A 56,713-nucleotide genomic window follows, 5' to 3' on the forward strand; every position below is an offset into this window, starting at 1 on the left:
CTTCTTTCTAGGAATAGATTTTTGGCTGGAGGCCTTGTTCTTATTTAGACCGATTATCGTATGTACGTTAACCGGCGCTATTCTCGGCGATATTCATATTGGTTTAATTACTGGCGGTTTAACCGAACTTGCCTTTGCCGGCTTGACGCCCGCAGGAGGCGTACAACCGCCTAACCCGATCATGGCTGGTCTCATGACCACAGTTATTGCCTGGTCAACCGGCGTCGATGCCAAAACGGCCATCGGTCTTGGCTTACCTTTTAGCCTGCTGATGCAGTACGTCATTCTATTTTTTTACTCTGCATTTTCTCTGTTCATGGCAAAAGCCGATAATTGTGCGAAAGAGGCAAACACCAGCGCATTTGCACGTCTGAACTGGGCGACAACGCTGATTGTTGCTTCTTCTTACGCCGTGATCGCCTTCCTGTGTACATATCTGGCTCAGGGAGCTATGCAGTCACTGGTAAAAGCCATGCCAGCCTGGTTAACACATGGATTTGAAGTGGCCGGGGGCATTTTACCCGCTGTCGGTTTTGGTTTGTTGCTGCGCGTGATGTTTAAAGCACAGTACATTCCTTACCTGATTGCTGGTTTCCTCTTCGTTTGCTACATCCAGGTTAACAATCTTCTGCCCGTAGCCGTATTGGGCGCAGGCTTCGCCGTATATGAGTTTTTCAATGCGAAAGCCAAACAGCAGGCTCAACCTCAGCCTGTCGCCAATAAAAACAATGAAGAAGAGGACTACAGCAATGGGATCTGAAATCAGTAAAAAAGACATTACTCGCCTTGGCTTTCGCTCATCACTTCTTCAGGCCAGCTTTAACTATGAAAGGATGCAGGCAGGGGGTTTTACCTGGGCTATGCTCCCGGTACTGAAAAAAATCTATAAAGATGATAAAGCCGGTCTAAGCGCGGCGATGAAAGATCATTTAGAATTTATCAATACCCACCCTAACCTGGTCGGTTTTCTGATGGGATTGTTGATCTCAATGGAAGAAAAGGGGGAAAACCGCGACACCATTAAAGGCTTGAAAGTGGCGTTGTTCGGACCTATCGCCGGGATCGGCGATGCCATTTTCTGGTTCACCTTATTACCTATTATGGCGGGGATCTGCTCCTCTTTCGCCAGTCAGGGAAACATACTGGGACCAATTTTGTTTTTTGCCGTTTATTTGATGATCTTTTTCCTGCGCGTCGGCTGGACACATGTCGGTTATTCGGTAGGAGTTAAGGCTATCGATAAAGTACGAGAAAATTCGCAGATGATTGCCCGCTCAGCAACGATCCTCGGGATCACTGTTATTGGCGGACTTATCGCGTCCTATGTGCACATTAACGTTGTGACTTCTTTTGCAATCGACAGTACTCACAACGTGGCATTACAGCAGGATTTTTTCGATAAAGTATTCCCGAATATTTTACCAATGGGCTACACATTGCTGATGTACTACTTGTTGCGGGTGAAAAAAGCACATCCTGTACTGTTAATCGGCGTGACGTTTGTACTGTCAATTATCTCGTCAGCACTTGGCATACTTTAAACGAAAAGAGGATGAAGCAACCTGCAACATCCTCCTTCAAAAGGTCTCGAAAAATGCATTATACCCAGTACTGTGACAGTTATGACGTCTTGAGCGATCACGCCAGCGAACAGTTAATTACGCTGATACAGAATAAACCTGATGCCACTATTTGTCTGGCAACCGGAGGCACACCACTTCTCACCTATCACTACTTTGTCGAGAAAATTAACCAACGTAATATCGATATCGAGCGGGTGGTTTTCGTTAAACTGGATGAGTGGGTTGGTATTCCATTGAACTCGCCCGCAACGTGTGAATCTTTCCTGCAACAACACATCGTTCAACCGCTGGGGTTACGAGCAGAGCAGCTGGTCGGTTTCCAATCTGAAAATGTTAATGAGCAGGAATGCGAGCGCATCACGGAGATTATTGCCAGCCGGGGAGGCCTCGATTTATGTCTGCTCGGAATCGGCAAAAATGGCCATTTGGGGTTGAATGAACCCGCAGAGATCCTGGAACCGTTTTGCCATATCAGCGTACTTGATGAGAAAACGCGCCATCACGACATGTTAAAAACGGCTGCTATTCGTGTAACTCGCGGCATTACGCTGGGGTTGAAGGACATCCTGAATGCAAAAGAGATCTTGCTGCTGATAGCTGGTGAAGGGAAGCACGATGCGATAGAAAAATACCTGGCCGCCACCATTACTACTACTGTTCCTGCTTCATTTTTATGGCTGCACCGCAATGTGAGTTGCCTGATCGACGGCTCACAATATCCTGATAAATAGAATTTACAGCACTTGCCACATCCCCCCTTTTGTCGGGCCAACTCGTTGCAGCATTCCTTTATGCTGCAACGCTTTCAGGTAGCGTTCTACAGTTCTGGCTGAGATTTCACACTCATCAGCGATACTTTTAGCGGATCTGCCTGGCTGATTCGACAAGATTTGTAGAATACGTTTTTCTATATCCAGTAAATCAGGCGACATTTCTTCCGACATTTCTTCCGACATTTCTTCCGACAGTGTCGACGATTGCTCTAATCCTTCTTGCAAAGCAGAAATGATATTAGCGAGGATGAATTCTATAAATGGCGTGCAGTTACTCCGCCGATCGCATTGCCCCAATACGTGGTAGTACCGATCCTGCTGGTAGTAGATTAGTGTCTCCACCGGTAACCATGCCAATTCCGCACGCCATTCACTCAGAATTAATGTCTGCCACAATCGCCCCATCCGTCCGTTACCGTCAGAAAAAGGATGAATAAATTCAAACTCATAATGGAAAATAGCCCCGGCGATAAGCGGGTGGAGATCTGTGGTTTTTAACCAGCTCAGTAGGTCATCCATCAAACGCGCTATTTGTGATGCCGGAGGAGCCATATGGATAAGCTGTTGTTCTCTGTAAACACCGACGTTCCCAGAACGCAACCGACCGGGGTTATCGACCAGTCCCATCATAAGAACCTGATGGGCCCGGAGAAGATCGGATAACTGATAACTTTTCCATTCTGACATTTTTTCATATGCCAGAATCGCATTCCTGACTTCCTGTATATCTTTCTCTGGAGCCAGTACTCGCTTACCTTCCATCAGGGCGGTGACCTGATCTGCACTCAACGAATTATGTTCAATCGCTAAAGATGCCTGAATAGTGCGAATACGATTTTCTTTGCGCAAAAGAGGAGACGCTCGCCCGGCCACAACCGCCCAATGACCCATAAGCTCACCAATCTCAATGACCTGATTGAGTATCAATGGGGTGATAGCAAAGGGAGGTTGGTAGGTGCTCACACTTACTCTCCCTGTTGTTCCAGGGCGTACTTATACAGCGCATTCTTTTTCACACCGTGGATTTCAGCAGCCAGTGCGGCGGCCTTTTTCAGCGGCAGTTCTGCCTGTAACAGCGCCAGCGTACGCAAGGCATCGGCCGGGAGATCGTTTTCCTGCGCTTTATGGCCTTCGACAATCAGCACCATTTCGCCTTTACGGCGGTTTTCATCTTCTTTTACCCACGCCAGCAATTCGCCGACCGGGGCGCCGTGAATGGTTTCCCAGGTTTTGGTTAACTCGCGTGCCAGCACCACATAACGCGACTCTCCCCATACGGCGACCATGTCTTCCAGGCTGTCGAGCAGACGGTGGGTGGATTCATAAAAAATCAGTGTACGAGGTTCCGCTTCAATGGCTTTCATAGCATCGCGACGACCTTTGGATTTGGCAGGTAAAAAGCCTTCGTAGCAAAAACGGTCGGATGGCAGTCCGGCGGCGCTCAATGCGGCAATAGCAGCGCAAGGCCCCGGCAGAGGCACAACGCGAATACCCGCCTCACGACAGGTACGCACCAGGTGATAACCAGGATCGTTAATCAGCGGTGTTCCGGCATCGGAAACCAGTGCGATGTTCTGACCTTCCTTGAGTTTCGCCACCAGCATTTGGGCTTTTTGTTGCTCATTGTGATCGTGTAACGCAAACATACGGGCGCTAATCGCGAAGTGTTGCAACAATAATCCTGTATGACGGGTATCTTCAGCAGCAATTAAATCAACGGCTTGTAAAACTTCGAGCGCTCGTTGGGTAATATCAGCCAAATTTCCGATAGGAGTAGGTACAATAAAGAGTTGGCCTTGAGAATTATCCGCCGATTCGTGTTGTTTCATTGTGTCGTCCGTATTGCCGATTTAATATTGAGCATTGCGTAAAAAATATCACTGGATACAGTATGGTACCCTCAACATTTTCTCGTTTGAAAGCCGCGCGCGCTCTGCCAGTCATTCTGGCAGCATTGATTTTCGCCGGTTGTGGCACCCAGGCGCCAGACCAGAGTGCAGCCCATATGCAGGGCACTGCACAAGCTAATTCCGGCTTTTATCTGCAACAGATGCAGCAAAGTTCAGATGATAGCAAGACCAACTGGCAATTACTCGCCATTCGTGCACTGCTGAAAGAAGGTAAGAACCAGCAGGCTATCGATCTGTTTAATCAATTACCGCAGAATCTCAACGACGCCCAGCGTTGTGAGCAGTCTCTGCTAGCCGTTGAGATCAAACTCGCGCAGAAAGATGTCGCGGGGGCGCAGGCCCTGCTGGAGAAGCTAAAACCAGCCGATTTCGATCACAACCAACAGGCACGTTACTGGCAGGCACAAATTGATGCCAGCCAGGGGCGTCCATCGTTAACGCTGCTGCGTGCGCTAATTGCTCAAGAGCCGCTGTTGGCCGCCAGCGATAAGCAGAAAAACATCGATGCGACCTGGCAGGCCCTCTCGTCAATGACGCCAGAGCAGGCACAGACGCTGGTCATCAACGCCGATGAAAACGTTCTGCAAGGCTGGCTGGATCTGCAGCGCGTCTGGTTTGATAACCGTAGCGATGCAGACATGATGAAAGCCGGTATTGCCGACTGGCAAAAACGTTATCCGCAAAATCCGGGGGCGAAATTACTGCCCACGCAGTTGGTTAACGTTCAGAGCTATAAACCAGCGTCCACCAGCAAAATTGCTCTGCTGCTGCCGCTGAACGGTCAGGCCGCTGTTTTTGGCCGCACTATTCAGCAGGGATTTGAAGCAGCGAAGAACATGGGCACCCAGCCGGTAATCGCCCCCGTTGCAGCGGCGCCCGCAGCCGTCACGGACACCACCGCGCCAGTTGCGCAGCCGCAACCTGTCGACGGCGTTGCCAGCCCTTCTCAGGCTTCAGTGAGCGATCTCACTAACGATACGCCAGCACAACCAGCTACACCGGTTAGCGATCCGCAACCTACGCCAACTCAGTCAACAGCGGTCAGCGCTCCGGCAAATCCATCCGCAGAGCTGAAAATTTACGACACCTCGTCACAGCCGCTGAATCAGATCCTGGCCCAGGTGCAGCAGGACGGCGCCAGCATTGTTGTCGGCCCACTGTTGAAGAACAATGTTGAAGAACTGATGAAGAGCAGTACCCCGCTGAATGTACTGGCGCTGAATCAGCCTGAAGCCGTACAGAATCTGGCAAATGTGTGCTACTTCGCGCTGTCACCGGAAGACGAAGCGCGTGATGCCGCACGCCATATCCACGATCAGGGGAAGCAAGCCCCTCTGCTTTTAATCCCGCGTAGCGCGTTAGGCGATCGCGTGGCCAATGCCTTTGCCCAGGAATGGCAAAAACTTGGCGGCGGCGTGGTGTTACAACAGAAGTTTGGTTCTACCGCTGAGCTGAAAATGGGCGTCAACGGAGGTTCAGGCATTTCCCTGACAGGTAGCCCGGTCGTCTCCTCTACACCAGCACAACCTGGCGTAACGATTGGCGGGCTGACCATTCCGGCTCCGCCGACCGATGCGCAAATCACCGGCGGCAGCGGCCGTGTTGACGCCGTGTATATTCTGGCCACGCCGGAAGAGATCGCCTTTATTAAGCCAATGATCGCCATGCGTAACGGCAGTCAGAGCGGTGCCACGCTGTATGCCAGTTCTCGTAGCGCGCAAGGCACTGCTGGTCCTGACTTCCGCCTGGAAATGGAAGGCTTGCAGTACAGCGAAATTCCAATGCTGGCCGGCGGTAACGAGCCGCTCATGCAGCAGGCGCTCAGTGCTGTGCATAACGACTACTCGCTGGCACGCATGTACGCCATGGGCGTCGATGCATGGTCGCTGGCTAACCACTTCTCGCAAATGCGTCAGGTACAGGGCTTTGAAATTAACGGCAACACTGGTGCATTAACTGCCACGCAGGATTGTGTGATTAACAGGAAGTTATCATGGCTCAAATACCAGCAAGGACAGGTCGTCCCCGCCAGTTAACGAGTAAACAGACCGGTGACGCGTGGGAAGCCACCGCGCGCCACTGGCTGGAAAGCAAAGGACTGCGTTTTATCGCCGCCAACGTGCATGAACGCGGCGGCGAAATCGACCTGATAATGCGTGAAGGCAAGACCACCGTCTTTGTTGAAGTCCGTTTTCGCCGTTCCGCCCTTTTTGGCGGGGCGGTGGCGAGTGTGACCCGCAGCAAACAACAGAAATTATTACACACTGCCCGCTTGTGGCTTGCACGCCACAATGGGAGTTTTGATACTGTGGATTGCCGGTTCGATGTGTTAGCCTTCACCGGAAATGATGTTGAGTGGTTAAAAAATGCCTTTAATGACTACTCATAATTGAAGATTTAAGGATTAGCGTGTTAGACAGAATTAAAGTCTGCTTTACAGAAAGCATTCAAACTCAGATTGCTGCGGCTGAAGCGCTCCCGGATGCGATTTCCCGTGCAGCCATGACGCTGGTTCAATCCCTGCTCAATGGCAACAAAATTCTCTGTTGTGGTAATGGGACATCCGCTGCCAACGCACAGCATTTTGCTGCCAGCATGATCAACCGTTTTGAAACAGAACGGCCCAGTTTACCTGCTATTGCACTAAATACTGATAATGTGGTCTTAACTGCGATTGCCAACGATCGCCTGCACGACGAAGTTTATGCAAAACAAGTCCGTGCGCTGGGACATGCAGGTGATGTTCTGTTGGCAATTTCTACGCGTGGCAACAGTCGCGATATCGTTAAAGCCGTTGAAGCTGCCGTCACCCGCGACATGACAATCGTCGCGCTGACCGGTTATGACGGGGGGGAGCTGGCCGGATTATTAGGGCCGCAGGATGTCGAAATCCGCATACCCTCGCACCACAGTGCACGCATTCAGGAAATGCATATGCTGACGGTGAACTGTCTTTGCGATCTTATCGATAACACGCTTTTCCCTCACCAGGATGATTAAGGAGTACACATGAAGGCATTTTCGCCGCTCGCAGTGGTTCTTTCTGCGCTGCTGTTGCAAGGCTGTGTCGCTGCCGCCGTTGTCGGAACTGCAGCTGTCGGGACTAAGGCCGCGACCGACCCTCGCAGCGTCGGTACCCAGGTCGATGATGGAACTCTGGAACTACGCGTCAGCACGGCGTTATCAAAAGATGCCCAGATAAAGAAAGAAGCGCGCATCAACGTTAGCGCCTATCAAGGTAAAGTGCTGCTGGTGGGTCAGTCGCCTAACAGCGAGCTGTCTGCGCGGGCAAAACAGATTGCAATGGGTGTAGAAGGTACGACAGAAGTGTTTAATGAGGTTCGTCAGGGCCAGCCAATTGGCCTGGGAGAAGCCTCCAACGATACCTGGATCACCACCAAAGTGCGCTCCCAGCTACTGACCAGCGATCAGGTTAAATCGTCAAACGTTAAAGTGACCACCGAGAATGGGGAAGTCTTCCTGCTCGGCCTGGTTACCGAGCGCGAAGCAAAGGCTGCGGCGGATATCGCCAGCCGGGTCAGCGGCGTGAAACGCGTCACAACCGCCTTTACGTTCATCAAATAACCTCTACAGGATGCCGGATGGCGACGCCAAGGCGTCTTATCCGGCATTTTATTTAGCGTCATACCGCTTTTTCGCGCAACTCAGATGAGGTCAGGATCGTCAACCCTTCGCGATCCGGCGACATCGCCTCCACCAGCATTGCCCGAGCGACATCTCGTGCCTCGATAGATTTCCAGTTCCCCGGCAGCAGCTTAAATAATGGCGCTAAGAGCCTTTCATTTGCTCGCTGTTGTTCTCTGTCACCCAGCAACATAGAAGGCCGTACAATCGTCAACCGGGGCCAGTTCTGCGCAATCAGCGCCTCTTCCATTTCCCCCTTAACCCGATTGTAGAAAAACGGCGAGTGCGCATTGGCTCCCATCGAACTCACCACCAGCATATGCTGGGCCCCCAGACGGCGTCCCGTCAGAGCGGTATCCACTACCAGCGTATAATCTGCATGAATAAAGGCCTCTTTGCTGCCCGCTTCCCGTCGGGTGGTTCCCAGACAGCAAAAAACGATGTCGACTGGATCGGTGACCAGTGCCAGCGCATCGGTCAACTGCGGATCGTGAGGGTTAAAGACGCCAACCGTATCGGCGAGCGGGCGACGCGTTGGAGCCGTAATCGCATGGACCCGGGGCTCGTTCAGTAGCATCCGCAATAAATGTCCGCCCACCAAACCTGTTGCACCGGTTATTAACACCTGGCTCATCGCTTATCCTTTCCCTTACATCATTCTTCTAACTATAGATCACGTAGCCAGAGTAGCTTTTTACCAAAGCCCAGCGTGTTGTCAGTGAATTTGATTTCATCAAGACGAATCTCCCACACGGGTGCTAACAGCATCCTGGCAACGGGGAAGCGGCGATTATAGGCCGCACGCGCGGCGTCGCTCTCCTGCCCCTCCAGACGCCTGATTTCACCTTTAAACTGGACGCCGCGGATCAGCGCAACCGTTTTGGGCTGACCATTTACCGTCCCGGCAACGGGCGCTCGCGGCCCGGACATCTGGGCATGGCGGGTTTTCTCTTCAGTGAGTACGTAAAACGCCACCTTCTGCGCGTCAAACAGATAAAACGCATTGGCACACCATAATTCGCCTTCATTATGCACACACCAGGTCACGACGTGCTGCTTTGCCAGCCAGCGCGTCACCGCAGTCAGTGTTTCCATTTCTGTTCTCTTTTATACTGTAGGCCTGAAAATTATCACGTCGATGGTGACAATGACACCCTGGTATCTGTACTTGATCCGTACCGCAGACAACGCCCTGTACACCGGAATAACCACCGATGTGCAGCGCCGCTATAAGCAACATCAAAGCGGTAAAGGCGCGAAAGCCTTGCGTGGAAAGGGAGAGTTAGCTCTGGTATTTACCGCGCAGGTCGGCGATCGTTCGCTGGCCCTGCGCATAGAATATCGAGTCAAGCAGCTCACAAAGCGTCAGAAAGAGCGCCTTGTAGAAGGTGAAGGGCTTGAGGCACTGTTGAGTAGCCTACAAGCCCCGGCGCTTAAAAGCGATTGAAGTGGTCGTGGTATTCCACCAGGCCAGACACGCCCTCCAGCGCATCGTCCGCCAGGCGATGCACCTGGAACGCGCTTTCGGTGCCCGGCCAGCGGCAGTGTAGATCGTGGTGTGCTGCCAGTTCGAAGCCAAAGCGACTGTACAGTGCCGGATCGCCCAGCGTGACCACCGCGGCGTAACCAAACTCGTTCAGTGAATCCAGCCCTTCATAGACCAGCTGACGCGCCAGCCCCTGCCCACGGTAATTTTCATCGACCGCTAACGGTGCCATACCGACCCACTGCAAATCTTCACCTTGCACATCAACAGGACTGAACGCGACGTAGCCGACCACCTGACCTTCGTCGTCGGTGGCAACCAAGCCCAGCGTCAGAAAACCGTCTTCACGCAGGTCGTGCACTAACTTCGCTTCCGCGTCGCTTTCAAAGGAACGACGCAGCAGCGCATCAATACCAGGGGCATCAATGGGAATTTCAACTCGAATCAGCATGGTTCACCTACCGAGGTCTGTTTGGTTTCTGGCGAATGTTTCATACCCGCCTCAACAAAGTCCGCCAGTTGCAGCAGCATCACGCGCAATGCCTTCGGCATCTGCTCCAGTTCAATGGCGTCCATCAGATTTTTCACATGTAGCCCTAATTCTGTATCGCCTTCAATCACCAGGCGACGCTGGAAGAAAAGCGTATCCGGATCCTGCTTACGCGCCGCAATCATCAATAAATCGCTGGCGTCTGCGCTAAAACTCACATCAGCGTCTGCGTTCTGACTGACGATAAGTTTGTCGTTCTCAACAGAGGTATACCATCTGAGGCCAATATCACGAACATTTATGCTCAACCAGCGACCGTCGAGAAACTCCAGTTCCCCATCGGCCAGCGCCTGGCGAAATTGCCAGCTCAGAACCTGTTCCAGTACCTGGCGCTTGAGCGTAAAGGGCGTCAGTTTAACCGGCACACTCATCAGAGAAGGACCAAAATGTACTAAGCGTGAACGCAGTTTATCCAACACGAGCTTTACTCCCTGTTTCTATAGTCCTGCTATTTTGCCATATCAAATAAACGACATAGCGGCATAAATCAACAATTCGATACGAAATTGTTACCTCTTTATTGGTGACACCAATACAACTTTAACTGCCTCAAATCAAAAATTGTCTCAGCAAGGTTAACTAAAATCCCTCTTCGTTAACATTTTTGCGCCCAGACGGCGTAACTTTCAGGATAAATTATGGAGCTGCTGTGCCCTGCCGGAAATCTCCCGGCGCTTAAGGCGGCCATCGAGAACGGCGCTGATGCTGTATACATCGGGCTAAAAGATGATACCAACGCCCGTCATTTCGCCGGCCTTAATTTTACCGAGAAAAAACTGCAGGAAGCGGTGAGTTTTGTCCATCAACATCGCCGTAAGCTGCACATCGCGATTAACACCTTTGCCCACCCGGATGGTTACGCTCGCTGGCAGCGAGCCGTGGATATGGCGGCACAACTGGGCGCGGATGCACTGATCCTCGCCGATCTCGCCATGCTTGAGTATGCCGCAGAACGCTACCCGCATATTGAGCGCCATGTCTCTGTTCAGGCATCGGCAACCAATGAAGAAGCGGTAAATTTCTATCACCGTAACTTTGACGTCGCGCGTGTGGTGCTGCCGCGCGTGCTGTCGATTCATCAGGTGAAACAACTCGCGCGCGTGACGCCGGTTCCTTTGGAAGTGTTTGCTTTCGGCAGCCTGTGCATTATGGCGGAAGGACGCTGCTATCTTTCGTCTTATCTGACGGGCGAATCCCCCAATACCGTCGGCGCGTGTTCCCCAGCCCGTTTTGTACGCTGGCAGCAGACCGCGCAGGGGCTGGAATCTCGCCTGAACGAAGTGCTGATTGACCGTTACCAGGATGGTGAAAACGCCGGGTATCCCACGCTGTGTAAAGGGCGTTATCTGGTGGATGGCGAGCGCTACCACGCGTTGGAAGAACCCACCAGCCTGAACACCTTAGAACTGCTGCCTGACCTGCTGGCTGCCAATATTGCCTCGGTGAAAATCGAGGGGCGTCAGCGTAGCCCGGCCTATGTCAGCCAGGTGGCGAAAGTGTGGCGTCAGGCGATTGACCGCTGCAAAGCAGATCCGCAGAACTTCGTTCCGCAAAGCGCCTGGATGGAAACGCTCGGCTCTATGTCCGAAGGCACGCAGACCACACTTGGCGCGTATCACCGTAAATGGCAGTGAGAAAAGCAATGAAATATTCCTTAGGACCGGTGCTCTACTACTGGTCGAAAGAGACGCTGGAAGACTTTTATCAGCAGGCAGCCACCAGCCATGCCGACGTTATCTATCTTGGCGAAGCGGTGTGCAGCAAGCGCCGGGCGACCAAAGTGGGTGACTGGATCGACATGGCGAAGTCCCTCGCCGGGAGCGGTAAGCAGGTGGTCCTGTCCACGCTGGCACTGGTGCAGGCGTCATCTGAACTGGGTGAACTGAAACGCTATGTCGAAAACGGTGACTTCCTGCTGGAAGCCAGCGATCTCGGTGTGGTCAATATGTGCGCCGAACGTAAACTGCCGTTCGTGGCCGGACACGCTCTCAACTGCTACAACGCTGTAACGCTGCGTATTCTGCTCAAGCAGGGCATGGTGCGCTGGTGTATGCCGGTTGAGTTGTCGCGCGATTGGCTGGTGAACCTGCTCAACCAATGTGACGAACTGGGTATTCGCGACCAGTTTGAAACCGAAGTACTGAGCTACGGGCATCTGCCGCTGGCCTACTCTGCCCGCTGCTTCACCGCACGTTCCGAAGATAAGCCTAAAGACGAGTGTGAAACCTGCTGCATCAAGTATCCCAACGGGCGTGATGTCCTGTCGCAGGAGAATCAGCAGGTGTTTGTCCTCAACGGTATTCAGACCATGAGCGGCTACGTCTACAACCTCGGTAATGAGCTGGCGTCCATGCAGGGGTTGGTTGATATTGTGCGCCTGTCCCCGTTGGGAACCGAGACATTCGCCATGCTGGATGCCTTCCGTGCCAACGAGAATGGTGATGCCCCATTACCGCTTGCCGCCCATAGTGACTGCAACGGCTACTGGAAACGACTGGCAGGCCTGGAACTGCAGATGTGATTAATAGCTCACTTTGTTAACAACAATCGCTAGTCTTTAATGCAATATTAAAAGATTAACCGGTAACAAAGTGAGCCGTTATGACTGACAAAACCATTCCGTTTTCGGTGCTCGATCTGGCGCCGATCCCTGAAGGATCCAGCGCAAAGCAGGCCTTCTCGCACTCTCGTGATCTCGCCCAACTGGCGGAAAAGCGCGGCTACCATCGCTACTGGCTGGCTGAACATCACAATATGACCGGCATCGCCAGTGCCGCAACCTCGGTGCTCATCAGCTATCTGGCGGCCAATACCACTACCCTGCATCTGGGTTCTGGCGGCGTGATGTTACCCAACCATTCCCCACTGGTGATTGCCGAACAGTTCGGCACGCTGAATACGCTGTATCCGGGACGTATTGATCTCGGTCTGGGTCGTGCGCCGGGCAGCGATCAACCAACCATGCGCGCGCTACGCCGCCATATGAGTGGTGATATTGATAACTTTCCCCGCGACGTGACAGAACTGGTGGACTGGTTTGACGCACGTGACCCTAATCCCCACGTGCGTCCGGTTCCCGGCTACGGAGAGCAAATCCCGGTCTGGCTGTTAGGCTCCAGTCTGTACAGCGCACAACTGGCCGCCCAGTTGGGCCTGCCGTTTGCCTTCGCTTCCCACTTCGCACCGGATATGCTGCACCAGGCGCTGCATCTCTATCGTACTCAATTCAAACCCTCCACGCGTCTGGCAACACCGTATGCGATGGTGTGCATCAACATCATCGCCGCCGACAGCAATCGTGACGCCGAGTTTCTCTTCACCTCTATGCAGCAGGCGTTTATGAAACTGCGTCGGGGTGAAACCGGACAGCTCCCGCCGCCGGTGGAGAATATGCATCAGCTGTGGTCTGCGTCCGAGCAGTATGGCGTACAGCAGGCGTTAAGCATGTCGCTGGTGGGAGATAAAGCAAAAGTACGTCACGGACTGGAGTCGATTCTGCGTGAAACCCAGGCCGATGAGATTATGGTTAACGGGCAGATTTTTGACCATCAGGCACGCCTGCATTCGTTTGAGTTGGCAATGCAGGTGAAAGAGGATTTGGTTGGGTAGGTTTGGGTTGCCCGGTGGCGCTACGCTTACCGGGCCTACGGGTTCGAGTAGGCCGGATAAGGCGTAGCCGCCATCCGGCACGCTACTTACTGATACACCGGCAACAAATTAACGCTCGACAGGATATGGATAACCGCGTTGCCGACACCGAACACCAGAATCAGGGCAATCATCGGCTTGCCGCCCCAGACGCGGAATTTCGGGCTACCAAACCGCTTACGGGATTTACGTGCCAGCAGAGCCGGCACAATGGCCGCCCAAATAGTGGCCGCGAGCCCTGCATAGCCAATGGCGTACAGGAAGCCGTTCGGCCACAGCAGGCCACCGACAATCGGTGGGACAAAGGTCAGTAAGGCGGTTTTCAAACGCCCCATTGCTGAGTCATCAAAACCAAACAGATCCGCCAGATAGTCGAACAGGCCCAGCGTCACGCCAAGGAACGAACTCGCCACGGCAAAGTTGGAGAACACCACCAGTAGCAGATCCAGACTGCGGCTGTTCAGCACCCCACTCAGCGCCTGTACCAGTACATCAATGTTACCGCCCTGCTTAGCAATGCCAATGAATTCCGGGCGTGGAATATTGCCCATCGTCCCCAGCAACCATACGGTGTACAACACCAGCGCCAGTAGCGTGCCGTACACCAGGCACTTTACGATGGTCTTCGGATCTTTACCGTAATACTTCATCAGACTCGGTACGTTACCGTGATAACCAAAGGATGCCAGACAAAACGGCAGCGTCATCAGCAGATACGGTGTGTACGACGCATTGCTTTCCGCGACGTTAAACAACGTGGTTGGGGATACATGTCCCATCAGGCTACCGAAGGTCAGGAAGAAGGTGATCACCTTCGCACCCAGCACGATGGCCGTCATGCGGCTCACCGCTTTGGTACTCAACCACACCACAAACGCTACCAGCAACGCGAAGCCAAACCCTGCCGCTCGCGCCGGGACGTTCAGTGACATCTCGGCAAAGGTATGGTGCAGAATCGAGCCGCTCGCCGATATATACGCATAGGTCAGGATATACAGAACAAACGCAATAGAGATGCCGTTGACAACATTCCAGCCTTTGCCCAGCAGATCTTTGGTGATGGTGTCGAAGCTCGAACCAATACGATAATTGAGATTAGCCTCAAGGATCATCAGCCCGGAATGCAGCATGCAGAACCAGGTAAAGATCAGTGCCGCCATTGACCAGAAGAACCACGCCCCGGACATGACTACGGGCAGAGAAAACATCCCCGCGCCAATAATGGTGCCGCCGATAATCACCACGCCGCCAAGCAGCGATGGTGACGTTTGGGTGGTGGTTAGTGTTGCCATTCAGCCATCTCTCCAGTCATTTATCTTGTGACTACATATCAATGTGCTGCACTGTACCAGTACACGAGTACAAAGGGAATAAAAAAAGCCCCGATTGTTAAGATCGGGGCTGTATATTTTACTTTACGCTTTTATACTCGTCATACTTCAAGTTGCATGTACGTTGGCTACGCTCGTTCACCCCAGTCACATAGTTATCTATGCTCCTGGGAATTCACTCCCTTGCCGCCTTCCTGCAACTCGAATTATTTAGAGTATAAGCCAAGAGGCTTATGCGTCACCGCCGAAACGACGACGACCTGCGGAGTCATCACGACGCGGAGCGGAAGCATCGTCACGACGTGGAGCACGGCTGCCTTCACGACGTTCGCCACTGAAACGACGACCATCACCACGGCCACCTTCACGACGTTCGGTGCTGTTACCACGGTTTTCGCCACGGCCGCCTTCACGACGTTCGCCGCTGAAACGACCACCGCCGCCGCCACGACGCTCACCACCGGTGTGCGGTACTGCATCGCCAACCAGCTGCATGTTCATTGGCTTGTTCAGGATGCGAGTACGGGTAAAGTGCTGCAGCACGTCGCCCGGCATACCTTTCGGCAGTTCGATGGTGGAGTGCGTACCGAACAGCTTGATATTACCGATGTAACGGCTGCTGATGTCACCTTCGTTAGCGATCGCGCCAACGATATGACGAACTTCAACACCGTCATCACGGCCCACTTCAATGCGGTACAGCTGCATATCGCCAACGTCACGACGTTCACGACGCGGACGGTCTTCACCACCACGCTCCGGGCGGTCGCCACGCGGGCCACGATCGTTACGATCATTGCGGTCACGCGGACCACGATCGTCACGGTCACGGAATTCACGCTTCGGACGCATCGGTGCATCAGGTGGTACGATCAGTGGACGTTCGCCCTGTGCCATTTTCAGCAATGCTGCGGCCAGAGTTTCGATATCCAGCTCTTCTTCCGGCTGCATTTTCGCCAGCAGAGCACGGTACTGATCCAGATCGCTGCTTTCCAGCTGCTGCTGTACTTTCGCGGCGAATTTTTCCAGACGGCGCTTGCCCAGCAGATCTGCGTTCGGCAGTTCCACTTCCGGAATGGTCAGCTTCATGGTGCGTTCGATATTACGCAGCAGACGACGCTCGCGGTTCTCAACAAACAGCAGCGCACGGCCAGCACGACCCGCACGGCCGGTACGGCCGATACGGTGAACGTAAGACTCGGAGTCCATCGGGATGTCATAGTTAACAACCAGGCTGATACGCTCAACGTCCAGGCCACGGGCCGCAACGTCGGTCGCAATCAGAATATCCAGACGACCGTCTTTCAGACGCTCCAGAGTCTGCTCACGCAGGGACTGGTTCATGTCACCGTTTAGAGCAGCGCTGCTATAACCGCTACGCTCCAGCGCTTCTGCCACTTCCAGGGTCGCATTTTTGGTACGAACGAAGATAATCGCCGCGTCAAAATCTTCTGCTTCCAGGAAACGCACCAGCGCTTCATTTTTACGCATGCCCCAGACAGTCCAGTAGCTCTGGCTGATGTCAGGACGCGTGGTGACGCTGGACTGAATGCGTACTTCCTGCGGCTCTTTCATAAAGCGGCGGGTAATACGGCGAATCGCTTCCGGCATGGTAGCAGAGAACAGAGCGGTCTGATGACCTTCCGGGATCTGCGCCATAATCGTTTCAACGTCTTCGATGAAGCCCATACGCAGCATTTCATCGGCTTCGTCCAGCACTAAACCGCTCAGTTTAGAGAGGTTCAGGGTACCGCGTTTCAGGTGATCCAGCAGACGACCCGGCGTACCGACGACGATCTGCGGGCCCTGACGCAGGGCACGTAACTGCACGTCATAACGCTGGCCGCCGTAAAGGGCTACCACGTTCACGCCGTGCATATGTTTAGAGAAATCCGTCATGGCTTCTGCAACCTGAACCGCCAGTTCGCGGGTCGGTGCCAGCACCAGAATCTGAGGTGCCTTCAGCTCAGGATCAAGATTGTTGAGCAGCGGTAAGGAGAACGCTGCAGTTTTGCCGCTACCGGTCTGGGCCATACCCAGAACGTCGCGACCGCCCAGCAGATGCGGAATGCACTCTGCCTGGATTGGAGATGGTTTTTCGTAACCCAGATCGGTAAGGGCTTCAAGGATAGGAGCCTTCAGGCCCAGATCTGCAAAAGTGGTTTCGAATTCAGCCATGTAGTACGTGTGCCTCAAAATTAATGGCGGCCAGTCTACATAACTCATCATGAAATTGATCTGCAATTTTCATTGAAAAGTGTGAACCGGCTCAAAGTAGGTGTATTAACGAACAACAACGCCCTCACCGGTGAAGGTGATGGCAATCAAAAAAAGATTACGGGCTGATGTGTACGTCAGCTATTGCTGGTCCGATTCTGCCAGGTCATCTTGGTCCTGGCCCAGGAGCGATAATTCCAACAATGCGTATCGGTGCTCAACAAAGTTATGAACGTTGTTAGCCACCGCCAGTTTGAACAATGCCGTAGCGTTGTCCAAATCCCCCAGACTTAGGTAGTACTTACCTAAATAGAAGTTGGTTTCACTGAGATGCTCAGCGAGCGAGGTGTTATCCGTTGCGTCCGCCTTCAGGCGTTCCATCAGCGTTGCTTCGCTAATGTTGCCCAGGTAGAACTCGACAATGTTCCATCCCCATTGCTCTTTATCCGATTTCTCGAAGCGCTGTATTAACGCTTCTTTAGCCTGCTTCTCATCGAGCTTCTGCTCGGCGAGATACAGCCACAGACTGCGGAATGGATCATTGGGATCGTCTTGATAAAACGCTAGCAGATCATCTTGCGCTAACTTGTCGCGACCGCCGTAATACAATGCGATACCGCGATTTAAGTGCGCGTAGTTGTAAGTTGGATCAAGCTCTAGTACAGAATCAAACGCTTCATAGGCAGCATCAAAATTGCCTGCCTGCGTTAAATATATACCTAAGTAATTGAATACTTCAGGCATATCTGGTCGGATTGCCAACGCTTGTGAAAAATCATTTCGCGCTAGTGCCCTCAGACCGAGACTATCATACAACACTCCGCGCTCATATAAAAGCTGTGCGCGTTCGTCATCGGTTAAAGCCCGACTGGCAAGAATTTGTTCCATACGTGCCAGAATCACTTCCTGCTGTAAAGTCGGTTGCAGTGGTACTGCGAGGACTTCACTCTTACGCCAGGCGGAATTACTGCATCCAGCCAGCGTGAGTGCTGTCGCAACGAAACACCAGCGCAAAAAAGGCTTCATTTCCCACTCCCGAAGACAACGATTGAATGAACGTCCTGTTCCCCGGTTGCTAACAAGGCTTCCTGCCGGGTTAAAGGCCCTCCGCTCACGCGGAGGGCAATGGCAACCTTACTCGCCCTGGCTTGCCGGTGCTTCCGGCGCAGCTGCAGGCTGAGACTGCTCAGTTGCTTCTTTAATGCTCAGACGTACGCGGCCCTGGCGATCAACTTCCAGAACTTTAACCGGTACTTCCTGGTTCATCTGCAGGTAATCGGTCACTTTCTCTACGCGCTTGTCAGCGATTTGAGAGATGTGGACCAGACCTTCTTTACCGCCACCAATGGCAACGAATGCGCCAAAGTCAACGATACGGGTCACTTTACCATTGTAGATACGGCCAACTTCGATTTCTGCGGTAATCTCTTCGATACGACGGATAGCATATTTCGCTTTTTCACCGTCGGTCGCCGCGATCTTCACAGTACCATCATCTTCGATTTCGATGGTGGTGCCGGTTTCTTCGGTCAGAGCACGGATAACAGAACCGCCTTTACCGATAACGTCTTTGATCTTGTCCGGGCTGATCTTAATGGTGTGGATACGCGGAGCGAACTGAGAGATATCGCCGCGCGGCGCATTGATCGCCTGTTCCATCACGCCCAGGATGTGCAGACGCGCACCTTTAGCCTGGTTCAGAGCAACCTGCATGATCTCTTTGGTGATACCTTCGATTTTGATATCCATCTGCAGTGCAGAGATACCATCACGGGAACCCGCCACTTTAAAGTCCATGTCGCCCAGGTGATCTTCGTCACCCAGAATGTCAGACAGAACCACAAAGTTATCGCCTTCTTTCACCAGACCCATCGCGATACCCGCAACAGCGGCTTTGATCGGCACGCCTGCATCCATCAGTGCCAGAGAAGCACCGCACACGGAAGCCATGGAAGAAGAACCGTTGGATTCGGTGATTTCAGACACAACACGTACGGTGTACGGGAATTTGTCCAGTTCCGGCATCACTGCCAGCACGCCGCGTTTCGCCAGACGGCCGTGACCAATCTCACGACGCTTCGGAGAACCGACCATACCGGTTTCGCCTACGCAGTACGGAGGGAAGTTGTAGTGGAACAGGAAGTTGTCAGTACGCTCGCCCATCAGTTCGTCGAGGTTCTGCGCATCACGGGTGGTGCCCAGGGTCGCAGTAACCAGCGCCTGAGTTTCGCCACGGGTGAACAGTGCGGAACCGTGAGTACGCGGCAGTACGCCAGTACGCACGTCCAGACCACGGATCATGTCTTTTTCACGGCCATCAATGCGCGGCTCGCCTGCCAGTACGCGGCTACGAACAACGTTTTTCTCGATAGCGTGCAGGATTTCACCCAGTTCGTTAGCGTCCAGGGTTTCGTCTTCTGCAATCAGCTGAGCGATGGTTTCAGACTTGATCACGTCAACCTGAGCATAACGCTCTTGTTTGTCAGTGATGCGGTACGCATCGCTCAGACGCGTTTCTGCCAGCGCGGCAACGCGTGCATTCAGCGCTTCGTTGACGGCTTCTGGCTGCCAGTCCCAACGAGGTTTGCCGGCTACTTTAACCAGCTCGTTGATTTCTTTGATAACAATCTGCTGCTGTTCGTGACCGAATACGACAGCGCCCAGCATCTGGTCTTCGCTCAGCAGTTCAGCTTCGGATTCAACCATCAGTACGGCAGCTTCAGTACCCGCAACAACCAGGTCCAGTTTGCTTTCTTTCAGTTCGTCTTGAGTCGGGTTCAGTACGTACTGGTCATTGATATAACCAACACGAGCAGAACCGATCGGACCGTTGAACGGCAGACCGGACAGGGACAGCGCAGCGGATGCGCCAATCATTGCCACGATATCCGGGTTAACCTGTGGGTTAACGGAGACAACGGTCGCAATAACCTGAACTTCGTTAATGAAACCTTCCGGGAACAGCGGACGAACCGGGCGGTCAATCAGACGCGCGATCAAGGTTTCGCCTTCACTCGGACGGCCTTCACGACGGAAGAAGCTACCCGGGATACGGCCAGCAGCGTAGGTACGCTCCTGATAGTTAACGGTCAGCGGGAAGAAATCCTGGCCTGGCTTGGTTTTTTTCTGACCCACAACGGTAACAAATACCGCGGTGTCATCCATGCTAACCATAACAGCAGCAGTCGCCTGACGTGCCATCATGCCAGTTTCCAGCGTTACGGTATGTTGGCCGTACTGGAATTTACGAACGATCGGATTAAGCAAAATAATATCCTTTCTCTTTTTTTAACGGCGTATTTATACACGCCATCGTTAATACCCGACCTTCTGCGCATCCTCGCGACTAATGACAACCCTAACCCACGCGTATTGGGTAAAGCCTCTCATTAGCCGCGCGAACCTCTGCGACGGAAGATCATTCATAGCAACAATACATTAGTTTCCAGCGAATTGCTGCCATCTGCTGGAAAAAAGGGGCCATGAAGGCCCCCTCTTTCTGAAACTCGAAAGACTTAGCGACGCAGACCCAGACGCTCGATCAGCGCAGTGTAACGTGCAACATCTTTACGCTTCAGGTAGTCGAGCAGTTTACGACGCTGAGAAACCATACGCAGCAGACCACGACGGCTGTGGTGATCTTTTTTATGTTCAGAGAAGTGACCCTGCAGGTGGTTAATCTGTGCAGTTAACAGAGCAACCTGAACATCGGTAGAACCGGTGTCGTTTGCATCGCGACCAAACTCAGAAACAATTTTAGCTGTAGCTTCAGTACTTAGAGACATTTTAAAACTCCAAAGTGTTAAGAATGAAAGGATGCCGATCTCTAATTCAGCAATCCCAGTGTATACACTTCAACCTTCAACCTGACTCTGCGTTGGCTGTGTCTGCTCACCTCAGTCTCTTACGTAAGTAAGCTCCTGAGGATCCTCAGACTTGCCGCCTTGATGCAGCTCGAATGATTTTGTGTACACGCCGCGCGAACTGTTAAAAAATTTACGCGACGTTAAGCGGCAGTATTCTACTCGCAGCGCCTTCTTATCGCAAGACAGAGAGCGCTATGCAGGATACTCAACCACCAGTCGACGAGGAGCGACGCGACCTTCATCGTCGATCTCTCCCATGCCAATAAATTTGCCATCATCACCTTCTGTCACGCGAACCAGCCCTTCCAGCGGCACGCCTGACGTACGTACCGGATTACCATTTTTAAAGTAAACCGATGACGTTAAAGGCAGATTAACAATGGGATAGTCCGATGCCGGACTGTCCATTGGCATCAGCAGCGGATCAAGTAGTTCTGCCGCCGGAATGTTCTGTTGTTCGGCCTGTTCAACCAGACTGTGCAGATGCTCCAGGGTGACCATACGGTCTACCGGATACTTGCTGACCGTCAGGCGGCGCAGGTACGTCACATGCGCGCCGCATCCGAGCTTCTCGCCCAGATCGTCAACAATCGTTCGAATGTACGTGCCTTTGGAGCAATGGACTTCCAGCTCCAGTTCGTTACCTTCGTGACGGATAAACAGCAGTTCGTAAACGGTAATCGGTCTGGCTTCACGCGGGACTTCAATACCCTGACGCGCATACTCGTACAGTTTTTTACCCTGATACTTCAGCGCTGAATACATCGACGGGATTTGTTGGATATCGCCGCGAAAAGTCTCCAGCGCGCTGGCAAGTTGTTCCGGGGTAAACGTCACCGGACGCTCTTGCACAATTTGCCCATCGGCATCAGAGGTATCGGTACGCTGCCCCAGGCGGGCTACCACGCGATAACGTTTATCAGAGTCCAGCAGGTACTGCGAAAACTTTGTCGCTTCCCCGAGGCAGATAGGCAGCATGCCTGTCGCCAGCGGATCCAGCGCGCCAGTATGACCAGCACGGTTGGCATTGTAGATGCGCTTTACTTTTTGCAGCACGTCATTGCTGGACATGCCCTGCGGCTTATCCAGTAGCAGGACACCATGAATGTCGCGACCACGACGACGAGGACGACTCATCAGTCCTCCTTGCTGTCGTCCGCAGGATTCACACGACGTTCATCGTCATGTTTCACCACGCTGGTCACCAGGTTAGACATGCGCATCCCTTCAACCAACGAGTTGTCGTAGAAGAAGGTCAGTTCAGGCACGATACGCAGGCGCATGGCTTTACCCAGCAGCGAACGGATAAACCCAGAGGCTTCCTGCAGTGCTTTAATACCGTTCTTCACGGCAGCTTCGTCCTGGTCATTCAGGAAGGTCACGAACACTTTGGCATACGCCAGGTCACGGGACATCTCAACGCCGGATACGGTAGTCATCATGCCTACACGTGGATCTTTGATTTCGCGTTGCAGGATGAGTGCGATCTCTTTTTGCATCTCCTGGGCCACGCGCTGCGGGCGACCAAATTCTTTCGCCATAATAAATTCTCCAGAATAAAGACAAAAAAGGGGCCATAAGCCCCTTTTTAAATTTCTTGCCGGGTGGCGCTTCGCTTACCCGGCCTACGCCTAATCATTTTCTAAGGATTTTGGGTTGCAACAAGGCGGCAAGCCCGTAAATCCCCGGGAGCATAGATAACTATGTGACCGGGGTGAGCGAGCGCAGCCAACGCTGTTGCGGCCCAAAAGACGACGAAAATTATGCGATTGTACGTTTGATCTCAATGATTTCGAATACTTCGATCATATCGCCAACGCGAACGTCGTTGTAGTTCTTAACGCCGATACCACATTCCATGCCGTTACGGACTTCGTTAACGTCATCTTTGAAGCGGCGCAGGGATTCCAGCTCACCTTCATAGATAACCACGTTGTCACGCAGAACGCGGATTGGGTTGTGACGCTTAATCGTACCTTCGGTAACCATACAACCTGCGATGGCGCCAAATTTCGGTGATTTGAACACGTCACGTACTTCAGCCAGACCGATGATCTGCTGTTTCAGTTCCGGAGACAGCATGCCGCTCATCGCTGCTTTCACTTCGTCGATCAGGTGATAGATGACGGAGTAGTAACGCAGATCCAGGCTTTCAGATTCAATCACTTTACGTGCAGAGGCATCAGCACGGACGTTGAAGCCAACCAGAATCGCGTTGGATGCCGCAGCCAGCGTGGCGTCGGTTTCGGTGATACCACCTACGCCAGAACCGATGATCTTCACTTTCACTTCGTCGGTAGACAGTTTCAGCAAGGAATCGGAGATCGCTTCGACAGAACCCTGAACGTCAGCTTTCAGGACAACGTTCACTTCGTGAACTTCGCCTTCGGTCATGTTGGCGAACATGTTCTCGAGTTTAGATTTCTGCTGGCGAGCCAGTTTAACTTCACGGAATTTGCCCTGACGGTACAGTGCAACTTCACGCGCTTTTTTCTCGTCACGTACGACGGTCACTTCATCACCGGCAGCCGGAACACCGGACAGACCCAGGATTTCCACCGGAATGGACGGACCAGCTTCCAGGACTTCCTGACCCAGTTCGTTACGCATTGCACGAACGCGGCCATACTCGAAGCCACACAGTACGATATCGCCTTTGTTCAGCGTACCTTCACGAACCAGAACCGTTGCAACCGGACCACGACCTTTATCCAGGAAGGATTCGATAACGGCACCGCTCGCCATACCTTTGCGTACCGCTTTCAGTTCCAGAACTTCAGCCTGCAGCAGGATAGCGTTCAGCAGGTCATCAATGCCGGTACCTGCTTTCGCAGAAACAGGGATGAACTGAGATTCGCCGCCCCACTCTTCCGGCATAACACCGTACTGGGACAGTTCGTTCTTCACGCGATCCAGATCGGCTTCTGGCTTATCGATCTTGTTCACAGCAACAACCAGAGGCACCTGCGCTGCTTTCGCGTGCTGGATAGCTTCAATGGTCTGCGGCATCACGCCGTCATCTGCTGCAACAACCAGAACAACGATATCCGTTGCCTGAGCACCACGAGCACGCATAGAGGTAAACGCGGCGTGACCCGGGGTATCCAGGAAGGTGATCATACCGTTGTCAGTTTCAACGTGGTACGCACCGATGTGCTGAGTAATGCCGCCTGCTTCGCCAGAGGCAACTTTCGTTGAACGAATGTAGTCCAGCAGAGAGGTTTTACCGTGGTCAACGTGACCCATGATGGTCACTACCGGTGCGCGAGCTTCAGCCGCAGCGCCAGTATCACGGTCGCTCATTACCGCTTCTTCCAGCTCGTTTTCACGACGCAGGATTACTTTGTGGCCCATCTCTTCGGCAACCAACTGTGCGGTTTCCTGATCGATAACCTGGTTGATAGTGGCCATTGCACCCAGCTTCATCATCGCTTTGATGACCTGAGAGCCTTTAACCGCCATCTTGTTCGCCAGTTCACCAACGGTGATGGTTTCGCCAATCACAACGTCACGGTTAACGGCCTGAGCTGGCTTCTGGAAGCCCTGCTGCAGAGAAGAACCTTTACGCTGCTTGCCGCCTTTACCGCCACGAACCGCTGCACGCGCTTCTTCACGGTCTGCTTTAGATTCAGCGTGCTTGTTACCTTTCTTCGCCGGACGCGCTGCTTTCGTGGTGCGAGTACGACCACGGCCGCCTTCTACTTCACGATCGTTTTCGTCTTCTGCCTGGCGAGCATGCTGAGAAGTGGTGACGTGATAATCGCTCTTATCCTCTTCACCTTTTGCTTTCTCTTGCTCTGCCCAAACACCGGCATTTTCTTCCGCCATACGACGGGCTTCTTCAGCCACACGGCGAGCTTCTTCTTCAAGCTTGCGACGCGCTTCTTCTTCCGCTTTACGCTTCAGTTCTGCGGCTTCATTTTCACGGCGGGCTTTTTCGGCCTGGGCGGTTTTAGTCATATCGTCGGTCTGTTGATTGCTCACTTTGTCTTTTTCCGCAGCTTCACGTTTCGCTTTATCAGCGGCTTCACGTTTAGCTTGTTCTGCGGCCTCACGTTCGGCTTTTTGTTGCGCCTCGCGTTTAGCAGTTTCTTCTGCCTCACGACGGGCTTGCTCTTCCGCTTCACGCTGCGCCTGCTCTTCCGCGGCAAGGCGTTCTGCCTCTTGCGGATCGCGTTTCACAAAGGTGCGTGTCTTGCGGACTTCGATTTGTACCGATTTACTTTTTCCACCGGTACCAGGAATATTGAGAGTACTGCGCGTTTTACGCTGCAATGTCAACTTATCTGGTGCAGAGCCGTTCTCACGGTTCAGGTGCGCCAGTAAGGTTTGTTTCTCTTGTGCGGACACAGAGTCGTCAGCAGACTTCGGGATACCTGCATCAGCAAATTGCTGTACCAGGCGATCCACGGAGGTCTGTATCTCTGCAGCCAGCGTTTTTACGGTTACATCTGTCATACTGTTCCTTCCTGCTACAGTTTATTACGCTTCGTCGCCGAACCAGCAAATATTACGGGCAGCCATAATCAGCTCACCGGCTTTTTCGTCGGTCAACCCTTCGATATCAGCCAGATCATCAATGCCCTGTTCAGCGAGATCTTCCAGCGTACAAACACCACGGGCAGCCAGTTTGAAGGCCATATCACGATCTAATCCTTCCAGATTCAGCAGATCGTCAGCCGGTTTGTTATCACCGAGGCTTTCTTCCTGGGCCAGTGCCAGAGTGGTCAGTGCGTTTTTAGCACGCTCGCGCAGCGCTTCAACGGTTGCTTCATCCAGGCTGTCGATTGCCAGAAGCTCTTTCATTGGCACGTAGGCCAGTTCTTCCAGCGTAGCAAAACCTTCTTCTACCAGAACGGTCGCGAAATCTTCATCGATATCGAGATATTTGGTGAAGGTATCAATGGCAGCATGCGCTTCAGCCTGATGCTTAGCCTGCAGGTCATCAACGGTCATGACGTTGAGTTCCCAACCGCTCAATTGTGAAGCCAGGCGGACGTTCTGACCATTACGTCCAATCGCCTGAGCCAGGTTACCGGCTTCAACCGCGATATCCATGGTGTGTTTGTCTTCATCCACCACGATAGACGCGACGTCTGCAGGCGCCATTGCGTTAATCACGAACTGTGCCGGATTATCATCCCACAGGACGATATCGATACGTTCGCCGCCCAGTTCGGTAGAAACCGCCTGAACGCGTGCACCGCGCATACCTACGCAAGCACCCACCGGATCGATACGCTTATCGTTGGTTTTCACCGCGATTTTCGCACGAGAACCCGGATCGCGAGCCGCCGCTTTAATTTCAATCACTTCTTCGCCAATTTCTGGCACTTCAATGCGGAACAGTTCAATCAGCATTTCCGGTTTGGAGCGCGTCACAAACAGTTGCGCACCGCGTGCTTCCGGGCGAACGGAGTACAGAACACCACGGATACGGTCACCCGGGCGGAAGTTTTCACGCGGCAGCATGTCTTCACGCAGAATCACGGCTTCAGCATTGCTGCCGAGGTCCAGCGCAATGTTGTCACGGTTAACTTTCTTCACCACACCGGTGACGATCTCACCTTCGTGCTCGCGGAATTGATCAACAACCATCGCGCGTTCAGCTTCACGAACTTTCTGTACAATAACCTGTTTCGCCGTCTGGGTGGTGATACGGTCAAAGGTGACTGATTCAATCTGGTCTTCAACGTATTCACCCACGTTCAGACTTTCGTCTTCGTAACGTGCAGCTTCCAGGGTAATTTCTTTGGTTGGCTGAGTGACCTCCTCCACAATTACCCAACGGCGGAAGGTATCGAAATCACCGCTTTTACGATCGATTTCTACACGAACGTCGATCTCTTGTTCGTATTTTTTCTTTGTTGCTGTAGCCAGCGCACTTTCCAGCGCTTCAAAAATTTTCTCGCGTGGCAGCGATTTTTCATTGGATACGGCTTCAACAACAGCCAAAATTTCTTTGTTCATCGCGGGCTTTTCACCTCAATCCAGACTGTTAAAAGTGGGGAACCAGGTTCGCCTTCTGGATATTACTCAGCGCGAACACTTCATCTTTACCGTCGACTGTGACAGTGATCATCTCACCATCCACCGCTTTGATAACGCCCTGCCATTTACGGCGATTTTGTACCGCCATACGAAGAACCAGCGTGACTTCTTCACCCAGGAAACGCACGTAGTGTTCAGCCGTGAACATAGGACGGTCGAGACCCGGCGAGGAGACTTCCAGGTTATAGGCAACGGTGATGGGATCTTCAACGTCCATCACGGCACTAACCTGGTGGCTCACATCAGCACAATCATCAACATTGATGCCATCTTCACTATCAATATAGATGCGCAGTGTGGATGTGCGACCACGAATAAATTCGATGCCGACCAGCTCGTAGCCCAGGGCTTCAACTGGTGCTTTAATCATCTCTGTTAATTTTTGCTCTAATGTGGACAAGCCCACCCCCAAGACATAAAAAAAGGGCCTAAAGCCCAGTTATTCTGTAATCAGATAACAAAAAACCCCGATAAATCGGGGCTTTAGATAACTGAACCCTATAACCGCACCTGCGGTTCGGAGAACCTTCCGAAAGAATTTTTTTTCAAATCCAGCTACGAAGGCCTAAGTCTTCACAGTATATTTGAAAAAGAACTCTAAGGGAAAGTGGTTGCGGGGGCCGGATTTGAACCGACGACCTTCGGGTTATGAGCCCGACGAGCTACCAGGCTGCTCCACCCCGCGCCTGAAACGTGGCAAATTTTACTCGCTTTGGGTAAAAGATGCAAATACTGCTGGGATTTGGTACCGAGGACGGGACGTAAAATCTGCGCACAGTATATTGATTTTCTATACCTTATGTCAACCTTGTTACTACTATGCAAATGAATGAATGCCAGCCTGCGCAAATTCAGCGGGACACAGCAAAGATAAATCTGCCCTCATCGCCGTAATTTAACGAAATTATCACTAAACTCTTCCTGTCACCGTAAAAAGGTGATTAAATGAAAACTCACTTATTTTGCATAAAAATGCAATTAACATTAAAAGCCGACCTCTTCACCAGTCTATCAAGCAGGGTTTTATTTTATGACGACGATTCTCAAGCATCTCCCGGTAGGTCAACGTATTGGTATCGCTTTTTCCGGCGGCCTGGACACCAGTGCAGCACTGCTGTGGATGCGACAAAAAGGGGCTGTCCCATATGCATATACTGCGAATTTGGGACAACCGGATGAGGATGACTATGACGCCATCCCTCGCCGTGCAATGGAATATGGTGCTGAGAACGCTCGCCTGGTTGATTGCCGCAAGCAACTGGTTGCCGAAGGGATCGCAGCGATCCAATGTGGTGCATTCCATAACACCACCGGCGGACTAACCTACTTCAATACCACACCACTGGGCCGTGCGGTGACCGGCACCATGTTGGTCGCCGCCATGAAAGAAGACGGCGTGAATATCTGGGGTGACGGCAGCACCTATAAAGGCAACGATATTGAACGTTTCTATCGTTACGGTCTGCTGACCAACGCCGAGCTGCAAATTTACAAACCGTGGCTGGACACGGACTTCATCGACGAGCTTGGTGGTCGTCATGAGATGTCCGAATTTATGATCGCCTGCGGCTTCGACTACAAAATGTCTGTAGAAAAAGCGTATTCCACTGACTCCAACATGCTTGGAGCAACGCACGAAGCAAAAGATCTGGAATTCCTCAACTCCAGCCTGAAGATCGTTAACCCGATTATGGGCGTCAAGTTCTGGGATGAGAGCGTGAAGATCCCGGCGGAAGAAGTGACCGTGCGTTTTGAGCAAGGCCATCCGGTTGCGCTGAACGGCAAAACCTTCAGTGATGATGTTGAGATGATGATGGAAGCCAACCGCATTGGCGGCCGTCATGGTCTGGGCATGAGCGATCAGATTGAAAACCGTATTATCGAAGCGAAAAGTCGTGGTATTTACGAAGCCCCGGGGATGGCGCTGCTGCACATCGCCTATGAGCGTCTGCTGACTGGCATTCACAACGAAGACACCATCGAGCAGTATCACGCTCACGGTCGTCAACTGGGTCGTCTGTTGTACCAGGGCCGCTGGTTCGACTCTCAGGCACTGATGCTACGTGACGGTCTGCAGCGTTGGGTTGCAAGCCAAATCACTGGCGAAGTCACGCTGGAGCTGCGTCGCGGTAACGACTATTCCATTATGAATACCGTCTCTGACAACCTGACCTACAAGCCAGAACGTCTGACCATGGAGAAAGGTGACTCCGTCTTCTCACCGGACGACCGTATTGGTCAACTGACTATGCGTAACCTGGATATTACCGATACCCGCGAGAAGCTGTTCGGCTATGCCCAGTCAGGTCTGCTGACCGCCTCTTCCACCACCGGTCTGCCGCAGGTTGAGAATCTGGAAAACAAAGCGAAGTAATCGCCAGCAAAAATGACAAAAGCCGCGCAAGCGGCTTTTTTATGCGCGGAATTTAAGGTGTGAAGCGCGTAGATGTGAGTAGGTCGGATAAGGCGTGTAGCCGCCATCCGACAATTTGCAGGACATGCCTGATGGCGCTATCGCTTATCAGGCCTACGGATCACAACATACAGACGAAAAAAAAGACGCTTTTCAGCGTCTTTCTTTCGGAATATTGGTACTGAGGATGGGACTCGAACCCACAAGCCCGTTAGGGCACTACCACCTCAAGGTAGCGTGTCTACCAATTCCACCACCTCAGCACAGATACTACTATTAACGCGGGATATCGCTGGTCGGCTGAGCCGGAGCAGCTGGCTGAGTTTGCTCGGTTTTCGCCGGTGCACTCAGATTTTCCCACTCACTTCCTTTATTGGTCTTATTGCTGTTCATGTTACCCAGCACCAGACTGATAATGAAGAACAAGGTTCCCAATACAGCTGTCATTCGGGTCATGAAGTTACCAGAACCACTTGAACCAAACAGTGTACCAGAAGCGCCTGCGCCAAAAGAGGCTCCCATATCAGCGCCTTTACCTTGCTGCAGCATGATCAAGCCCACCAGGCCAATTGCCACAATAAGGAAAACTACTAAAAGAGCTTCGTGCATAATCAACCTGTTCCTTGCGGAGTTGCCGCGTACCAATGCTTCGACCATTAAAGCGGGAATGTTTAACTGTTTCCCACTGAAGCGGGTGTGAATACTAACCAATGCGAATAACCTTCGCAAGGGCAATTTAAGTGTATTGTATCAACTGAAGAAAAAATCGCCACATCAATCAAAAACGCAGCAATTTATCCCAGCATCGCTGCATCACAGGCCGCTGATCGTCAAGGTTTGCCCAGACAACGACCGGAATTTCATCCATCAGATCTGAATTATCTGGCCAACAGTGGATAATCTCATGGTTCACTAATTCTTCAGCCACCATCGACTCGGGTAACCATGCCATTCCCATATGACGCAGCACCATTTCCCGAATCGTTTCGCTTAGCCCACTCTCAAAGACCTTTTTCAGCCGTGGACGAACATGCTGCTCCAGTGGATCGATAATGTGTCTGACAAAGGTATAGTCGCTATAACAAAGCCATGGGATCGGGGCATCAGGGGAATTAAGCTGGTCTGCCAGCTGGGCTGAAATAACCGGGATGAACCGCTCATATCGCCACAATGAACGTTTTAATCCCCTGGCAATCTCCAGCCCCGGCTGCGAAGACGGTAAATCGTAGGTCACCAGAAAATCAATCTGCCGGTTTATCAGCGCGTTAAAGTGATTATCAATCCCCTGAATACTGGCATTTACCGTAAAGCTTAATTGCGGTTCACTTTGACGCAGATAATTGATCATATCAGGCAGGATATTCACCGACAGCGTGTGCAAACTGACCATCACCAACGTATTATCCGTTGTCGGCATCATGGCGGCCAGTTCATGACGCGCCTCTGTCAGCGTGCTGAGGACGTGACGGGCATAGGGTTCAAACCGTTCGCCATAACGGGTTAACGTAACGGGAGTCGTGGTGCGGTCAAATAGCGGGACACCTAACATTTCCTCCAGCGCTTTAATACGTCGACTTAGTGCTGGCTGAGTAATATGCCGCTGTATGGCGGCCTGGGAGTAATTCCCATGCTGACTTAAGGCCAGGAAATCGTCTAACCACTTACTATCCACGTCTCATTCTCCACCATTCCATATCCGTATCCTCCGATAACAAATCGGAAATAGTCACAGTTATAGTAATGGCTTTAGTGTGGACCGCATAACAACAATATTTTGTTTCACCTGCCGATACCCCCTCCCTTGACGTTTGACAGGACTGATATGTTTACTTTACTGACCAATGCCCGTGTATTTTCCCCAGAGGATTTAGGCCTCTGCTCTCTGCTCATACATACCGATCGTATTGTGGCAGTAGACAAAGATATTTCACGCTTCGATGGCGTTAACGAGGTCATTGATTGTCGGGGTCAATGGGTTATCCCGGGAATTATCGACCAGCATGTCCATCTGACCGGCGGTGGGGGAGAAGCAGGATTTGCCAGCCGGACGCCCGCCGTCAAACTACGCGATTTACTTCAGGCCGGTATTACGACGGTCGTCGGCGTGTTGGGCACCGATGCCATCTCTCGCTCACCCAAAGACCTGTACGCCAAAATGCAATCTCTGAATCTGGAGGGCGTACGCGCGTTTATGCACACGGGTGCCTATGCAGTACCCAGCCCGACGATTACACAATCTATTCGTGATGACATGGCCTTTATCCCGGCCATTCTTGGCGTTAAAATCGCCCTCGCCGATCACCGCGGTTCATACCCTTCCTTCCAGGAGTTATTGAGAATAGTCAGCGATATCCGCGTGGCCTCACTACTGGCGGGCAAAAAAGGGCTGCTGCATGTGCACCTGGGGAATCTGCCGGAAGGGATGTCGCAACTTATTGAACTATGTGATGCGGGTATTCCAATTCACCATATTTCACCGACGCATGTTGCAAGGACAGAGCCATTATTCGAACAGGCGATCGCTTTCGCCCATCGCGGCGGCCATATTGACGTGACATCTGGCGGTAGCCGTTTTATGCCCCAGGAACAGGCTATTCTCCACGCGCTGGAGGCTCAGGTTCCAACCGATCGCATCACCATCAGCTCGGATGGCAATGGCAGCGTGCCGCGCTTTAATACTCAGGGTATGGTTGAAGGACTCACGGCTGCACCGGTAGGCGGTAACCTTGCTCTGCTCCCTCGCCTGATCGATGTCGGTATTCCAGTCGCACAAGCCGTTGCCATGATGACGGCAAACGTTGCGCGCTCGCTGGGTATTACCGGCGGCATGCTTTGTGCCGGAGAACGCGCCGATATTTGCGTACTCAATGATGACCTGTCACTGGCACATCTGTTTGCTGCGGGTAAGCCGTTGCTGCGTGATGGCGAGTGCCTGGTCAACGGCAATTTTGAGTGAGGATCAGAGAATGTCATTATTGCTGGCGTTAGTCGCCATTATCTTTGCCGGACGGTTGATCCTGAAAAAGTATCACCCTCAGTCCGTGCTGCTACTCACCGGGATTGTATTGCTACTCATCGCCCATTTTAGCGGAATGACCACGCTCAGTAGCCTGGTGAAGAAAAGCACCGGGTTTGGCCCCTTTGATGCGTTTGAGTTTATCCGCGATACCCTGAGCGTGCGCCTGGGTGGCCTTGGTCTGCAAATTATGCTGATTGGCGGCTTTGCCACCTATATGTCAGCCATTGGTGCCAGCCAGGTGCTGGTTCGGGTGACTTCGCGTCCATTACAGCGTCTGAACTCACCATATCTCCTGCTGGGGCTGGCGTTGCTGCTGGGGCAATTTTTGTCGCTGTTTATCAGCAGCGCCACGGGGTTGGGTTTGCTGCTGATGGCAACGCTTTACCCGCTTCTCACCCGTCTTGGCTGCAGTCGTGCCGCCGTCGCCGCCGTTATCGCCAGTACCTGCGCGGTCGAGTTTGGCCCCGGCTCCGGTAACTCGGTTCTTGCCGCCAAAACAGCGGGTATCGAGGTGGTGAACTATTTTGTTCACGATCAGCTTCCCATCGTCGTGCCGGTCATTCTTTTCATCGCCCTGCTCCATATTGTCGTCCAACGCTTTTTCGATCGTCGGGCAAGTGGCGACGATGCGGCCCAGCAAATGCAGACGTTAACGGCCAGCGAAGAAACCAACGCCCCGGTAGCCTGGCTGTTTCTACCGATGCTGCCGTTGGTATTGATGCTACTCTGCAGCGATTTACTGTTTAGCTCACTCAAAATTACGCTGGATACCGCCGTTCTGATTAGCCTGGCCATTACACTGATTTGCGAGTATTGCCGTCACCGCAAGGCTCGTGAAGTTATGGCTGGCGTGCAAAAAGTTTTCGACAGCATGGGCAGCGTATTTGCCACCGTCGTAACGCTGATTATCGCTGGTGAAGTTTTTTCTGCCGGGCTGAAAGCGATTGGCGCGGTCGACGCGCTACTGTCACTCTCCGGTGAATTTGGTCTCAGCGCCGCCTCAATAATCCTGCTGATGACGCTGATCACCTTTGCGATTTCCGCGCTGATGGGATCGGGGAATGCGGCATTCTTCTCCTTCGCCCCTATGGTGCCGGATATCAGCCGTCATATCGGCAGCGATATCGCCGTGATGATGCTGCCTATTCAGATATCGGCGGGTATTGGCCGGACGTTATCGCCAATTGCGGGTGTGATCATTGCCATCGCCGGGATCGCAGGCGTATCGCCGGTAGAGATTGTTAAACGTACCGCAATTCCGATGCTGGGAGGATGGCTGCTGATGATTGTCCTGACATTTGCCCGTTCTGGACATTTGCTGGCGGTACTGCCGTGGCTGGCAGGTCTTGTGCTGATGATGGCCGGGGGCTACTTCTGGCAACATCGACGCAAACAGACACTTTCAGTTGGATAAGAAAAAGCCGGAGTCTCGGACTCCGGCATTCACGTTTTAGGGCTTAAACTGCTTTCACCGCGTCCGCAATACGGTGCGCGAATTCAGTGACCTGCGCTTCATCTTCACCTTCAACCATCACACGGATTAACGGCTCGGTACCTGACTTACGCAGCAGAACACGACCACGGCTACCCAACGCCGCTTCGACATCTGCCATCACCGATTTCACGGTTTCATGCTCCAGCGGATCGCCGCTACCGGCGGTGAAGCGGACGTTCACCAACAGCTGTGGGAACATTTTCATGCCGCTACACAGGTCGTGCAAACTCATATGGTTACGCACCATTGCTGCCAGCACCTGCAGACCCGCCACAATACCGTCACCGGTGGTGGTTTTATCCAGCAGGATCACGTGCCCTGAGTTTTCAGCCCCGATGCGCCAGCCTTTTTCCTGCATTTTTTCCAGCACGTAGCGGTCACCCACTTTCGCCCGAGCAAAGGGAATACCCAGCTGCTTCAGCGCCAGTTCGAGACCCATGTTGCTCATCAGCGTACCGACAGCCCCACCACGCAGTTGCCCCTGACGTAACGCTTCACGGGCGATGATATACATGATCTGGTCACCGTCGACTTTGTTGCCTTCGTGGTCAACCATGATCACACGGTCGCCATCGCCGTCCAGCGCAATGCCCAGATCGGCTTTTTCCGCAATCACGCGCGCCTGTAGCGCACGAACATCGGTCGCACCCACTTCTTCATTGATGTTGACACCATCCGGCTCACAGCCAATCGCAATGACGTTTGCGCCTAATTCGCGCAATACATTTGGCGCAATGTGGTACGTCGCACCATTAGCGCAATCCACCACGATTTTAAGCTCACTCAGGCTCAACTCATTCGGGAAGGTGCCTTTGCAAAACTCGATATAGCGACCGGCAGCATCAACGATACGGGTAGCTTTACCCAGTTCAGCGGAGTCCACACAGGTGAGCGGCTTTTCCATCTCGGCTTCAATGGCTTCCTCAACGGAGTCAGGTAATTTAGTCCCGTCGATAGAGAAGAATTTAATCCCGTTATCATAAAACGGGTTGTGCGAGGCGGAGATAACGATCCCGGCTTCGGCACGGAAAGCACGCGTCAGATACGCAACCGCGGGGGTTGGCATTGGACCGGTGAAAGAGGCAGACAGGCCCGCTGCGGCCAGACCGGCTTCCAGCGCCGACTCCAGCATATAACCAGAAATACGCGTATCTTTGCCAATAATAATTTTACGTGAACCATGACGTGCCAGCACTTTTCCTGCCGCCCAGCCCAGTTTGAGCACAAAGTCAGGTGTAATTGGGGCGTCGCCTACGCGACCACGGATCCCGTCAGTGCCAAAATATTTACGATTACTCATAGCGTTTTTTTTCCTTTGCAGACAATGTGGCTTCCACCACACGCATCGCTTCTACGGTTTCTTTGACGTCATGGACACGAATAATCTGCGCGCCCTGCATGGCAGCAATCACCGCACATGCCAGACTTCCGCTCAAACGTTCAGATGGTCCCACGTTCAGCAACTGACCAATCATTGATTTTCGTGACATCCCGACCAGCAGCGGCAGATTAAAATGATGAAACTCCGCCAGGCGTGCCAGTAATGTGTAGTTGTGAGTGAGATTTTTACCGAAACCGAATCCCGGGTCGAGCAACAATTTATCTTTTGCGATCCCAGCCCGTTCACAACGTGCTATTTGCTCAACAAAGTAGCGATTTACATCAGCAAAAACATCTTCGTACTTTGGTGCTTCCTGCATGGTCTTCGGCTGCCCCTGCATATGCATCAGGCAAACGGGTAACCCGGTTTCCGCCGCAGCTTCCAGCGCGCCTGGCTCTGTCAGGGAGCGAATATCATTAATGATATGCGCGCCGACTCGGGCACATTCACGAATCACTTCCGGTTTTGAGGTATCCACCGAGATCCACACTTCAAAGCGTTGAGCAATGGCTTCAACCACCGGGATCACGCGTTCCAGCTCATCTTCCACGCTGACGTCTGCCGCTCCCGGCCGCGTGGATTCACCGCCCACATCAATGATAGTCGCCCCGGCGTTAATCATCAGGTTTGCGTGTTTCACCGCTTCAACCAAGGTGTTGTGCGCGCCGCCATCAGAAAAAGAGTCCGGCGTAACGTTCAAAATCCCCATGACGTGGGGATGACTGAGATCCAGTGAAGAACCCTGAGCAAAGAGTTTCATAGTGTTATCCCTGGTAAAATCTTGAATAAGCAGATAAGAAAAACCCCGGAGCAAGCCCCAGGGTTTTCAATTAAAACATGGTCATCAGCAACGATAACTTATTTGTCACCTAACTGCTCTGACATGTTACCCGGATTCGGCGAGGTCGGTTCATCAACCGGACGCGGCGCACTTGGAGTACCATTGTTACCAGAGTTGTTAGACGAACCGGACTCTTCCCAACCTGCTGGCGGACGCACATCGCGGCGAGCCATTAGATCGTCAATCTGCGGAGCATCGATAGTCTCATATTTCATGAGCGCATCTTTCATCGAGTGCAGAATATCCAGGTTATCGTTCAGAAGACGGCGAGCACGCTCGTAGTTACGTTCAATCAGCAATTTAACTTCCTGATCGATAATGCGCGCGGTTTCATCGGACATATGTTTTGCTTTGGCAACAGAACGACCGAGGAACACTTCACCTTCTTCTTCCGCATACAGCAACGGACCCAGCTTCTCAGAGAAGCCCCACTGCGTCACCATGTTACGCGCCAGGTTAGTCGCGACTTTAATGTCGTTCGACGCACCGGTAGAAACATGCTCAACACCGTAGATAATCTCTTCAGCCAGACGACCGCCATACAGCGTAGAGATCTGACTTTCCAGTTTCTGACGGCTGGCGCTGATTGCGTCGCCTTCAGGCAAGAAGAAGGTCACACCCAGCGCACGACCGCGAGGAATAATCGTCACCTTGTGCACTGGATCATGTTCCGGTACCAGGCGACCGATAATCGCATGGCCTGCTTCGTGGTACGCGGTAGATTCTTTCTGCGCTTCCGTCATCACCATGGAGCGACGTTCCGCACCCATCATGATTTTGTCTTTCGCTTTCTCGAACTCAACCATCGACACAACGCGCTTGTTACCACGAGCAGCAAACAGCGCCGCTTCGTTCACCAGGTTCGCGAGGTCTGCACCGGAGAAGCCAGGTGTACCACGGGCAATGATTGCCGCATCGATGTCCGGAGACAGCGGTACGCGACGCATATGCACTTTCAGAATCTGTTCACGACCGCGAACGTCCGGCAAGCCCACCACAACCTGACGGTCAAAACGACCTGGACGCAACAGCGCAGGGTCAAGAACGTCCGGGCGGTTAGTTGCCGCGATAACGATGATACCTTCGTTACCTTCGAAGCCATCCATCTCAACCAGCATCTGGTTCAGCGTCTGCTCACGTTCATCGTGACCACCGCCCAGACCCGCGCCACGTTGGCGGCCGACGGCGTCGATTTCATCGATGAAGATAATGCACGGTGCTGCTTTCTTGGCCTGTTCGAACATGTCACGCACACGAGATGCGCCCACACCAACGAACATTTCTACGAAGTCAGAACCGGAAATTGTGAAGAATGGAACCTTCGCTTCACCCGCGATAGCTTTTGCCAACAGGGTTTTACCGGTACCCGGAGGGCCGACCATCAGGACACCTTTCGGGATCTTACCGCCCAGTTTCTGGAAACGGCTTGGTTCGCGCAGGTACTCAACCAGTTCAGCCACCTCTTCTTTCGCTTCGTCACAACCTGCAACGTCGGCAAAAGTGGTTTTGATCTGATCTTCCGTCAACATGCGCGCTTTACTCTTACCGAACGACATGGCGCCTTTGCCACCCCCGCCCTGCATTTGACGCATGAAGAAGATCCAGACACCAATCAGCAGCAGCATTGGGAACCAGGAAATGAAGATAGAAGCCAGCAGGCTCGGCTCTTCAGGCGGTTCGCCAACAACCTTGACGTTTTTGGTCAGCAGGTTATCAAGCAGCTTCGGATCGTTAACCGGGATATAGGTCGTGTAACGGTTACTGTCTTTCTTGGTAACGTTAATCTCACGTCCGTTGATACGCGCTTCACGAACCTGGTCCTGATTGACCTCTTGCAGGAAGGTAGAGTAATCCACCTTACGGCCATTAGACTCGCTGGGCCCAAAGCTCTGGAATACTGACATCAGCACAACGGCAATGACCAGCCAGAGTATTAGGTTTTTCGCCATGTCACTCAAGGGATTAACCTCTTATTACAACTGTGTTAAAAACAGCGTCAGGATACTCTATATCCAGCGTCTTTCAAACTTTCGTTTAAAATCTGCCGGTTATGGTTTACGCCCGGTCGCTACAATGTACACTTCACGCGAACGGGCGCGGGAAGAGTCCGGCTTACGAACTTTGACCTTCGTAAACAGGGAGCGAATCTCTCTTAGATACTCATCGAAGCCTTCGCCCTGGAACACCTTCACTACAAAACTACCACCTGGCGCTAATACATCACGAGCCATTCCAAGCGCCAGCTCTACCAAATACATGGCCCGGGGAATGTCCACCGCCGGTGTTCCACACATATTTGGTGCCATATCAGACATGACAACTTGTACTTTACTGTCACCTACGCGCTCAAGTAACGCTTTCAGGACTAATTCATCACGAAAGTCGCCCTGAAGGAAGTCCACACCAACGATTGGATCCATAGGTAAAAGATCGCAAGCGATAATGCGGCCGCTGTTTCCGATCTGCGTAACCGCATATTGCGACCAGCCACCGGGTGCAGCGCCGAGGTCAACTATCGTCATCCCCGGTTTAAAAATTTTGTCACTTTGCTGTATTTCATCAAGTTTAAACCAGGCACGGGAACGTAACCCCTTTTTCTGTGCCTGCTGAACATATTTATCGCTAAAGTGTTCCTGAAGCCAGCGGCTTGAGCTGGCAGAACGCTTTTTACCTGTCATTTTACTTTCCCATCGGGCAGTTCATCGTAACCAATGGTGTAAATTTCTACACTGCTATTTGGTGATATATGGGAGATGGCGGTAGAATGACCCGTTTTCAATCCCAACCTAAGCAAAAATATACGATGAATCTGAGTACTAAACAAAAACAGCACCTGAAAGGTCTGGCACATCCGCTCAAGCCGGTAGTCATGCTTGGCAATAATGGTTTGACCGAAGGGGTACTGGCCGAGATTGAACAAGCGCTAGAGCACCATGAACTTATCAAGGTGAAAATCGCCTCGGAAGATCGCGATACCAAAACCTTGATCGTGGAAGCTATCGTACGCGAAACCGGCGCCTGTAACGTACAGGTCATCGGCAAAACGCTGGTACTGTATCGCCCGACTAAAGAACGTAAAATCTCGCTGCCACGCTAAGAATATCCTAAAGTTGAACACGCAGTTTGTGTAAAACGCGGGAATTTCTGCTAGCAGGAGAGCAAAATGCCACGCTCTCTTCGTTGATAAAAGGCCGCTATGCGGCCTTTTTCCTTTCTTTACAATGTATCAACATCTTAACCAAGATGCGAATTACAGGTATTCGACCTTCGTCACTTCATATTCCACTTCACCGCCCGGCGTTTTGATAACCACCACATCATCCTGCTCTTTGCCAATCAGGCCGCGAGCAATAGGCGAATTCACTGAAATCAGGTTCTGTTTAAAATCAGCTTCGTCATCGCCCACGATGCGCCAGGTCTGCTTTTCATCGTTATCAAGATTCAGAACGGTCACCGTTGCACCAAAAACGACGCGGCCATTATTCGGCATTTTAGTGACGTCGATAACCTGCGCGTTAGACAGCTTCGCTTCGATATCTTTAATGCGGCCTTCGCAGAAGCCCTGCTGTTCACGGGCCGCGTGGTACTCCGCGTTCTCTTTCAAGTCACCGTGCTCACGCGCATCAGCGATCGCGGCAATGATTTCAGGACGGCGCACAGATTTCAGAAAATCCAGCTCTTCGCGCAGTTTTTCAGCACCACGTAAGGTCATCGGGATAGCTTGCATTTGTTATACCTCTTGAACATTCCTGTAGGGGGGCGGTTATCCTCACCCCGGCTGCTAAGCCCACCCTGGCAAACGTTATGCCAGAGTCAGAAGCAAAAAAATACCGACCCGGGGCACAAGGACCCAGGTCAGCTACAATTCTCTATTTGATGATCATTTTACCCTGGAGTTCCCTATGGGTCATCGTTTACTTTTTGGGGCGTTGCGCCGTAGTATGACGGCCTGTTTCCAGGTTGTTAGCGCGAGATTATGCGATTTCCCAGATTTACCATTGGATTGACTGCCAGTATTGCGGCGTTCAGCGTTCAGGCAGCGAATGTTGACGAGTACATCAACCAGCTCCCTGCCGGGGCCAACCTCGCCCTTATGGTACAAAAGGTTGGATCCCCGACGCCTGCTATTGACTACCATAGCCAACAAATGGCCCTGCCCGCCAGCACCCAGAAAGTTATCACCGCCCTGGCGGCCTTGATCCAGCTCGGGCCTGACTTCCGTTTTACCACTACGCTAGAGACTAAAGGCAGCGTGGAAAACGGGGTATTGAATGGGGACTTAGTTGCGCGATTTGGTGCCGATCCGACGCTAAAACGTCAGGATATTCGTAACATGGTGGCAACCCTGAAAAAATCAGGCGTGACGCAAATTGCCGGAAATGTGCTCATCGACACCTCCATTTTCGCCAGCCATGATAAAGCGCCTGGCTGGCCCTGGAACGACATGACGCAGTGTTTTAGCGCCCCGCCTGCGGCAGCGATTGTCGATCGTAACTGCTTCTCAGTGTCGCTTTATAGTGCGCAAAAACCCAACGATCTTGCCTATATTCGCGTGGCGTCATACTACCCGGTAACCATGTTTAGCCAGGTTCGCACCCTCGCGCGCGGCTCTGCGGAAGCGCAATATTGTGAACTGGATGTTGTTCCAGGCGATTTAAACCGCTTCACGCTGACCGGCTGCCTGCCCCAGCGCACTGACCCGCTGCCGCTGGCGTTTGCCATTCAAGACGGTGCCAGCTATGCCGGAGCGATTATTAAAGATGAGCTAAAACAAGCGGGTATCACCTACAGCGGTACGCTGCTACGCCAGACGCAGGTCAACGAGCCGGGTACCGTTGTCGCCAGCAAGCAGTCTGCGCCTCTGCATGACCTGCTTAAGATTATGCTGAAAAAGTCGGACAACATGATTGCCGATACCGTATTTCGTATGATTGGCCACGCGAGATTTAATGTCCCCGGCACCTGGCGAGCGGGCTCCGATGCCGTACGACAGATCCTGCGCCAACAGGCGGGCGTCGATATTGGTAACACGATCATTGCCGATGGATCAGGCCTCTCTCGCCATAACTTGATTGCGCCCGCCACCATGATGCAGGTGCTGCAGTACATCGCACAGCATGACAATGAGCTGAACTTTATTACGATGCTGCCGCTGGCAGGCCATGACGGCTCTCTGCAATACCGCGCGGGTCTGCATCAGGCTGGCGTGGATGGCAAAGTCTCCGCGAAGACAGGCTCGTTACAGGGGGTGTATAACCTTGCTGGCTTCATTACCACGGCAAGCGGGCAACGTATGGCATTTGTACAGTATCTGTCTGGCTATGCGGTAGAGCCCGCTGACCAACGTAACCGCCGTATCCCGCTGGTACGCTTTGAAAGCCGGTTGTACAAAGATATTTATCAGAACAACTGACGGTGATGCTGTCGGATGACGCATACGCGTATCCGACCTACCGCGCACATAACAAAACGGGCCGCATATGCGGCCCGTTGATATTGCAGGCCGGATAAGACGCAATCGCGTCGCCATCCGGCACCAGGATTAACGCTTGTAGATGAACTCAACGCCTTCTTCGTCGTCTTCGTCCCAATCTTCATCCCAGTCATCTTCCGCTTCGTCTTCGACTTCAGCAAGCTGCTGACGGTGATAATCGTCCCACATGAACTCCACTTTCTCTGGCTGCTTCGCTTCTTCAGCCTGAACAATGGGGTTCTCAATGATAAACGTCATCACATCCCAGCAAAGATCCTTCACGCCCAGCTGGCTGGCAGCAGAGATCAGGTAATATTTACCTTCCCAGCCCAGCGCTTCAGCGATCGCTTTCGCTTTCTCTTCCGCTTCGTCTTTGTCCATCAAATCAATTTTGTTGAACACTAACCAACGCGGCTTAGACGCCAAATCCTGACTGTATTTTTCCAGCTCGCCAATAATGATGCGGGCGTTTTCTACCGGATCGGAACCATCAATCGGATCGATATCGATGAGGTGCAGCAGGACGCGGCAACGCTCCAGGTGCTTCAGGAATCGGATCCCCAGACCCGCGCCTTCCGCAGCGCCTTCAATCAGACCCGGGATGTCAGCAACCACAAAGCTCTTTTCGTTGTCCATACGCACAACGCCCAGGCTCGGCACCAACGTGGTGAACGGATAATCCGCCACTTTCGGTTTCGCTGCGGATACTGCACGGATAAACGTTGATTTACCGGCGTTTGGCATACCCAGCATACCGACATCAGCTAACAGCATCAGCTCCAGCATCAGATCGCGTTTATCGCCCGGCGTACCCATCGTTTTCTGACGCGGAGTACGGTTGACCGAGGATTTGAAACGGGTGTTACCCAGACCGTGCCAGCCGCCTTTAGCGACCATCAGACGCTGACCGTGCTTGGTCATGTCGCCCATGGTTTCGCCCGTACCCTGATCGATCACACGCGTACCGACAGGCACTTTAATCGTAACGTCTTTACCACGCTTACCGGTGCAATCACGGCTCGCGCCATTCTGACCACGTTCCGCACGGAACGATTTTTCGAAGCGGTAATCGATCAGCGTGTTCAGGTTTTCGTCGGCTTCCAGCCAGACGTCACCGCCATCACCACCATCACCGCCGTCCGGACCGCCTCTCGGGATGTACTTTTCGCGGCGGAAGCTGACGCAACCATTACCGCCATCACCTGCAACGACCAGAATCGATGCTTCATCAACAAACTTCATTTTACTCTCCGTAAATCATTCGCCTGAGCGGGGTTGCGAAACCACCGTTTCATGCTTACGTAAACCGCCCCAAATACGATGACCAATGGCGGAATACATCGCGCCCGCAACCACGATAAACGCACCGAGATAACCTAAAAGGTTTAGCATCGGTCTGGCGAAGAAATCGGGCCAGGCCAGTGATAATAAATCTGAAAATAACAACGTAAACAGCGGTGTGAGCGTAATAATGGCGCTCACCTGTGCCGCCTGCCAGCGCGCCATTGCTTCCGCAAGAGCGCCATATCCTACCAGCGTATTCAGGCCGCAGAATATCAGGCAAGCCAACTGCCAGTCGCTGAGCTGCGTTATCACACCGGGTTTAGCCAGCGGCAACAACGCGAGCGTACATAAAGTGTACAGTAAAAACAGGATCTGCTGTGACGCCAGGCGACGCAATAACACCTTTTGCGCAACCCCATAGCTCACCCATACCGTCGCTGCACCCACACCAAAGATCACACCCCAGGTGTAATCAGTGAGCTTGGTAAAAATCTCGATCAGACTGGTATTAAAAAACATCACCAGTCCACTCAGCAGCATTATGGCGCCAATAATCTGCGTACCGCGCATCTTTTCCTTCAGGATAAAGACGCTGGCGACCATCATGCCAACCGGTGACAGTTGACCGATAACCTGCGAAGCCGTTGGGCTCAAATATTGCAAAGATGAACTAAACAGAATGAAGTTACCGAACAGTCCACCGGTGGCGATCGCTAACAGTACCAGCCAGCGTGCTTTGCGAAAAATACGCAATGGCGGGAGCTTTTTTTTAACCGCAAGAATCGCCCCAAGGCCAATGCTTGCCATTAAAAAACGGTAGAACACTACCGTAGGAGGCTCCATCACTTCCAGCACTTGCTTCATCGCTATTGGTAAAGCGCCCCAACAGACTGCCGTTGTCAGCGCTAAAATAATACCAATACCTGCCTGCTGCTTCATGCCGTTTTCCCTGCAAGAGCTCGTTTCCGGGTTGTCACGGCGAGACGAGCATATTTACCGGCCGTCGAATGTAAAAAGCCCCGCAACACGTTGCGGGGCTTTCATCCGTTACCGGGACGCGAAAAACTTATTCAGCAACAATGCTGATGAAACGACGGTTTTTCGGGCCTTTCACTTCGAATTTCACTTTACCGTCTGCTTTAGCAAACAGAGTGTGGTCTTTGCCGCAGCCTACGTTAGAGCCAGCGTGGAACTGAGTACCACGTTGACGAACGATGATGCTACCTGCCAGAACTGTTTCGCCGCCAAAGCGTTTTACGCCCAGACGTTTAGCTTCTGAATCGCGACCGTTACGAGTCGAGCCGCCAGCCTTTTTATGTGCCATTTAATCTGCTCCTCTTAACTTAAGCGCTGATGCCAGTGATTTTCACATCAGTGAACCACTGACGATGGCCCTGCTGCTTACGGTAGTGTTTACGACGACGAAACTTAACAATTTTAACTTTCTCGCCACGACCGTGAGCAACGACTTCAGCTTTGATAACGCCGCCATCAACGAAAGGAACGCCGATTTTGACTTCTTCACCGTTTGCGATCATCAGAACTTCAGCGAACTCAACAGATTCGCCAGTTGCGATGTCCAGCTTTTCCAGGCGAACGGTCTGACCTTCGCTTACTCGGTGTTGTTTACCACCACTTTGGAAAACCGCGTACATAAAAAACTCCGCTTCCGCGCACACCTTTTTGATGATTCAGAGTGCGCTATAAATATTCACAATAGGGCGCGAATATTACGCAAAACGCGAGCCTTTGACAAGTGCTACTGTCAATACATGCAGAAAAAAAACACAACGTGTACGGTAACGTTTATCTGTGGCGTTTTTTCAGTACAATCAGCATATATTTCTAACCCTAAACCCGGAGTTACCTTGCCATGCGGTGAGGTAATCGGGGCGAGAAGCCCGGCTTTTGCGATGAATTTAGAAAAAATCAATGAGTTAACCGCGCAAGATATGGCGGGTGTCAATGCGACAATCCTTGAACAGCTCAATTCCGACGTCCAGCTGATCAATCAGTTAGGGTACTACATCATCAGCGGCGGCGGAAAACGCATTCGCCCGATGATCGCCGTACTCGCAGCTCGCGCCGTTGGCTATCAGGAAAACGCCCACGTCACGATTGCGGCCCTAATTGAGTTTATCCACACCGCGACCCTACTTCATGACGATGTGGTGGATGAATCCGACATGCGCCGTGGGAAAGCGACGGCAAACGCAGCGTTTGGCAATGCAGCCAGCGTGCTGGTTGGCGATTTTATCTATACCCGCGCCTTCCAGATGATGACCAGTCTCGGTTCACTGAAAGTGCTGGAAGTGATGTCCAAAGCCGTGAACGTCATTGCTGAAGGTGAAGTTCTGCAATTGATGAACGTCAACGACCCTGACATTACCGAAGAAAACTACATGCGCGTCATCTACAGCAAGACAGCGCGCCTGTTTGAAGCTGCGGCACAGTGCTCTGGTATTCTTGCCGGCTGCAGCGAAGAACAAGAGAAGGGCTTGCAGGATTATGGCCGCTATCTTGGCACGGCTTTCCAGTTAATCGACGACTTACTTGATTACAGCGCCGATGGGGAGCAATTAGGTAAAAATGTGGGCGACGATCTCAATGAAGGGAAACCAACGCTGCCACTGCTGCATGCGATGCGCCACGGTACCCCAGAACAAGCGCAAATGATTCGTCAGGCCATTGAGCAAGGGAACGGGCGTCACCTTCTGGAGCCGGTTCTGGAAGCCATGAACGCCTGCGGCTCGCTGGAGTGGACACGCCAGCGTGCGGAAGAAGAGGCCGACAAGGCTATCGCAGCGCTTCAGGTACTCCCGGATACACAATGGAAAGAGGCCCTGGTTGGCCTGGCGCATATCGCTGTACAGCGCGACCGTTAATTCCTTCCTCACCTTTCCTCGCATAACATCATCCCGTGCATTGCACGGGATTTTTTTGATTCCAGTAAGTTCTAATAAATACGTAATTTCACATAACACTACCAAAAACCTTGATTTATTCTGAATATACAAACATCTTACATGAACATTTTAGAACATTTATTCTCCGAGATGTATAGTGCAAATCCTGGACAATTGTTAAACCGTAAGTGGCGAACCAAAGGAGAAAGGGACGTATGGAAAGCAAACTCATTGACTGGCATCCAGCTGATATCATCGCAGGACTGCGCAAGAAAGGGACCTCAATGGCCGCAGAGTCGCGGAGAAATGGGTTGAGTTCATCAACGCTGGCAAATGCGTTAACCCGGCCATGGCCAAAGGGAGAGTTAATTATTGCGAAAGCGCTGGGCACGGAACCCTGGGTAATTTGGCCATCGCGATATCACGACGCAAAGACGCATGAATTCATCGACAGAACGCGGATGATGAGAGCGCGTAAAGAGAAAACGCCCCTGGAGTGACATGCGGGACAGTGACCCCCAGAGCAAAAACCAGGGGGCCACAAGAGACGTTGGCGATTACTCGCCTTTCACGCGCTCGATGTTTGCGCCCAGCGCACGCAGCTTATCTTCGATGCGCTCATAGCCGCGATCGATGTGATAAATACGGTCGACTACCGTCGTACCTTCAGCAATACACCCTGCGAGCACCAGGCTTGCGGATGCGCGCAGATCGGTCGCCATAACCTGTGCACCAGAGAGCGTTGCCACGCCGTGGCAAATCACAGTATTGCTTTCGATTTCTGCGTGAGCGCCCATACGGCTCAGCTCAGGCACGTGCATAAAGCGGTTTTCAAACACGGTCTCCGTGATGAAGCCAGTGCCTTCTGCCACCAGATTCAGCAGCGTGAACTGGGCCTGCATATCGGTCGGGAACGCCGGATGCGGAGCGGTGCGCACATTGACCGCCTTCGGACGTTTGCCGTGCATGTCGAGGCTAATCCAGTCTGCGCCGACTTCAATATCCGCACCCGCATCACGCAGCTTCGCCAGAACGGCATCCAGCGTGTCCGGTTGTGCGTTATGGCAGATGATTTTGCCACGAGAAATCGCCGCTGCCACCAGGAAAGTCCCGGTTTCAATACGGTCTGGCAGAACGCGATACACGCCGCCACCGAGGCGCTCAACGCCCTCGATGGTGATACGATCGGTACCCTGACCGGTGATCTTCGCGCCCAGCGTAATCAGGAAGTTCGCGGTATCCACGATTTCCGGCTCACGCGCGGCGTTTTCGATGATGGTGGTACCTTCGGCAAGCGTTGCTGCACACATAATTGTGACCGTCGCACCGACGCTCACTTTGTCCATCACGATATGCGCGCCTTTCAGACGGCCATCAACGGACGCCTTCACATAACCTTCTTCAAGCTTAATAGTCGCGCCTAACTGCTCCAGACCGGTAATGTGCAGGTCAACCGGACGCGCACCGATGGTGCAACCACCCGGCAGTGAAACCTGGCCCTGACCAAAGCGAGCCACCAATGGCCCCAGCGCCCAAATGGACGCACGCATGGTTTTCACCAGATCGTATGGCGCACAGAAGACGTTCACGTCGCGCGCATCAATGTGCACGGAACCATTACGTTCAACTTTCGCACCCAGCTGGCTCAGCAGCTTCATTGAGGTGTCAACGTCCTTCAGTTTCGGGACGTTTTGAATTTCTACCGGTTCTTCTGCCAGCAGTGCCGCAAACAGGATCGGCAGTGCGGCATTTTTAGCGCCTGAAATTGTGACTTCGCCCTGGAGCTTCGTCGGCCCCTGTACACGAAACTTATCCATTATTCTGTTCTCTGTTAAGAATTCATATTCGCTACCGGCGTATCACCCGTAGCTCAAAAACCGTTAAGTTTGCGATCGCGCGCCCATTCCGCTGGGGTAAACGCTTTGATCGACACCGCATGAATGCGGTTATCCGCAATGTACTCCATCAATGGGCCATAGACCGATTGCTGCTTCTTGACCCGGCTCATGCCGTCAAACATCTCACCCACGGCAATAACCTGAAAGTGACTGCCATCGCCAGAGACGTGGACTTCCTGGAGGGAGAGTGCGTTCATCAGCACGCTCTGAATTTCATTATTTTCCATGGGCTCTTCATTCGTCAGATAGTGAAAACAGCCCAACATCTTAGAGCAAAGTGGCGCTGTCATAAATAAGCAAAAAGCCTCGCCGATAAATCAGACAAGGCTTTGATGGTTACTCCCCCCTCAGGGGTATTGCCGGATAGCGGTACAAGGCCTTATCCGGCCTACAAAAATTAACGCGGAAGGACGTCGTCGGGCAAATTGTAAAGCTTTGCTAACGTGTAAACCTTATCGTTAACGCCGGTAAGGGAAACGTGATTCCCCTGCTTCTTACCCTGGTCAACAAGGTGAACCAGCAATGCCAGACCACCGGTATCAACTCGGGAGACCTGGCTCAGATCGATGCAGGTAACCCCTTTCATCGCTTCAACACGTGCATCCCATAATGGGTTTAACACGTCTTGATCCAGTTCTCCCACCAGCGAGAGCTTGTCACCTTCACGCGCCCAGGTGAGTGACTGCGTCATTATTTTTTCTCTTCCAGCGTGATTTTCTGCTGAGAAATAGATTTCAGCTGCGCCGTAAGGCCATCAATACCTTTGGTACGCAGCAAGTCACTCCACTCATTCTGTTTGGTGGTGATCATGCTGACGCCTTCGGCGATCATGTCATACGCCTGCCAGTTACCGGTCTGGGAATTTTTACGCCACTGGAAATCCAGACGTACCGGAGGGCGGCCGTTCGGATCGATGATAGTAACGCGGATCGGCACAATGGTCGCGTCACCCAGCGGTTGCTCTGGGGCAATCTGATATGTCTGGCCGTGGTACATCGCCAGCGCCTGGCCGTAAGCCTGTTTCAGATACTCACGAAACGCTGCAAAATACGCGTCACGTTGTGCGGGCGTCGCTTCTTTGTAATAACGACCCAGCACCAGCGCGCCAGCATATTTCACCTGCACGTACGGCAACAGCTCCTGATCGACGATATCACGCAGGTAATCCGGGTTAGAACGGATTTTCGGCTGTTCGTTCTTCAGACGGTCGAAGGTTTTCTGCGCCGCCTCATCCATCTGTTTGTAAGGGTTAGCCTGATCCGCTGCCGTTGCTGCGCTAAGTGGAGCAATGACCAGCATAGCCACCATCATCAATCGTTTAAACATATGTCGATTCTCCTGAGATTATTTCGTCGCGCCCGCAGGCGTAGTGGCTTCATTATTGCCCTGAGTCGCAGTCGGCGCATCGCCAGAATTCTTATTGTCATCGCCTTTACTGTTGCTGTTGTAAAGGAACTGACCAATCATGTCCTCCAGCACCATCGCCGATTTAGTGTCCTGGATCGTATCACCATCTTTGAGAATAGACGTTCCCAGCTCAGGATCTTCAAAACCAACGTTCAATGCCAGGTATTGCTCACCCAGCAGACCGGAGGTACGAATACTCAGCGAACTGGTGTCTGGGATCTGATTAAAACGCGATTCAATCTCCAGCGTCACACGCGGCAGGTACGATTTCGGATCTAACGAAATGTCCGACACGCGCCCAACAACCACCCCGCCAATCCGCACCGGAGAGCGTTCTCTCAAGCCGCCGATGTTATCAAAGGTCGCATAAATCGTGTAGGTCGGCTCAGTACGCATAGAGGTGACGTTAGCTGCTTTCAGGCAGACAAACAGCGCGGCCAGCAACGCAACCAACAGGAATAACCCGACCCAAATTTCATTTTTTTTCGTTTGCATGAACTCAATTCCCAAACATCAGTGCGGTCAGCACAAAATCCAGCCCCAGAACGGCAAGAGAGGCGTGCACAACGGTGCGTGTCGTTGCCCGGCTAATCCCGGCAGAGGTTGGAATCGCATCATAACCATTGAACAATGCAATCCAGGTGACCGTAATAGCGAACACCACGCTCTTAATTAAACAGTTGACCAGATCCAGACGCCAGTCGACGGCATTTTGCATGGCTGACCAGAAAAAGCCTGCATCAATACCCTTCCAGCTTACGCCAACCAGTGAACCGCCCCAGATACCTACCGCGACGAAAATAATCGTCAACAGCGGCAGCGAAATCACACCCGCCCAAAAACGGGGGGAGATCACCCGACGCAGGGGATCGACCGCCATCATTTCCATACTGGAAAGCTGTTCAGTTGCCCGCATCAGACCGATTTCTGCGGTTAAGGCCGATCCAGCCCGCCCGGCAAACAACAGCGCCGCCACAACCGGTCCCAGTTCACGCAGCAACGAAAGCGCCACCAGCATACCAAGGCTCGTTTCCGCACTGTAGGTCGTCAGAACCAGGTATCCCTGCAACCCCAACACCATGCCGATGAACACGCCAGAGACGATAATGATCAGCATCGATAAGACGCCGACATTATAGAGCTGGCGGATCAGCAGCGGCGCATGTTTGCGAAACTCCGGCTTGCCAACTACCGCATTGAACAACATTAATCCGGCACGCCCGAACGTCCTGAGGGTTTTTATCCCTCGATGTCCGAGTGATGCCAGCGCATTTAACAACATGGGTGGCTTAACTCCCTGTTTTGAGTAAATCGGTGTGGTAATCGCCCGCCGGGTAGCGGAACGGAACCGGCCCGTCGGCGATGCCATCGAGGAACTGGCGTACGCGTGGATCGGCATTTTCTTGCAGTGCCTGAGCACTACCGTAGGCCACAATTTTTTTATCCGCCATTATATAGGCGTAATCCGCAATACTCAGTACCTCTGGCACATCATGAGATACCACCACACAGGTGACGCCCAGTATGCTGTTCAGTTCTGATATCAGCTTTACCAGCACGCCCATGGTGATGGGGTCCTGACCAACAAACGGCTCATCAAACATAATCAGGTCTGGCTCCAGCGCAATGGCACGTGCGAGTGCAGCACGTCGCGCCATTCCGCCAGATAATTCAGAAGGCATTAATTTTGCTGCACCGCGCAGGCCAACGGCCTCCAGCTTCATCATCACCGTGCTTTTCAGCAACGGCGCGGGTAGCGTCGTATGTTCACGTAGCGGATAAGCGACGTTGTCAAACACGTTCATATCGGTAAACAGCGCGCCCGACTGAAACAGCATACTCATACGCTTACGCACGGTGTACAAACGTGAACGAGACATAGCTGGGACGTTCTCGCCATCAAACAGAATCTCGCCCTTATCCGGGGGGATTTGTCCGCCAATCAGACGCAACAGCGTCGTTTTACCAATGCCTGATGGCCCCATGATCGCCGTTATCTTGCCACGCGGCACCGTCAGGGAAATATTATCAAAAATGCAGCGGTCGCCTCGGGAAAAGCTGACATCGTGCATATCGACTAGATTCGCCACAGACTGACCCATTGCTTCATCCTTTACTATTGCCTCGTTGATCGAAGAGTTTGGCGCTCAATTTAGCCATGAACCCAACATATTTACAGATTATTACCCGCTCTGGTTAGCGAAAGCTGGCATTTGTTTTACTTTTTAGCCGCATAAAGTCAAAATTAAGACTTCGTTACGGCTTCCAGAAAATCCTTCACGTGGACCGGCGAGTATACCTGAAGAAAGGACTTTAGATGCTTTTAGCGACGGCGCTGTTAATAATTGGTTTACTTCTGGTGGTCTACGGCGCCGACCGTCTGGTATTCGCCGCCTCTATTTTATGTCGCACCTTCGGCATCCCCCCCATCATCATTGGGATGACCGTCGTCAGCATTGGCACATCATTACCTGAAATGATTGTCTCCGTTGCCGCCTCTATTAATGGGCAGCTCGATTTAGCCGTCGGCACAGCGCTTGGCTCAAACATCACCAATATTCTCCTGATTTTAGGCCTGTCAGCACTGATTCACCCTTTTACCGTACATTCTGATGTTCTGCGTCGCGAATTACCGCTAATGTTGCTGGTCAGTATTCTGGCCGCCTCCGTGCTGTACGACGGACAACTGAGCCGCAGCGATGGTTTCTTTCTTCTGCTTCTGGCCGTGCTATGGGTACTATTCATTGTTAAAATCGCACGGCTGGCGGAACGGGAAGGCAATGACAGCCTGACCCGGGAGCAAGTGGCAGAACTGCCGCGCGAAGGGGGACTACCTGTCGCCTTTCTGTGGCTGGGCATTGCGCTGATTATTATGCCAATGGCAACGCGAATGGTGGTGGATAACGCCACGGTGCTGGCGAATTACTTTGCCATGAGCGAGCTCACCATCGGATTAACAGTGGTGGCTATTGGCACCAGCCTGCCTGAGCTGGCAACGGCTATCGCGGGCCTGCGTAAGGGTGAAAATGATATTGCTGTCGGCAACATCATCGGTGCCAACATTTTTAATATTGTTATCGTTCTCGGACTCCCCGCACTGATCACACCGGGCGAGGTCAATCCGATGGCCTTCATCCGTGACTACAGCGTCATGCTGCTGGTGAGCGTTATTTTTGCATTACTCTGCTGGCGACGTCCGCGCCAGATTGGTCGCGGCGCGGGTGCGCTGCTGACCGGCGGTTTTATCATATGGCTGGCGATGCTGTATTGGGTATCGCCACTTCTCGTTGGATAACTGGAAACGCATTATGTCGCACTTAGAGTTGCAACCGGGTTTTGACTTTCAGCAAGCAGGCAAGGAAGTCCTGGCTATTGAACGTGAAGGCCTGGCGGAGCTTGATCAGTACATCGACCTGAACTTTACCCTCGCCTGTGAGAAAATCTTCAACTGCGCGGGTAAAGTTGTGGTGATGGGAATGGGGAAATCCGGGCATATCGGGCGCAAAATGGCCGCCACGTTTGCCAGTACCGGTACGCCGTCCTTTTTCGTACATCCAGGCGAAGCCGCACACGGCGATCTGGGCATGGTATCGCCGCAGGACGTAGTGATCGCTATTTCTAACTCCGGTGAATCCAATGAGATTGCCGCGTTAATTCCGGTGCTCAAACGCCTTCACGTGCCGCTTATCTGCATGACCGGTCGTCCGGAAAGCAGCATGGCGCGTGCGGCAGATGTGCATCTGTGTGTTAAAGTACCCAAGGAAGCCTGCCCATTAGGTCTGGCGCCGACCAGCAGTACAACCGCGACGCTGGTGATGGGCGATGCGCTCGCCGTAGCATTATTGAAAGCCCGCGGCTTTACCGCAGAAGATTTTGCGTTGTCGCACCCCGGCGGCGCACTGGGGCGTAAGCTTTTGCTGCGTGTTAACGATATTATGCATACGGGCGACGAGATCCCGCATGTGAATAAAAACGCCAGCCTGCGTGACGCCTTACTTGAGATCACGCGTAAAAATCTCGGTATGACCGTTATTTGCGATGACACCATGAAGATCGACGGCATCTTCACGGATGGCGACTTACGCCGCGTCTTTGATATGGGCGTCGACGTACGCCAATTGGGGATTGCCGACGTGATGACCCCCGGGGGCATTCGCGTGCGTCCGGGCATTCTTGCCGTGGACGCCCTGAATTTAATGCAATCCCGCCATATTACCTCGGTGATGGTTGCTGATGGCGACCGTTTACTCGGTGTGTTACATATGCATGATCTCCTGCGTGCAGGCGTAGTGTAAAAAGTAGAGTAGAAACGCAAGGATAAAAGAAATGAGTAACGCAGGTGCGTCGCTTGCGACCTGTTATGGACCCGTCAGCACTGAAGTCATCACCAGGGCAGAGAATATTCGTCTGCTGATCCTTGATGTGGATGGCGTACTGTCTGACGGTCTGATTTATATGGGCAACAACGGTGAAGAGCTAAAAGCTTTTAACGTCCGTGATGGCTACGGAATTCGGTGTGCGCTCACTTCCGGTATCGAGGTTGCTATTATTACCGGACGAAAGGCTAAACTAGTAGAAGATCGCTGTGCAACGCTTGGGATCACCCACCTCTACCAGGGGCAGTCGGACAAACTGGTCGCGTTTGACGATCTGTTGAACAAACTGGCGATCGCGCCGGAACATGTGGCATACGTCGGCGACGATCTGATCGACTGGCCGGTGATGGCGAAAGTCGGATTAAGCGTGGCGGTGGCAGATGCCCACCCGCTGCTGATTCCACGGGCCGACTATGTCACACGCATAGATGGAGGGCGCGGCGCGGTACGTGAAGTCTGCGATTTATTACTCCTGGCGCAGGGCAAACTGGACGAGGCCAAAGGTCAATCGATATGAGCAAAACCAGACGTTGGGTTATCATTCTACTGTCGCTGGCCGTCCTTGTGCTGATCGGTATTAACCTGGCAGACAAAGACGACACCACTCAGGTGGTGGTAAATAACAACGAGCCGACCTATAAGAGCGAGCATACCGACACCGTCGTGTATAGCCCGGAAGGTGCCCTGAGCTATCGACTCATCGCTCAGCACGTTGAATATTATTCCGATCAGGCTGTTTCGTGGTTTACTCAACCAGTATTAACCACGTTTGATAAGGATAAAGTGCCGACCTGGTCGATCAAGGCCGATAAAGCCAAATTGACGGAAGATCGGATGCTGTATCTGTATGGCCATGTTGAAGTCAACGCCCTGGTGGCAGACTCTCAACTACGCAGAATTACGACCGATAACGCGCAGATTAACCTGGTGACGCAAGATGTTACCTCAAACGATCTGGTCACGTTGTATGGAACAACATTTAACTCCAGCGGACTGAAGATGCGCGGCAACTTACGCAGCAAGAACGCCGAGCTGATTGAAAAGGTTAGAACCTCATATGAAATCCAAAACAAACAAACTCAGCCTTAATCTTGTGCTTGCCAGCTCTCTTCTGGCCGCCAGCATTCCGGCATTTGCCGTCACCGGCGATACCGAGCAGCCGATTCACATTGAATCGGACCAGCAGTCCCTGGATATGCAGGGCAACGTGGTGACGTTTACCGGTAATGTTATCGTGACGCAGGGCACCATCAAAATTAACGCCGATAAAGTCGTCGTGACCCGTCCAGGCGGTGAAGACGGTAAAGAAGTGATCGACGGTTATGGCAATCCGGCAACGTTTTACCAGATGCAGGATAACGGTAAACCCGTTAACGGCCATGCTTTACAGATGCACTATGAACTGGCAAAAGATTTCGTTGTGCTGACAGGTAAAGCTTATCTGGAGCAGGTGGACAGCAACATCACCGGCGACAAAATTACCTATCTGGTAAAAGAGCAGAAAATGCAGGCCTTCAGTGATAAAGGCAAACGCGTCACCACCGTTCTGGTGCCGTCACAACTGCAGGATAAAAACAAAACCAAGGCTCCAGCAGAGAAAAAAGGTAACTGATTCGTTATGGCAACATTAACTGCAAAGAACCTTGCAAAAGCCTATAAAGGCCGCCGTGTGGTGGAAGACGTCAGTTTGACCGTCAACTCCGGGGAGATCGTCGGTCTGCTCGGCCCGAACGGCGCGGGCAAAACAACGACATTTTACATGGTGGTGGGCATTGTGCCGCGCGATGCGGGCAACATCATCATCGATGACGAAGACATCAGCCTGCTGCCACTGCATGCACGCGCCCGTCGCGGCATCGGCTACTTACCGCAGGAAGCCTCTATTTTTCGTCGTCTGAGCGTATTTGATAACCTGATGGCGGTGCTGCAAATTCGTGACGATCTCTCCAGCGAGCAGCGCGAAGATCGCGCCAACGAACTGATGGAAGAGTTCCATATTGAGCACCTGCGCGACAGCCTGGGACAATCGCTGTCCGGGGGCGAACGTCGGCGTGTGGAAATCGCCCGTGCGTTGGCCGCAAATCCGAAGTTTATCCTGCTGGATGAACCATTTGCGGGTGTTGACCCGATCTCCGTTATTGATATCAAACGTATTATTGAACACCTGCGCGACAGCGGATTGGGTGTGCTGATCACCGACCACAACGTTCGCGAAACGCTGGCGGTCTGTGAACGCGCCTATATTGTGAGTCAGGGACATCTGATCGCACACGGCACGCCGACAGAAATACTGCAAGACGAACACGTTAAGCGCGTATACCTTGGGGAAGACTTCAGACTCTGATAGGGTAGAAGACGTCACGTTACCGCAGGAGAAAACCACTCTGAACATGAAGCAAGGTTTGCAACTCAGGCTTAGCCAACAACTGGCGATGACGCCTCAGCTACAACAGGCTATCCGTCTGTTGCAGTTGTCCACGCTGGAACTTCAGCAAGAACTTCAGCAAGCGCTGGAAAGTAACCCACTGCTCGAGCAAACCGATCTTCACGACGAAATTGATACCCAAGAAAAACAGGACAGCGATTCCCTCGATACCGCAGACGCTCTCGAACAAAAAGAGATGCCGGAAGAGTTGCCGCTGGATGCCAGTTGGGATGAGATTTACACCGCGGGCACGCCATCTGGCACCAGCGGGGATTACATCGACGACGAACTGCCTGTGTATCAGGGTGAAACCACGCAATCACTACAGGATTACCTGATGTGGCAAGTGGGGTTGACCCCGTTTTCTGATACCGATCGCGCCATTGCCACATCAATTGTCGATGCGGTGGATGACACCGGGTATCTCACTGTTTCTCTGGACGATATTCTCGAAAGCATGGGCGATGACGACATTGGTCTCGATGAAATCGAAGCCGTGCTTAAACGAGTCCAACGCTTTGATCCGGTTGGCGTGGCGGCAAAAGATCTCCGAGATTGCCTACTGATCCAATTGTCGCAGTTTGACAAAGCCACTCCGTGGCTGACAGAAGCAAGACTCATCATCAGCGATCACCTCGATCTGTTAGCCAATCACGATTTCCGCTCGCTTATGCGCGTGACCCGACTTAAAGAAGATGTGCTGAAAGAAGCCGTCAATCTGATCCAGTCGCTGGA

60 protein-coding genes and 2 tRNA genes (1 of these 62 cut by a window edge) are annotated in these 56,713 nt (G+C 52.5%); 25 read left to right on the plus strand and 37 right to left on the minus strand.

The window, feature by feature from the left end:
• The 3 genes from agaC to IMQ48_RS12695 all read left to right on the plus strand — a co-directional run.
• The coding region (agaC, locus tag IMQ48_RS12685) for a PTS galactosamine transporter subunit IIC (RefSeq protein WP_196209333.1) at window positions 1–760 on the plus strand (760 nt) is incomplete at its 5' end.
• Window positions 750–1,541 carry a PTS galactosamine transporter subunit IID gene (agaD, locus tag IMQ48_RS12690; protein WP_196209411.1) on the plus strand — a complete coding sequence of 264 codons (792 nt, stop codon included), beginning with the start codon at window positions 750–752 and terminating at the stop codon, window positions 1,539–1,541. The genes agaC and agaD, both read left to right, overlap by 11 nt.
• Before the next feature lie 53 nt (window positions 1,542–1,594).
• The gene (locus tag IMQ48_RS12695) at window positions 1,595–2,314 is read left to right on the plus strand and encodes a galactosamine-6-phosphate isomerase (RefSeq protein ID WP_196209412.1); all 720 of its coding nucleotides are present in this window, start codon (window positions 1,595–1,597) and stop codon (window positions 2,312–2,314) included.
• 3 nt (window positions 2,315–2,317) lie between these two features.
• Here the strand turns inward: IMQ48_RS12695 and IMQ48_RS12700 are convergent, their stop codons facing one another.
• Both IMQ48_RS12700 and rsmI read right to left on the minus strand, forming a co-directional pair.
• Entirely contained in the window at window positions 2,318–3,319 is a 1,002-nt protein-coding gene (locus tag IMQ48_RS12700; RefSeq protein ID WP_196209334.1) for a Fic family protein, read from the minus strand.
• A gap of 2 nt (window positions 3,320–3,321) precedes the next feature.
• The gene (gene rsmI, locus IMQ48_RS12705) at window positions 3,322–4,185 is read right to left on the minus strand and encodes a 16S rRNA (cytidine(1402)-2'-O)-methyltransferase (protein WP_196209335.1); all 864 of its coding nucleotides are present in this window, start codon (window positions 4,183–4,185) and stop codon (window positions 3,322–3,324) included.
• Between the two features lie 62 nt (window positions 4,186–4,247).
• On the opposite strand from rsmI, the gene IMQ48_RS12710 reads away from it, so the two are divergent.
• From IMQ48_RS12710 to dolP, 4 genes are read left to right on the plus strand one after another with little or no spacing between them, the layout of a single operon-like run.
• Entirely contained in the window at window positions 4,248–6,302 is a 2,055-nt protein-coding gene (locus IMQ48_RS12710) for a penicillin-binding protein activator (RefSeq protein WP_196209336.1), read from the plus strand.
• The gene (locus IMQ48_RS12715; protein ID WP_196209337.1) at window positions 6,260–6,655 is read left to right on the plus strand and encodes a YraN family protein; all 396 of its coding nucleotides are present in this window, start codon (window positions 6,260–6,262) and stop codon (window positions 6,653–6,655) included. Before IMQ48_RS12710 ends, IMQ48_RS12715 begins: the two co-directional genes overlap by 43 nt.
• Window positions 6,656–6,675: 20 nt before the next feature.
• Window positions 6,676–7,266: a DnaA initiator-associating protein DiaA gene (gene diaA, locus IMQ48_RS12720; protein WP_048213380.1), complete on the plus strand. Its 591-nt coding sequence runs from the start codon at window positions 6,676–6,678 to the stop codon at window positions 7,264–7,266.
• Between the two features lie 9 nt (window positions 7,267–7,275).
• The gene (gene dolP / locus IMQ48_RS12725) at window positions 7,276–7,851 is read left to right on the plus strand and encodes a division/outer membrane stress-associated lipid-binding lipoprotein (protein WP_096755548.1); all 576 of its coding nucleotides are present in this window, start codon (window positions 7,276–7,278) and stop codon (window positions 7,849–7,851) included.
• A 58-nt stretch (window positions 7,852–7,909) separates the two neighbouring features.
• Here the strand turns inward: dolP and IMQ48_RS12730 are convergent, their stop codons facing one another.
• On the minus strand, window positions 7,910–8,545 hold the full coding sequence (locus IMQ48_RS12730; protein WP_196209338.1) for an NAD(P)H-binding protein: 636 nt from the start codon (window positions 8,543–8,545) through the stop codon (window positions 7,910–7,912).
• Between the two features lie 32 nt (window positions 8,546–8,577).
• Window positions 8,578–9,006, minus strand: a complete 429-nt coding sequence (locus tag IMQ48_RS12735) for a YhbP family protein (RefSeq protein ID WP_196209339.1) — start codon at window positions 9,004–9,006, stop codon at window positions 8,578–8,580.
• Window positions 9,007–9,058: 52 nt separating this feature from the next.
• On the opposite strand from IMQ48_RS12735, the gene IMQ48_RS12740 reads away from it, so the two are divergent.
• Window positions 9,059–9,358: a GIY-YIG nuclease family protein gene (locus IMQ48_RS12740; RefSeq protein WP_196209340.1), complete on the plus strand. Its 300-nt coding sequence runs from the start codon at window positions 9,059–9,061 to the stop codon at window positions 9,356–9,358.
• On the opposite strand, the gene IMQ48_RS12745 is transcribed toward IMQ48_RS12740, so the two are convergent.
• A complete protein-coding gene (locus IMQ48_RS12745) occupies window positions 9,345–9,848 on the minus strand; it encodes a GNAT family N-acetyltransferase (RefSeq protein WP_196209341.1) in 504 nt (167 codons plus the stop codon). The two genes, IMQ48_RS12740 and IMQ48_RS12745, sit on opposite strands and share 14 nt — an antisense overlap.
• Window positions 9,842–10,366, minus strand: coding sequence for an SCP2 domain-containing protein (locus tag IMQ48_RS12750; RefSeq protein WP_115257401.1), 525 nt, complete (start codon window positions 10,364–10,366; stop codon window positions 9,842–9,844). The genes IMQ48_RS12745 and IMQ48_RS12750 overlap by 7 nt, the downstream gene beginning before the upstream one ends.
• Before the next feature lie 219 nt (window positions 10,367–10,585).
• Here IMQ48_RS12750 and IMQ48_RS12755 point away from each other — a divergent pair, with 219 nt between their 5' ends.
• From IMQ48_RS12755 to IMQ48_RS12765, 3 genes are all read left to right on the plus strand, one after another.
• On the plus strand, window positions 10,586–11,581 hold the full coding sequence (locus IMQ48_RS12755; RefSeq protein WP_096755542.1) for a peptidase U32 family protein: 996 nt from the start codon (window positions 10,586–10,588) through the stop codon (window positions 11,579–11,581).
• Between the two features lie 8 nt (window positions 11,582–11,589).
• Window positions 11,590–12,468 carry a U32 family peptidase gene (locus tag IMQ48_RS12760; RefSeq protein ID WP_196209342.1) on the plus strand — a complete coding sequence of 293 codons (879 nt, stop codon included), beginning with the start codon at window positions 11,590–11,592 and terminating at the stop codon, window positions 12,466–12,468.
• Window positions 12,469–12,548: 80 nt separating this feature from the next.
• A complete protein-coding gene (locus IMQ48_RS12765; RefSeq protein ID WP_196209343.1) occupies window positions 12,549–13,556 on the plus strand; it encodes a luciferase-like monooxygenase in 1,008 nt (335 codons plus the stop codon).
• 86 nt (window positions 13,557–13,642) lie between these two features.
• Here the strand turns inward: IMQ48_RS12765 and mtr are convergent, their stop codons facing one another.
• From mtr to IMQ48_RS12825, 12 genes are all read right to left on the minus strand, one after another.
• Entirely contained in the window at window positions 13,643–14,887 is a 1,245-nt protein-coding gene (mtr, locus tag IMQ48_RS12770) for a tryptophan permease (RefSeq protein ID WP_096755539.1), read from the minus strand.
• A gap of 270 nt (window positions 14,888–15,157) precedes the next feature.
• Window positions 15,158–17,104, minus strand: coding sequence for a DEAD/DEAH family ATP-dependent RNA helicase (locus IMQ48_RS12775; RefSeq protein WP_181617985.1), 1,947 nt, complete (start codon window positions 17,102–17,104; stop codon window positions 15,158–15,160).
• Entirely contained in the window at window positions 17,097–17,177 is an 81-nt protein-coding gene (yrbN, locus tag IMQ48_RS12780) for a protein YrbN (protein WP_010723222.1), read from the minus strand. Before yrbN ends, IMQ48_RS12775 begins: the two co-directional genes overlap by 8 nt.
• 107 nt (window positions 17,178–17,284) lie before the next feature.
• Window positions 17,285–18,169: a lipoprotein NlpI gene (gene nlpI, locus IMQ48_RS12785; protein ID WP_096755537.1), complete on the minus strand. Its 885-nt coding sequence runs from the start codon at window positions 18,167–18,169 to the stop codon at window positions 17,285–17,287.
• Between the two features lie 108 nt (window positions 18,170–18,277).
• The gene (gene pnp, locus IMQ48_RS12790) at window positions 18,278–20,410 is read right to left on the minus strand and encodes a polyribonucleotide nucleotidyltransferase (RefSeq protein WP_196209344.1); all 2,133 of its coding nucleotides are present in this window, start codon (window positions 20,408–20,410) and stop codon (window positions 18,278–18,280) included.
• A 248-nt stretch (window positions 20,411–20,658) separates the two neighbouring features.
• The gene (gene rpsO, locus IMQ48_RS12795) at window positions 20,659–20,928 is read right to left on the minus strand and encodes a 30S ribosomal protein S15 (protein WP_096755535.1); all 270 of its coding nucleotides are present in this window, start codon (window positions 20,926–20,928) and stop codon (window positions 20,659–20,661) included.
• Between the two features lie 273 nt (window positions 20,929–21,201).
• A complete protein-coding gene (truB, locus tag IMQ48_RS12800; protein WP_196209345.1) occupies window positions 21,202–22,146 on the minus strand; it encodes a tRNA pseudouridine(55) synthase TruB in 945 nt (314 codons plus the stop codon).
• The gene (gene rbfA / locus IMQ48_RS12805) at window positions 22,146–22,550 is read right to left on the minus strand and encodes a 30S ribosome-binding factor RbfA (RefSeq protein ID WP_003024988.1); all 405 of its coding nucleotides are present in this window, start codon (window positions 22,548–22,550) and stop codon (window positions 22,146–22,148) included. Before rbfA ends, truB begins: the two co-directional genes overlap by 1 nt.
• Window positions 22,551–22,770: 220 nt before the next feature.
• Complete coding sequence (gene infB / locus IMQ48_RS12810; protein ID WP_135324181.1) at window positions 22,771–25,467, minus strand: translation initiation factor IF-2; 2,697 nt, start codon at window positions 25,465–25,467, stop codon at window positions 22,771–22,773.
• Between the two features lie 24 nt (window positions 25,468–25,491).
• Complete coding sequence (gene nusA, locus IMQ48_RS12815) at window positions 25,492–26,979, minus strand: transcription termination factor NusA (protein WP_196209346.1); 1,488 nt, start codon at window positions 26,977–26,979, stop codon at window positions 25,492–25,494.
• 28 nt (window positions 26,980–27,007) lie between these two features.
• Complete coding sequence (rimP, locus tag IMQ48_RS12820; protein ID WP_135911333.1) at window positions 27,008–27,460, minus strand: ribosome maturation factor RimP; 453 nt, start codon at window positions 27,458–27,460, stop codon at window positions 27,008–27,010.
• Window positions 27,461–27,668: 208 nt separating this feature from the next.
• Window positions 27,669–27,745, minus strand: a tRNA-Met gene (locus IMQ48_RS12825).
• A gap of 345 nt (window positions 27,746–28,090) precedes the next feature.
• On the opposite strand from IMQ48_RS12825, the gene argG reads away from it, so the two are divergent.
• Window positions 28,091–29,434, plus strand: coding sequence for an argininosuccinate synthase (gene argG, locus IMQ48_RS12830; protein WP_196209347.1), 1,344 nt, complete (start codon window positions 28,091–28,093; stop codon window positions 29,432–29,434).
• 215 nt (window positions 29,435–29,649) lie between these two features.
• Here the strand turns inward: argG and IMQ48_RS12835 are convergent.
• The 3 genes from IMQ48_RS12835 to IMQ48_RS12845 form a co-directional block, all read right to left on the minus strand.
• Window positions 29,650–29,736 (minus strand) — tRNA-Leu (locus IMQ48_RS12835).
• A 13-nt stretch (window positions 29,737–29,749) separates the two neighbouring features.
• Window positions 29,750–30,082: a preprotein translocase subunit SecG gene (gene secG / locus IMQ48_RS12840; protein ID WP_003025000.1), complete on the minus strand. Its 333-nt coding sequence runs from the start codon at window positions 30,080–30,082 to the stop codon at window positions 29,750–29,752.
• Between the two features lie 169 nt (window positions 30,083–30,251).
• Window positions 30,252–31,145 (minus strand): LysR family transcriptional regulator, encoded by an 894-nt coding sequence (locus IMQ48_RS12845; RefSeq protein WP_196209348.1) that lies wholly within the window; start codon window positions 31,143–31,145, stop codon window positions 30,252–30,254.
• 150 nt (window positions 31,146–31,295) lie between these two features.
• Between IMQ48_RS12845 and iadA the strand changes: the two genes are divergently transcribed.
• Window positions 31,296–32,429 carry a beta-aspartyl-peptidase gene (gene iadA, locus IMQ48_RS12850; protein ID WP_196209349.1) on the plus strand — a complete coding sequence of 378 codons (1,134 nt, stop codon included), beginning with the start codon at window positions 31,296–31,298 and terminating at the stop codon, window positions 32,427–32,429.
• A 10-nt stretch (window positions 32,430–32,439) separates the two neighbouring features.
• Window positions 32,440–33,906, plus strand: a complete 1,467-nt coding sequence (gene dcuC / locus IMQ48_RS12855) for a C4-dicarboxylate transporter DcuC (protein ID WP_196209350.1) — start codon at window positions 32,440–32,442, stop codon at window positions 33,904–33,906.
• 43 nt (window positions 33,907–33,949) lie between these two features.
• Here dcuC and glmM read toward each other — a convergent pair whose 3' ends face one another.
• The 4 genes from glmM to rlmE all read right to left on the minus strand — a co-directional run bounded on the left by glmM (window position 33,950) and on the right by rlmE (window position 38,887).
• Complete coding sequence (gene glmM / locus IMQ48_RS12860; protein ID WP_196209351.1) at window positions 33,950–35,287, minus strand: phosphoglucosamine mutase; 1,338 nt, start codon at window positions 35,285–35,287, stop codon at window positions 33,950–33,952.
• On the minus strand, window positions 35,280–36,128 hold the full coding sequence (gene folP, locus IMQ48_RS12865; RefSeq protein ID WP_196209352.1) for a dihydropteroate synthase: 849 nt from the start codon (window positions 36,126–36,128) through the stop codon (window positions 35,280–35,282). The genes glmM and folP overlap by 8 nt, the downstream gene beginning before the upstream one ends.
• Window positions 36,129–36,226: 98 nt before the next feature.
• Window positions 36,227–38,158, minus strand: coding sequence for an ATP-dependent zinc metalloprotease FtsH (gene ftsH, locus IMQ48_RS12870; RefSeq protein ID WP_196209353.1), 1,932 nt, complete (start codon window positions 38,156–38,158; stop codon window positions 36,227–36,229).
• Between the two features lie 99 nt (window positions 38,159–38,257).
• Window positions 38,258–38,887, minus strand: coding sequence for a 23S rRNA (uridine(2552)-2'-O)-methyltransferase RlmE (gene rlmE / locus IMQ48_RS12875; RefSeq protein ID WP_004106110.1), 630 nt, complete (start codon window positions 38,885–38,887; stop codon window positions 38,258–38,260).
• Between the two features lie 125 nt (window positions 38,888–39,012).
• Here rlmE and yhbY point away from each other — a divergent pair, with 125 nt between their 5' ends.
• A complete protein-coding gene (gene yhbY / locus IMQ48_RS12880; protein WP_003025016.1) occupies window positions 39,013–39,306 on the plus strand; it encodes a ribosome assembly RNA-binding protein YhbY in 294 nt (97 codons plus the stop codon).
• A 153-nt stretch (window positions 39,307–39,459) separates the two neighbouring features.
• On the opposite strand, the gene greA is transcribed toward yhbY, so the two are convergent.
• On the minus strand, window positions 39,460–39,936 hold the full coding sequence (greA, locus tag IMQ48_RS12885; RefSeq protein ID WP_196209354.1) for a transcription elongation factor GreA: 477 nt from the start codon (window positions 39,934–39,936) through the stop codon (window positions 39,460–39,462).
• A gap of 249 nt (window positions 39,937–40,185) precedes the next feature.
• Here greA and dacB point away from each other — a divergent pair, with 249 nt between their 5' ends.
• Window positions 40,186–41,622 carry a serine-type D-Ala-D-Ala carboxypeptidase gene (gene dacB / locus IMQ48_RS12890; RefSeq protein WP_196209355.1) on the plus strand — a complete coding sequence of 479 codons (1,437 nt, stop codon included), beginning with the start codon at window positions 40,186–40,188 and terminating at the stop codon, window positions 41,620–41,622.
• Between the two features lie 129 nt (window positions 41,623–41,751).
• Here the strand turns inward: dacB and cgtA are convergent, their stop codons facing one another.
• From cgtA to rplU, 4 genes are all read right to left on the minus strand, one after another.
• Complete coding sequence (cgtA, locus tag IMQ48_RS12895; protein ID WP_096755518.1) at window positions 41,752–42,924, minus strand: Obg family GTPase CgtA; 1,173 nt, start codon at window positions 42,922–42,924, stop codon at window positions 41,752–41,754.
• Between the two features lie 15 nt (window positions 42,925–42,939).
• Window positions 42,940–43,905, minus strand: coding sequence for a DMT family transporter (locus IMQ48_RS12900; protein WP_196209356.1), 966 nt, complete (start codon window positions 43,903–43,905; stop codon window positions 42,940–42,942).
• Between the two features lie 127 nt (window positions 43,906–44,032).
• On the minus strand, window positions 44,033–44,290 hold the full coding sequence (rpmA, locus tag IMQ48_RS12905) for a 50S ribosomal protein L27 (protein ID WP_096755516.1): 258 nt from the start codon (window positions 44,288–44,290) through the stop codon (window positions 44,033–44,035).
• 19 nt (window positions 44,291–44,309) lie between these two features.
• Window positions 44,310–44,621, minus strand: a complete 312-nt coding sequence (gene rplU / locus IMQ48_RS12910) for a 50S ribosomal protein L21 (RefSeq protein ID WP_003025032.1) — start codon at window positions 44,619–44,621, stop codon at window positions 44,310–44,312.
• Between the two features lie 258 nt (window positions 44,622–44,879).
• On the opposite strand from rplU, the gene ispB reads away from it, so the two are divergent.
• Both ispB and sfsB read left to right on the plus strand, forming a co-directional pair.
• Window positions 44,880–45,851, plus strand: a complete 972-nt coding sequence (gene ispB, locus IMQ48_RS12915; protein WP_196209357.1) for an octaprenyl diphosphate synthase — start codon at window positions 44,880–44,882, stop codon at window positions 45,849–45,851.
• Window positions 45,852–46,087: 236 nt separating this feature from the next.
• Window positions 46,088–46,372, plus strand: a complete 285-nt coding sequence (gene sfsB / locus IMQ48_RS12920) for a DNA-binding transcriptional regulator SfsB (protein WP_196209358.1) — start codon at window positions 46,088–46,090, stop codon at window positions 46,370–46,372.
• A gap of 57 nt (window positions 46,373–46,429) precedes the next feature.
• Here the strand turns inward: sfsB and murA are convergent, their stop codons facing one another.
• The 7 genes from murA to mlaF form a co-directional block, all read right to left on the minus strand.
• Window positions 46,430–47,689: a UDP-N-acetylglucosamine 1-carboxyvinyltransferase gene (gene murA, locus IMQ48_RS12925; RefSeq protein WP_196209359.1), complete on the minus strand. Its 1,260-nt coding sequence runs from the start codon at window positions 47,687–47,689 to the stop codon at window positions 46,430–46,432.
• A gap of 53 nt (window positions 47,690–47,742) precedes the next feature.
• A complete protein-coding gene (gene ibaG / locus IMQ48_RS12930) occupies window positions 47,743–47,997 on the minus strand; it encodes a BolA family iron metabolism protein IbaG (RefSeq protein ID WP_005121314.1) in 255 nt (84 codons plus the stop codon).
• A gap of 170 nt (window positions 47,998–48,167) precedes the next feature.
• Window positions 48,168–48,461, minus strand: coding sequence for a lipid asymmetry maintenance protein MlaB (mlaB, locus tag IMQ48_RS12935; protein ID WP_196209360.1), 294 nt, complete (start codon window positions 48,459–48,461; stop codon window positions 48,168–48,170).
• Window positions 48,461–49,096, minus strand: coding sequence for a phospholipid-binding protein MlaC (mlaC, locus tag IMQ48_RS12940; RefSeq protein WP_196209361.1), 636 nt, complete (start codon window positions 49,094–49,096; stop codon window positions 48,461–48,463). The genes mlaB and mlaC overlap by 1 nt, the downstream gene beginning before the upstream one ends.
• 18 nt (window positions 49,097–49,114) lie before the next feature.
• A complete protein-coding gene (mlaD, locus tag IMQ48_RS12945; protein ID WP_196209362.1) occupies window positions 49,115–49,672 on the minus strand; it encodes an outer membrane lipid asymmetry maintenance protein MlaD in 558 nt (185 codons plus the stop codon).
• 4 nt (window positions 49,673–49,676) lie between these two features.
• Window positions 49,677–50,459 carry a lipid asymmetry maintenance ABC transporter permease subunit MlaE gene (gene mlaE, locus IMQ48_RS12950; RefSeq protein ID WP_045448070.1) on the minus strand — a complete coding sequence of 261 codons (783 nt, stop codon included), beginning with the start codon at window positions 50,457–50,459 and terminating at the stop codon, window positions 49,677–49,679.
• Between the two features lie 7 nt (window positions 50,460–50,466).
• Window positions 50,467–51,279 carry a phospholipid ABC transporter ATP-binding protein MlaF gene (gene mlaF, locus IMQ48_RS12955; protein ID WP_196209363.1) on the minus strand — a complete coding sequence of 271 codons (813 nt, stop codon included), beginning with the start codon at window positions 51,277–51,279 and terminating at the stop codon, window positions 50,467–50,469.
• A 215-nt stretch (window positions 51,280–51,494) separates the two neighbouring features.
• Between mlaF and IMQ48_RS12960 the strand changes: the two genes are divergently transcribed.
• The 7 genes in view from IMQ48_RS12960 to rpoN are tightly spaced (at most 46 nt apart) and all read left to right on the plus strand, a layout consistent with a single transcriptional unit that may run on beyond the window.
• Complete coding sequence (locus tag IMQ48_RS12960; protein WP_196209364.1) at window positions 51,495–52,472, plus strand: calcium/sodium antiporter; 978 nt, start codon at window positions 51,495–51,497, stop codon at window positions 52,470–52,472.
• Window positions 52,473–52,485: 13 nt separating this feature from the next.
• Window positions 52,486–53,472: an arabinose-5-phosphate isomerase KdsD gene (gene kdsD, locus IMQ48_RS12965; RefSeq protein ID WP_196209365.1), complete on the plus strand. Its 987-nt coding sequence runs from the start codon at window positions 52,486–52,488 to the stop codon at window positions 53,470–53,472.
• 31 nt (window positions 53,473–53,503) lie between these two features.
• Window positions 53,504–54,070, plus strand: a complete 567-nt coding sequence (gene kdsC / locus IMQ48_RS12970) for a 3-deoxy-manno-octulosonate-8-phosphatase KdsC (protein ID WP_196209366.1) — start codon at window positions 53,504–53,506, stop codon at window positions 54,068–54,070.
• Window positions 54,067–54,642: an LPS export ABC transporter periplasmic protein LptC gene (gene lptC, locus IMQ48_RS12975; RefSeq protein ID WP_196209367.1), complete on the plus strand. Its 576-nt coding sequence runs from the start codon at window positions 54,067–54,069 to the stop codon at window positions 54,640–54,642. Before kdsC ends, lptC begins: the two co-directional genes overlap by 4 nt.
• Entirely contained in the window at window positions 54,611–55,165 is a 555-nt protein-coding gene (gene lptA, locus IMQ48_RS12980; protein WP_115257377.1) for a lipopolysaccharide ABC transporter substrate-binding protein LptA, read from the plus strand. The genes lptC and lptA overlap by 32 nt, the downstream gene beginning before the upstream one ends.
• 6 nt (window positions 55,166–55,171) lie before the next feature.
• Window positions 55,172–55,897 carry an LPS export ABC transporter ATP-binding protein gene (gene lptB, locus IMQ48_RS12985; protein ID WP_040234138.1) on the plus strand — a complete coding sequence of 242 codons (726 nt, stop codon included), beginning with the start codon at window positions 55,172–55,174 and terminating at the stop codon, window positions 55,895–55,897.
• A gap of 46 nt (window positions 55,898–55,943) precedes the next feature.
• Window positions 55,944–56,713 carry the 5' portion of an RNA polymerase factor sigma-54 gene (gene rpoN / locus IMQ48_RS12990; protein ID WP_196209413.1) on the plus strand. 664 nt of this gene lie beyond the right edge of the window, so only the first 770 of its 1,434 coding nucleotides appear in the window; it begins with the start codon at window positions 55,944–55,946; the stop codon falls past the right edge of the window.

It is taken from the genome of Citrobacter sp. Res13-Sevr-PEB04-36, assembly GCF_015672735.1.
Taxonomy (GTDB): Bacteria; Pseudomonadota; Gammaproteobacteria; order Enterobacterales; family Enterobacteriaceae; genus Citrobacter.

Coding starts and splice junctions, on each gene's coding strand:
- agaD (WP_196209411.1), top strand. CDS start 750: ATGGGATCTGAAATCAGTAAAAAAGACATTACTCGCCTTGGCTTTCGC.
- IMQ48_RS12695 (WP_196209412.1), top strand. CDS start 1,595: ATGCATTATACCCAGTACTGTGACAGTTATGACGTCTTGAGCGATCAC.
- rsmI (WP_196209335.1), bottom strand. CDS start 4,185: ATGAAACAACACGAATCGGCGGATAATTCTCAAGGCCAACTCTTTATT.
- IMQ48_RS12710 (WP_196209336.1), top strand. CDS start 4,248: ATGGTACCCTCAACATTTTCTCGTTTGAAAGCCGCGCGCGCTCTGCCA.
- IMQ48_RS12715 (WP_196209337.1), top strand. CDS start 6,260: ATGGCTCAAATACCAGCAAGGACAGGTCGTCCCCGCCAGTTAACGAGT.
- dolP (WP_096755548.1), top strand. CDS start 7,276: ATGAAGGCATTTTCGCCGCTCGCAGTGGTTCTTTCTGCGCTGCTGTTG.
- IMQ48_RS12730 (WP_196209338.1), bottom strand. CDS start 8,545: ATGAGCCAGGTGTTAATAACCGGTGCAACAGGTTTGGTGGGCGGACAT.
- IMQ48_RS12735 (WP_196209339.1), bottom strand. CDS start 9,006: ATGGAAACACTGACTGCGGTGACGCGCTGGCTGGCAAAGCAGCACGTC.
- IMQ48_RS12740 (WP_196209340.1), top strand. CDS start 9,059: ATGACACCCTGGTATCTGTACTTGATCCGTACCGCAGACAACGCCCTG.
- IMQ48_RS12745 (WP_196209341.1), bottom strand. CDS start 9,848: ATGCTGATTCGAGTTGAAATTCCCATTGATGCCCCTGGTATTGATGCG.
- IMQ48_RS12755 (WP_096755542.1), top strand. CDS start 10,586: ATGGAGCTGCTGTGCCCTGCCGGAAATCTCCCGGCGCTTAAGGCGGCC.
- IMQ48_RS12760 (WP_196209342.1), top strand. CDS start 11,590: ATGAAATATTCCTTAGGACCGGTGCTCTACTACTGGTCGAAAGAGACG.
- IMQ48_RS12765 (WP_196209343.1), top strand. CDS start 12,549: ATGACTGACAAAACCATTCCGTTTTCGGTGCTCGATCTGGCGCCGATC.
- mtr (WP_096755539.1), bottom strand. CDS start 14,887: ATGGCAACACTAACCACCACCCAAACGTCACCATCGCTGCTTGGCGGC.
- IMQ48_RS12775 (WP_181617985.1), bottom strand. CDS start 17,104: ATGGCTGAATTCGAAACCACTTTTGCAGATCTGGGCCTGAAGGCTCCT.
- yrbN (WP_010723222.1), bottom strand. CDS start 17,177: ATGAAAATTGCAGATCAATTTCATGATGAGTTATGTAGACTGGCCGCC.
- nlpI (WP_096755537.1), bottom strand. CDS start 18,169: ATGAAGCCTTTTTTGCGCTGGTGTTTCGTTGCGACAGCACTCACGCTG.
- rpsO (WP_096755535.1), bottom strand. CDS start 20,928: ATGTCTCTAAGTACTGAAGCTACAGCTAAAATTGTTTCTGAGTTTGGT.
- truB (WP_196209345.1), bottom strand. CDS start 22,146: ATGAGTCGTCCTCGTCGTCGTGGTCGCGACATTCATGGTGTCCTGCTA.
- rbfA (WP_003024988.1), bottom strand. CDS start 22,550: ATGGCGAAAGAATTTGGTCGCCCGCAGCGCGTGGCCCAGGAGATGCAA.
- infB (WP_135324181.1), bottom strand. CDS start 25,467: ATGACAGATGTAACCGTAAAAACGCTGGCTGCAGAGATACAGACCTCC.
- nusA (WP_196209346.1), bottom strand. CDS start 26,979: ATGAACAAAGAAATTTTGGCTGTTGTTGAAGCCGTATCCAATGAAAAA.
- argG (WP_196209347.1), top strand. CDS start 28,091: ATGACGACGATTCTCAAGCATCTCCCGGTAGGTCAACGTATTGGTATC.
- secG (WP_003025000.1), bottom strand. CDS start 30,082: ATGCACGAAGCTCTTTTAGTAGTTTTCCTTATTGTGGCAATTGGCCTG.
- iadA (WP_196209349.1), top strand. CDS start 31,296: ATGTTTACTTTACTGACCAATGCCCGTGTATTTTCCCCAGAGGATTTA.
- dcuC (WP_196209350.1), top strand. CDS start 32,440: ATGTCATTATTGCTGGCGTTAGTCGCCATTATCTTTGCCGGACGGTTG.
- glmM (WP_196209351.1), bottom strand. CDS start 35,287: ATGAGTAATCGTAAATATTTTGGCACTGACGGGATCCGTGGTCGCGTA.
- folP (WP_196209352.1), bottom strand. CDS start 36,128: ATGAAACTCTTTGCTCAGGGTTCTTCACTGGATCTCAGTCATCCCCAC.
- ftsH (WP_196209353.1), bottom strand. CDS start 38,158: ATGGCGAAAAACCTAATACTCTGGCTGGTCATTGCCGTTGTGCTGATG.
- rlmE (WP_004106110.1), bottom strand. CDS start 38,887: ATGACAGGTAAAAAGCGTTCTGCCAGCTCAAGCCGCTGGCTTCAGGAA.
- yhbY (WP_003025016.1), top strand. CDS start 39,013: ATGAATCTGAGTACTAAACAAAAACAGCACCTGAAAGGTCTGGCACAT.
- greA (WP_196209354.1), bottom strand. CDS start 39,936: ATGCAAGCTATCCCGATGACCTTACGTGGTGCTGAAAAACTGCGCGAA.
- dacB (WP_196209355.1), top strand. CDS start 40,186: ATGCGATTTCCCAGATTTACCATTGGATTGACTGCCAGTATTGCGGCG.
- cgtA (WP_096755518.1), bottom strand. CDS start 42,924: ATGAAGTTTGTTGATGAAGCATCGATTCTGGTCGTTGCAGGTGATGGC.
- IMQ48_RS12900 (WP_196209356.1), bottom strand. CDS start 43,905: ATGAAGCAGCAGGCAGGTATTGGTATTATTTTAGCGCTGACAACGGCA.
- rpmA (WP_096755516.1), bottom strand. CDS start 44,290: ATGGCACATAAAAAGGCTGGCGGCTCGACTCGTAACGGTCGCGATTCA.
- rplU (WP_003025032.1), bottom strand. CDS start 44,621: ATGTACGCGGTTTTCCAAAGTGGTGGTAAACAACACCGAGTAAGCGAA.
- ispB (WP_196209357.1), top strand. CDS start 44,880: ATGAATTTAGAAAAAATCAATGAGTTAACCGCGCAAGATATGGCGGGT.
- sfsB (WP_196209358.1), top strand. CDS start 46,088: ATGGAAAGCAAACTCATTGACTGGCATCCAGCTGATATCATCGCAGGA.
- murA (WP_196209359.1), bottom strand. CDS start 47,689: ATGGATAAGTTTCGTGTACAGGGGCCGACGAAGCTCCAGGGCGAAGTC.
- ibaG (WP_005121314.1), bottom strand. CDS start 47,997: ATGGAAAATAATGAAATTCAGAGCGTGCTGATGAACGCACTCTCCCTC.
- mlaB (WP_196209360.1), bottom strand. CDS start 48,461: ATGACGCAGTCACTCACCTGGGCGCGTGAAGGTGACAAGCTCTCGCTG.
- mlaC (WP_196209361.1), bottom strand. CDS start 49,096: ATGTTTAAACGATTGATGATGGTGGCTATGCTGGTCATTGCTCCACTT.
- mlaD (WP_196209362.1), bottom strand. CDS start 49,672: ATGCAAACGAAAAAAAATGAAATTTGGGTCGGGTTATTCCTGTTGGTT.
- mlaE (WP_045448070.1), bottom strand. CDS start 50,459: ATGTTGTTAAATGCGCTGGCATCACTCGGACATCGAGGGATAAAAACC.
- mlaF (WP_196209363.1), bottom strand. CDS start 51,279: ATGGGTCAGTCTGTGGCGAATCTAGTCGATATGCACGATGTCAGCTTT.
- IMQ48_RS12960 (WP_196209364.1), top strand. CDS start 51,495: ATGCTTTTAGCGACGGCGCTGTTAATAATTGGTTTACTTCTGGTGGTC.
- kdsD (WP_196209365.1), top strand. CDS start 52,486: ATGTCGCACTTAGAGTTGCAACCGGGTTTTGACTTTCAGCAAGCAGGC.
- kdsC (WP_196209366.1), top strand. CDS start 53,504: ATGAGTAACGCAGGTGCGTCGCTTGCGACCTGTTATGGACCCGTCAGC.
- lptC (WP_196209367.1), top strand. CDS start 54,067: ATGAGCAAAACCAGACGTTGGGTTATCATTCTACTGTCGCTGGCCGTC.
- lptA (WP_115257377.1), top strand. CDS start 54,611: ATGAAATCCAAAACAAACAAACTCAGCCTTAATCTTGTGCTTGCCAGC.
- lptB (WP_040234138.1), top strand. CDS start 55,172: ATGGCAACATTAACTGCAAAGAACCTTGCAAAAGCCTATAAAGGCCGC.